We start from the raw sequence: 55062 nt of genomic DNA on the forward strand, positions 1-55062 counted from the left end.
CTGGCTGAAAATATCCTGGGGGTGTGGGGGCAAAGCCCCCGCCGGTTACATCGAAAACGACGTGCCGCAGCCACAGGAAGAGGTGGCGTTGGGGTTGTCGATCACAAACCTTGCACCAATAAGCTCCTGAGTGAAATCGATCACCGCGTTTTCAAGAAAGGGCAGAGAGACCGGGTCGACGATGACTTTCTGCCCCTTGCCTTCAAGGATGAGGTCATCGGTGTTTGGCGTGTCCAGAGCGATTTCATATTGAAAACCGGAACATCCACCACCCTCCACTGCGACACGCAGGGCTTGCCCCTGTTCCGCGGCACCGATCTCGGCGAGGCGGTCAAAGGCGCGTTCGGTGACTGATGGGGGCAGATTCATGCCGGTCTCCAAAGGTTTATTTCCCAAGCGTCCTACAATATATGAAACAAAAAGACAGGCGACAAGGACAAGGCCTTTGGACAGAGCGGGATTTGCTTCGGACCCAGACCGTGCAAGGCGGCGGCTGGTGCCAGAGGAAGAAAGCAGCTTCCGGTCATGCTTTCAGCGTGATCGCGACCGGATCATTCACGCCAGTGCGTTTCGGCGGCTCAAACACAAGACGCAAGTCTTTGTCGAGCATGAAGGCGACAGTTATCGAACACGGCTGACCCATTCCATCGAAGTTGCTCAGGTCGCGCGAACCATTTCAGGGGCGTTGGGCCTGAATCCTGAACTCACCGAGGCTGTAGCCCTGGCGCACGACCTGGGTCATACACCCTTTGGTCATACGGGTGAAGACGCCCTCCACGCGCTGATGGTGCCTTACGGGGGGTTTGATCACAATGCCCAGGCCATTCGGATCGTAACGAAGCTGGAGCGGCATTATGCCGGGTTTGACGGATGCAACCTGACCTGGGAATGTCTGGAGGGTATCGCCAAGCATAACGGTCCAGTTGTTGGCGATCTGCCGTGGGCGCTGGCTGAATGCAACCAGGGCTTTGATCTTGAACTTCATACCCATGCAAGTGCCGAGGCGCAGGTGGCGGCTTTGTCTGATGACATTGCTTACAACAATCACGACCTTCTGGATGGGTTGCGCGCGGGGTTGTTTGAAGATGATGATCTGCGTCACCTTCCGATCGTGGGGGGATGCTACGCGGATGTGGATGCTAAATACCCCGGTCTTGATCCGTATCGACGACGTCATGAAGCACTGCGGCGGGTATTTGGGGTCATGGTGGCAGATGTCATCACAACGTCACGAGACTTGATTGTAGCCTCGGGCGCGCAATCGGTCGAAGAGATTCGCCATCTTGGGCATCCTGTCATCCAATTCTCGACCGGGACTTGGGCGGATCTGAAACAAATCAGGGCGTTCCTGTTCACCCGGATGTATCGCGCACCCAGCGTCATGAAGGTACGGGCCAAGGTTGCAACGGTTGTCGAAGACCTGTTCCCGATCTACCTGAACGACCCGAAACAGATGCCCGCACGTTGGCACGAGGATATTGAAGCTGCGGCGGATGAGACAGCTTTGGCCCGGATCGTATCGGACTACATCGCAGGTATGACCGACCGTTTTGCCTTGCAGGATCACGCGCGGCTGACTGGCTGACTGGGCCGCAATGACACGGGTAATGGTACATGTTTGCGACCTTTTTTGTGGGTTGATTGGTGCCTTGCGCAGGCGGGAAGCGATGATCAGAAGCCGTACGACAGACAGCCCGCAGGGTATTTGAAATCTCTGACAGTGGATATCCGGGCGAGATTGGCAGACATTGGGCGCAAACCAAGTCCAAACATTAGGCGTCCATTGACCTTGCCGTGATGCGTGGTAAACCGCCGGGCAAGCAAAAGGACATCCGAAATGAACCTGTTTTCCGAGATCCGCGGCCTTGTACTGGACGCGCTGGCGCAGATGCAGTCCGAAGGCGCGTTGCCCGAGGGGCTGAGTTTTGACAACGTGGCGGTCGAACCGCCGCGCGATGCAGCGCATGGCGACATGGCGACAAACGCGGCGATGGTGCTGGCAAAACCGGCCAGGATGAAACCGCGTGACATTGCCGAGGTATTGGCGGGGAAGCTGGCGGCAGATGACCGGATCACCAGCGCCGATGTGGCAGGTCCGGGCTTTCTCAATTTGCGGCTGGCACCGTCGGTCTGGCAAGGCGTGCTGGCGGCTGTGCTGGAGAAGGGCACCGATTATGGCCGCTCGACTATGGGCCATGGGCAAAAGGTCAACGTTGAATATGTTTCGGCCAACCCAACCGGTCCGCTGCACGTGGGTCATACACGGGGCGCGGTTTTCGGTGACGCTCTGGCAAGCCTGCTGGCCTATTCCGGCCATGACGTGACCCGTGAGTATTACATCAACGACGGCGGCGCGCAGGTGGATGTGCTGGCGCGCTCGGCTTACGAACGCTATCGCGAGGCCAATGGTCTGAGCCCGGAGATTGCCGAAGGTCTTTATCCCGGCGACTACCTGATCCCAATTGGGGAAGCGTTGAAAGAGAAATACGGCGACAGCCTGATCGACAAGCCGGAAAGTGACTGGCTGGAAGAGGTACGTGAGTTCTCGACCGACGCGATGATGGATCTGATCCGTGCTGACTTAAAAGCGCTGGGCGTTGAGATGGATGTGTTCTTCTCGGAAAAATCGCTCTATGGCACCGGTCGGATCGAGGCCGCATTGCAATCGCTGACTGACAAGGGCCTGATTTACGAAGGCGTGCTCGAGCCGCCGAAGGGCAAAAAGCCCGAAGATTGGGAGCCACGCGAACAGACGCTGTTCAAATCGACCGAACATGGCGATGATGTGGATCGCCCTGTCAAGAAATCAGATGGCAGCTGGACCTATTTTGCCCCGGATATTGCCTATCACTATGACAAAGTGTCCCGTGGTTTTGACGCGCTGATCGACGTGTTTGGCGCGGACCATGGCGGCTATGTCAAGCGGATGAAGGCGGCTGTTTCGGCACTGTCCGACGGTGAGGTGCCGCTAGATATCAAGCTGACGCAGCTGGTGAAGCTGTGGAAGAATGGCGAGCCGTTCAAGATGTCCAAGCGTGCAGGGAACTTTGTCACTCTGCGCGATGTGGTCGATCAGGTGGGCCCGGACGTGACGCGGTTTGTTATGCTGACCCGCAAGAACGACGCGCCGTTAGATTTCGATTTTGACAAAGTGCTGGAACAAAGTCGCGAGAACCCTGTATTCTACGTTCAATACGCTCATGCCCGTGTCATGAGCGTGCTGCGCCGCGCGGCCGAGGCTGGAATTGCGGTTGATGATGCGACCCTTGCATGCGCTGACCTGAGCAAAAACGATCATGCCTCGGAACTGGTTGTTGCCAAGAAGCTGGCAGAATGGCCGCGGCTGGTCGAGATTGCGGCGCGGACCAATGAACCGCACCGGGTCGCCTTTTACCTTTATGAACTTGCAGGCGACTTTCATGCGTTGTGGAACAAGGGTAATGACGAGACGCAATTGCGTTTCATCCAGGATGGCGATGTTGCCACAAGCCAGTCAAAAATCGCTTTGGCCCGGGCCGTTTCTGTTGTGATTTCAGCGGGCTTGGGTATTCTTGGCGTTACTCCGGCGCAGGAGATGCGGTAACAAATATCGCCCGAACCGCCGGTACGAGGTAGGCAAGAAATGACCCGCGGGCCTTATTTTCAGGCGTGAAACGGGCAGTGAGGCGGACATGGCGAGTTACGATTACTCGGGGCATCAAAGCCCCGGGCAGATTCATTACCCGAATCAAGCGCATTCTGAAGATGTGTATGATTTTCCCGAAGACACGCAGGAAGATGACGCGCCGCGAGGCTCGTTTGGTCTGGGCAGGGCGGTGAATATCCTGGGGGCCGTTGCATCCTTGGCGCTGGTCGCCGGTGTCGGGGTCTGGGGCTATCAACTGATCATGCGCGATGTCAGTGGCGTGCCGGTTGTCCGCGCCGCCGAAGGGCCGATGCGTGTGCAACCGGAAAATCCGGGTGGAACACCCGCCGATCATCAGGGCTTTGCCGTGAATGCCGTCGCCGCCGAAGGCAGTGCCGCGGCACCGGCTGACCGGTTGATCCTTGCGCCGCGCCCGGTGTCCCTTACGGAAGAAGACCTGCCCGCCGGAGAACTGAAGCCGACCCCTGCGCTGCATGTGGTCGAAGAACCGATCACCACGCAGGAAGCCGCGCGCCTGCGCCAGAACGCAGTAGATGCGCTGGTTGCGGAATTGGCGGGTGCGGCAACAGAAACGCGGCAAGAATTCGAAGACGGTGTGCAACTGGCATCGCTGACCGCCCTCGACGAAGAACCCGCCATTGACCCGGCAGATTTTGCTGCGGCCTTGCCAGACCCAAGTTTCGCAGAGTTGCCGGGTGTGCGCCGATCGTTGCGCCCTGTGACGCGTCCGGCACGGTCGACCCGCAGTCAGGTCGCACCCAGCGAGAATTCCGAAGACGCCATTAATGCAGCGGTGAAAGCTGCGGTTGGGGTGGATGTTGATCCGGATACACTGGCCAAGGGGACCCGACTGGCGCAGCTTGGGGCTTATGACAGCACGCAAGTGGCACAGGCCGAGTGGGACCGTTTGAATGGTCAGTTTGGTGAGTATATGTCGGGAAAACAGCGCGTTATTCAGAAAACCTCAAGCGGTGGGCGGACCTTCTACCGCCTGCGCGTTCTGGGGTTTGAAGATCTGAGCGACTCGCGCCAATTCTGCGCCGCTCTGGTCGCGCAAGGCGCTGACTGTATTCCGGTGGCCGTGAGGTGAAGTTCGGAGCAGCGATCACAGATGCTGAAGGACTGCGCCTGACGCAGGAGGAAAGAGACCTGTTTCGCCAGATGAACCCGTTTGGGTTCATTCTGTTCGCCCGCAATATTGAAAGCGCCGATCAGGTGCGCGCCTTGTGTGATGATTTCCGAGAGGCTGTTGGGCGCAACTGCCCCATTACCATTGATCAGGAAGGAGGGCGCGTACAGCGTTTGCGCGCACCCTTGGCCCGCGAATGGCTGCCCCCGCTGGATCATGTGACCAGGGCGGGTGATCAAGCGGAACGCGCCATGTACCTCAGGTACCGCCTGATTGCGGATGAGCTGTTTGGTCTGGGCATCGACAGCAATTGTGCCCCTATGGTCGATGTGGTGCGGCCCGAGACACACGCGTTTCTGAAAAACCGCTGTTATGCCTTTGATCCTGAGCAGATTTCCAGGATCGGCAGGGCTGTGGCGCAGGGCCTTCTTGATGGGGGCGTTCTTCCGGTTCTCAAGCACATTCCCGGCCATGGCCGTGCCACTCTGGACAGTCACCATGACCTGCCGCATGTTGATTTGCCGCTGGAAGAGTTGGAATACAGCGATTTCGCGCCGTTCCGTGCCTTGAACGACCTGCCGATGGGGATGACCGCGCATCTGGTCTTTGATCAGATAGATCCCCGGCCGGCCACCATTTCCGCGGCCATGATGGGTCTGATCCGAGACAATATCGGCTTTGGCGGGCTGATTATGACCGACGATATCTCGATGAAGGCGCTCAGCGGGGCGTTGACGGACCTCTCCCGCCAATCTTTGCAGGCGGGCTGCGATGTAGTCCTGCATTGCAATGGCAGTTTTTCTGAACGTGCCGCTGTAATGGAAACTGCCGGAGAAATGTCGGATGTGGCACAAGCCCGCGCAGAACGGGCGCTGGCGATGCGCAAACGCCCGCGGGAACTTGACATCCAAGCCGCCGAAGCGGAACTATCTGCCCTAATGGGCGGGCAGGTATATGAACGATAATCTTTTTAGCGAAGACCCTGTCTCGGTCGCGGATCGTCTTGCGGCCGAAGCGCTGATTGTTGATGTCGACGGGTTCGAAGGCCCGTTGGACGTTCTGCTAACTCTATCACGCACGCAAAAAGTGGATCTGCGCAAGATCTCGGTTCTTGCGCTGGCGCAGCAATATCTGGCCTTTGTTGAAAAGGCGCGTGCGCTGCGCATTGAACTGGCCGCCGATTATCTGGTCATGGCGGCGTGGCTGGCCTTTCTCAAGTCCCGTCTATTGCTCCCGCCAGATCCGGATGACGATGGGCCATCGGGTGAAGAACTGGCCGCGCATCTGGCGTTTCAACTTGAACGCCTGCAGGCAATGCGCGACGTCGCTGCGCGGCTGATGGCCCGCGACCAACTGGGTCGTGATTTTTTCAAGCGCGGGCAGGGCGAGGACGTAACCCGCATCCGCACCGTAACCTATTCCGCCACGCTGCTGGATCTGATGCAGGGATATGCCCGTATTCGCACCCGTGACGAGTTCCGCCCCTTTGTGATGGACCGCGACTCGGTGTTTACGATGGAGCAGGCACTGGAGCGGATGCGCCCGCTGATCGGTTTTGCGGGGACGTGGACCGATATGGAAACCTATCTGCCCGATGGTTGGGATACTGACCCGGTGCGCCGCAGGTCGGCGACGGCTGCGACCTTTGCGGCCTCGCTGGAACTGGTGAAAGAAGGACATATGGAGATCAAGCAGAGCGAGACATTCGCGCCGATCCATTTGCGCAAGAGGACCCAGACACGTGACTGACGCCCCAGAAGAAACCGGCACCCTGTTCGAGGCGCCACCATTGGCGGAACAGGAGCGTATGGTCGAGGCCGTTTTGTTTGCCAGCGCCGATCCGGTGACGATTGCCGACCTTGAGGCGCGGATGCCGCATGGAAGCGACGCCGCACAAGCCGTTGAGTTGCTTCAGAGACGTTACGAAGGGCGCGGCGTGCGCGTGGTGCGTGTTGGAGAGGCATGGGCGATCCGTACGGCCCCTGATCTGGGCTTTCTGATGCAAAAGGAAACGGTTGAAACTCGTAAACTCAGCCGGGCCGCGATCGAGACATTGGCCATCGTTGCCTATCACCAACCCTGCACCCGCGCCGAGATTGAGGAAATTCGCGGTGTGTCAGTCTCTCGCGGGACGATTGACCAGTTGCTTGAGATGGAGTGGATCAGGCTGGGCCGTCGTCGCATGACACCGGGTCGTCCGGTGACATTTGTGGTGACGTCCGAATTTCTGGATCATTTTGGTCTGGAGAACGCCCGCGACCTGCCGGGGCTCAAGGAACTAAGGGCTGCGGGTCTGTTGGAAAACCGGCCTCCACCGGGGGCTATCCCCTTGGGCGAGGGGCGCGAGGACGAAGTGGACGAGGACCAGTCGGAACTGTTTGATGAGTAAAAAATCCGGACAGGTCACTACAGGTCAGACGCAGAACCTACGACAGGCAACGCGGGTTATCTAGCACAAGCACCGTTGCAAGAAATTCTGAGGATTAGCCAACCGCTTTGAAGTGCTTGGACAGTTTCAGGCCTTGCCCCTGATAGTTCGATGCAATCCCGGCACCATATAGCTGCGTGGGCATCTCGGCCATTTTCTCATAGACAAGGCGCCCGACCACCTGTCCGTGCTCCAGGACGAAAGGCGCTTCGTGGCATCGCACCTCAAGCACACCACGTGACCCGGCACCGCCCGCTGCGGCATGGCCAAAGCCGGGATCGAAGAACCCGGCATAATGCACCCGGAATTCACCAACCATCGCCAGATAAGGTGCCATTTCGGCGGCACACATCGGCGGGATATGGACCGCCTCGCGGCTGACAAGGATGTAGAATGCACCGGGGTCAAGTATGATGCGACCGTCCTCGGTGCGTACTTCCTCCCAATAGTCCTGGGGGTCGTATTCGCCAATTCGGTCCAGATCGATTACCCCGGTATGGGGCTTGGCGCGATAGCCGACCAAATCGGTATCGGGCAGTTGCAGATCGACCGAAAAGCCAAGACCGTCCTGAATCACAGCAGGGCCGTCTACCAACGGCGATTCGGCGTGCAGGGCGGTCAGTTCGGCGTCAGACAAGACGGCCTGACCCTGACGGAAACGAATCTGGTTCAGACGCATACCGGGCCGGACCAGAACCGAAAACGAACGTGGACAGATCTCGGCATACAGCGGGCCCTTATAGCCCGCAGGAACGCGATCGAATTCTGTGCCACCATCGGTAATGGTACGGGTCAGAAGGTCAAGCCGCCCGGTCGAGCTTTTGGCATTGGCGACGGCGGTTATGTCGCGGGGCAGGGCAAGTGATTCCATCAGGGGCACCAGATAGACGCAGCCCTTTTCCAGAACAGCGCCGTCCGAGATGTCGATGCGGTGCATTTCGAACTCGGCCAACCGATCCGTAACGGTCCGTCCTTCGCCCGCGAGGAACGAGGCGCGTACCCGGTAGGCCACTGTTCCCAAACGCAAATCAAGGCTGGCTGGTTGAATTTGCGCTGGCAGGACATCGGGGTTGGCGGCAATCTCTCCGCGCGCGATCATTGCTTCGATTTGCTGGTTCGCGCAAACACCTGTCATCTCGATCCCCTCGTGTGCCAGAGCGGGATCTGGCCTTTGTGCCATAAACGTCGGTGTGATTTGGTCGGGCTAGCAGGACTCGAACCTGCGACCTTCCGTCCCCCAGACGGACGCGCTACCAGGCTGCGCCATAGCCCGACGTTGGGCCGTTCATAAAGATTTTCCCGGCAGGGGCAAGAGGAAAACACTGCCTTTTTTCCTAACCCGTCGCCTGTGTTTCAACACGATCCAGCCAGCGGCGCAGGTCTTTTGCAATTGGTGCAATCCGGCGCAGTAGTTCGTCGTCAAACTCGGCGCGCTTCCACGCCAGCGACGCGATCCCACCCATCAGGGGCGCAGTGTTCAGGTCTGGCTGTGGTTCTTGTTCTGACGCAGTCGCGGGAAGTGCGTCGGCCTGCACGCCTTCGTTCACCGGCTGCTCGGCCGGTTCGTCCAGATCCATAAGGATTTGTTCGGTGGCGGCAGCGGGTTTCGGTTCGAACGGCACCACTTTGCCCTGAACGGGTTCAATCAGGGCAGGGCCCGGTTCGTCTAGAGGCGGAGACAGTGCTGCGACATGTGCGACGCCTTGCTCGCGCAGGATGCGCTGCACACCTTTGATTGTGATCCCGTCCTCGTGAAGCAGTTTCTTGATGCCGCCCAGAAGACGCATGTCATTGGGGCGGTAATACCGACGCCCGCCCGCGCGTTTGACCGGTTTGACCTGAGTGAAGCGGCTTTCCCAGAAACGCAAAACATGGGCCTGAACACCAAGCCAATCCGCTACTTCACTGATCGTGCGAAACGCGTCGCGGGATTTGCTCATATCCGCGTGACCCTGGGGTTACTTGCGATTCCCGACGGCGACGCGATCTTTCATAAGATGCGACGGGCGAAAGGTCAGTACGCGGCGGGGCTGTATCGGAACCTCTTCGCCGGTTTTGGGGTTGCGTCCGACTCGCGCGGTCTTGTCGCGAACACTGAACGTACCGAAGGACGAGATCTTCACCTGCTCGCCACGCACCAGAGCGTCGGACATGTGGTTCAGAACGCTTTCGACCAGCTGCGCACTTTCGTTGCGCGAAAGCCCAACTTCGCGAAAGACGGCCTCGCTCAGATCCATTCGAGTCAGTGTATTGTCGCCCATGTCATTTCCCCTGTTGCTGTCAAAGCATATGGGTATGGCAAATTCGCTGTCAATATCAATGAATTGCAAGCAGCTGTGTAAGCTGGATTGCGCCGGTTACCAGCGCAGAACCACCGCGCCCCAGGCCAGACCGCCGCCAATTGCTTCGGTCACGATCAAGTCGCCGGGTTTGATCTGCCCGCGTTGTTTACCAACCGACAGTGCCAATGGGATGGATGCAGCCGAGGTGTTGCCGTGATCCTGAACGGTCACAACCACGTTTTCCATCGGCAGGCCCATCTTTTTGGCCGTGCCCTGAATGATGCGAATATTGGCCTGATGAGGAACAATCCAGTCGACGTCAGCACTGCTCAGCCCCGCGCGGCTCAGGGCTGTTTCAGCCGTTTTGGTAAGCTTTTCAACGGCATGTCGGAAAACCTGATTGCCCTGCATACGCAGATGCCCGGTGGATTGGGTCGAAACACCCCCATCGACATAAAGCAGGTCCTTGTAGCGCCCGTCCGAGTTCAGATCGGTTGCGAGTATGCCGCGATCCGCAGCGGTGCCTTCGCCATCCTGCGCCTCGAGTACCAAAGCGCCGGCACCATCCCCGAACAGAACACAGGTCGAGCGGTCGGTCCAGTCCATAATCCGGGAAAAGGTTTCGGCACCAATGACCAGCACGCGTTTGGCCTGACCGGACAAGATCAACGCATTTGCGTTGCTGAGGGCGAAAACGAATCCCGCGCAGACGGCCTGTACGTCGAAAGCAAACCCCTTGGTCATACCCAGCCGGGCCTGAACCATGGTCGCGGCAGAAGGAAAGGTCAGGTCCGCGGTCGATGTCGCAACGACGATCGCGTCAATATCATCCGCTGTCAGGCCCGCATCGGCCAGGGCAGCCTCGGCAGCTTTGGTGGCCAGGTCCGACGTCGTTTCGTCATCGGCAGCAAAATGGCGGCGTTCGATCCCCGACCGGGTTCTGATCCACTCATCCGTTGTGTCCAGCGTTTTCTCAAACTCGGAATTTGGAACAATACGTTCCGGCAAATAATGCCCTACACCTACTACAACTGAACGGCCTGCCATTTTTGGGGTACTGCCTTTTTTGTTATTTATCGGTCTGCGGCGCAGCTTGCGCGGCATCTTGTGCAAGCTGGGCCGTGGATGCAACCCGCGCAGCTAATTTTTCGGCAAAGCCGGACCGCGCCAGAGTAAAGGCCAGTTTGATCGCTGCCGACACTCCGGTCGCATCTGCCCCTCCATGGGATTTAATAACAGTCCCGTTCAGACCCAGAAACACGCCACCATTCACACGCCGCGGATCAATGCGCTTTTTCAGGCGCTGTAGTGACGTAATGGCCAGGACCGAAGCCAATCGCGACAACGGAGAGTATTTGAACGCCTCACGCAGAAGATCTCCGATCAGCCTGGCTGTGCCTTCGCCCGTTTTGATCGCAACATTGCCCGTAAACCCATCTGTAACAATGACATCTGCCTTGTCGCCGGGAATGTCGCTGCCTTCGACAAAGCCAACAAACTCGAAATTCGCCTGTTCGGCGTATTCCGAAATCATGGCATGCGCTTCTTTCAGTTCGGCCCGGCCCTTATGCTCTTCGGTGCCAACGTTCAGCAACCCGATCCGGGGGCGGTTCAGGGCCATGCCGTTGCGCGCATAAGACGCGCCCATCAGGGCGAATTGCAGCAAATCCTTGGCGTCGGCGCGCACATCGGCGCCCACGTCCAGCATTACATTGAACCCCTGCGGGTTGCGCGAAGGCCACAGGATCGCGATTGCGGGGCGGTTCACGCCCGGCAATTTGCGCAGACGCATCATCGAAAGGGCCATAAGGGCACCGGTGTTCCCGCAGGACACCGCGCCATGGGCTTCACCCTGACGAACCGCTTCCAGCGCGGACCACATCGAGGTCTGCTTGCCGTTGCGCACGACCTGGCTGGGCTTGTCTTCCATCGTGACAACGTCGGGGCAATCACGAAAAACGACGCGCCCTTCAAGGACACGTCGTTTGGCAACCAGCTTGCGCAATACCTGTTCGGGCCCGTGCAGCAGGAACCCGATATTCGGGTTCTTGCCAGCCGATTTTGCCAGACCTGCAACGACGACAGCGGGACCTGCGTCCCCTCCCATTGCGTCAACCGAGATGGTGATCCGTCCGGCGTGCGTGGGCTGATCGTTCATGCCTTGGCCTGCGCTCAATCAGGCTTAGGCTGCGTCTTCGTCCAGATCGATTTCGTCGGCCTGTGCGACGACTTCGCGATCGTCATAGTGGCCGCAAGAGGCACAAACGTGGTGCGGGCGTTTCAGCTCGCCGCAGTTCGGGCATTCGTTCGGGTTTGCAGCAACCAGAGCGTCGTGTGCGCGGCGGTTGTTGCGACGCGACTTGGAAACTTTGTTCTGTTGGACGGCCATGGTCTCAACCTTTGTCTGACTGGGGGCCGCAGATTCGCTGCCGACCCGGGTTTCGTAGTTCGTTTATCGTGGTTTGACGCGCGTTTAGGCGACGGGCCCCGCAATGTCCAACCCAAAATCCGATGAGCGCGCGAAAATACTGCGATTCTCGGCATGTTCAAGCGATTTTTCTGACCGCCTGCTATGACAGGAAATCTGGCACCTGTCACTCGTCTTTTTTTAGCACATCGCGCAGTCCTGCCAATCCTGCAAAGGGATTGGCATCGTCATCCGTCATCGCCTGTTTGCCCGGTTCTGTGTAGGCAGCTTGGCCCAGTTCCGCGCCGTCTTTACGCGGATATTGTGGCAAAGCCAGAGACAGGGCCTCGACCATGACAAGGGCCGGATCAATTTCAGGCCCCAAAGGTTCAGATTCGTCATCTTCCTGGATTTCGAACTCTGGATCATCTGGGTCTGCCCAATCCGCAAGAAAAGTCCGGTGCACTGGTATGTCGATCCTTGTCGTCACCGGTTCCAGCGTCACTACGCAAGGTTGGATGACAGTTGCACCGAGTTTCCCGTTTAGAACCCAGTCCCGTTTGCCCTGCGCCCTCAGTTCGCCCGAAAAGCTGAGTTTGCGCAGCCCCAGCAGCCCAAGGTCTTGCCTGATCTGCTCGAGCGCGGTGGTTGCGGGGCGCAGATCGAACGGTGTCGGGGCGTTCTGCGGCAGGTCAGACACCCGAAATGATGTCGTGTTGCTCATTCGTGAGCCTTTCTATGTGTTGAACCGTGGCAGCGGTTTATGTAATCGGATAGAAGCCGAAGAAGGCCAAGGCAAGAGGGTGCAGATGTTGAAGGTAGTGAACCGGTTGAAACCAACTGCGAAATCGCTTGTGTTTGTTGCCTGTCTGGCTGCGACCGGGGCTTGTACGGCTATCTTCAAGAATCACGGCTATGTGCCACCGGCCGAAGAACTGGCAGAAATCAAAGTAGGCGTAGACACGCGGGACAGTGTGCAAGAGGCTATCGGCGCGCCGGGCGCATCCGGCGTGGTTCGGGATTCGGGCTATTACTATGTCCGCTCTCGCGTGCGTCACTACGGTCCGAAACGGCCCGAGGTGGTATCCCGCGAACTGGTTGCCATCAGTTTTGATCAGCGCGGTGTCGTCAGAAACATCGAACGCTTTGGTCTTGAAGACGGGAATGTGATTGCTCTGGAGCGCCGCGTTACCGATTCCAACGTTCAGGACAAAGGCTTCCTGCGTCAGCTGCTAGGCAATATCGGCAACTTCAACCCGGCGAACATTCCGGGCGCCAACTAATTTGCGCCTAAACCTTGCGGTGGTCACAGGGCAGTCACATGTCTTGTGCTAATGGTGTCGTACCGACGCCTGAGGGTCGGCAACCGTGGAGGGCGCGACCGTGGCAACGGCAGTTTTGTTAAGCAAGGGGCGCTATCGCGCCAGACTGGCGCAGTCGCCCGAGGATATCAGAACAGCTCAGGCATTGCGGACCTTGGCTTTTGGCACAGAGCAACCGGACTGCGACGAGTTTGATGCACGCTGTAGCCATATCCTGGTCGAGGATATGCGCTCGGCAGAACGGCTGGTCTGCTGCTTTCGGATGCTGACCATGGATAGTGGCGGCGAGATCGGGCGAAGTTATTCGGCGCAGTTCTATGACCTGACCTCGCTCGAAGGCTTCAAAGGTCGGATGGTCGAAATGGGACGATTCTGTATCCATCCTGATCACAGCGACCCCGACATCCTGCGTGTCGCCTGGGGTGCAATGACGGCCTACGTTGATCGGAACAACGTCGAGATGCTGTTTGGATGTTCCTCTTTTGCCGGTACCGAAACAGAGCAGTATCTGGATGCGTTTGCGATGCTAAAACATCGCCATCTGGGCCCGAAACGTTGGTTGCCGCGCGTGAAGGCTCCGGATGTGTTTCGTTTTGCCGCGCGTTTGCGGCGCAGACCGGATTCTAAAAAGGCAATGCTGCGGATGCCGCCTTTGTTGCGGACCTATCTGATGATGGGCGGTTGGGTCAGCGATCATGCGGTGGTGGATCGCGACATGAACACGCTGCACGTTTTCACAGGGGTGGAAATCGGTGCGATCCCCCCGGCGCGCAAACGTCTGTTGCGGGCGGTGGCCGGGTAGATTGAGTATTTTTGAAAAGGTGAAGACGGGGCGTTGACGCAATGTGTCAGCCGGTTTAGCTGGCGGACATGGCGAGAATTCCTTTGTTGCAGATGTCCGGCATTTCCCTGACTTTCGGGGGTGACCCGGTGTTTTCCGAACTGGATCTGGTGGTTCAACCCGGTGATCGTGTTGCGCTGGTGGGGCGAAACGGGTCCGGAAAGTCCACGTTGATGAAAGTGATGGCCGGTCTGGTCGAGGCGGATCGGGGCGAGATTGTCGTGCCGCCCGGGAAATCCGTTGGCTATATGGAGCAAGATCCGACGATGGAAGGCTTTGCCACGTTGGGAGATTACGCATCCTGCGGGTTGGAGCCGGGAGAACTTTACAAAGTTGAACGGGCCGGTGAAGGGTTGAAGTTCGATCCTTCACGCGCGGTTGAGACCGCTTCGGGCGGAGAGCGGCGGCGGGCGGCACTGGCCAAGCTGATGGCCGAAGCACCGGATCTGATGTTGCTGGACGAGCCGACCAACCATCTGGATATCGAAGCCATCGCGTGGCTGGAACGCGAACTTGGCGCGAGCCGAGCGGCCTTTGTGCTGATCTCGCATGACCGAGCCTTTTTGAGGGCTCTGACGCGGGCAACGCTTTGGATTGACCGGGGGGCTGTTCGGCGACAGGAGCAGGGTTTTGAGGCCTTTGAGGCCTGGCGGGACAAGGTCTGGGAGGAAGAGGACCAGCAACGCCACAAGCTGAATCGCCTGATCAAATCTGAAGCGAAATGGGCGGTTGAGGGCATTAGCGCCCGACGCAAACGCAACCAAGGCCGGGTGCGGGCCTTGCAGGCGTTGAGAACTGAAAAGGCGGGGCAGATCAAACGTCAGGGTTCGGCTGCAATGGCGCTGGAGGCAGGGCCAAAATCGGGCCGCAAGGTCATTGAGGCCAAGGCGCTGGCCAAAGGATTTGGCGACAAGCAGATCGTTCGGAACTTTGATCTGCTGGTACAGCGCGGTGACCGGGTGGCCTTTGTCGGGCCGAACGGTGTTGGAAAAACAACGTTGCTGAAGATGCTGCTGGGGCAGGTGGAGCCGGACGCGGGCTCGGTATCTCAGGGGACGAACCTTGAAATCGCGGTATTCGATCAGAACCGCGCCCAACTAGACCCTGAGATGAGCCTGTGGGACAGTCTGACCGGCGATCCGGCTATGCGGGTGTCGGGCAAGGCCGATCAGGTGATGGTGGGCGGGCAGCCCAAACATGTTGTAGGGTATCTCAAGGAATTTCTATTTGACGAACGGCAGGCCCGAGCAGCCGTCAAGTCCCTGTCCGGTGGGGAAAAAGCCCGATTGCTTCTGGCCAAGCTGATGGCGAAACCCTCGAACCTATTGGTGCTGGACGAACCGACCAACGATCTGGATGTCGAGACGCTGGACCTGCTGCAAGAGCTTTTGGACGATTACGACGGCACCGTTCTGCTGGTTAGCCATGACCGGGATTTTCTGGACCGCGTGGCGACAACTACCATCGCGATGGAGGGTAACGGACAGGCGACAGTCTATGCTGGCGGTTGGTCGGATTACATCGCACAGCGCGGTGATGTGATCGAAAAAAGTGTAGAAAAAGCAAAGCTTTCAAAGCCAAAGGTCAAGCAGGAAGAAAAGCCGAAATCCGGCTTGTCCTTCTCGGAGAAGCACCGGCTGGAGAAACTGCCTGCCGAGATCGCGCGCCTAGAGGCCGAGATTGCCAAGCTGGAAGAGTTGATGTCCGATCCCGAGCTGTTCACGCGTGAGCCGGTGAAGTTCCAAAAAGCGACCGAGGCGTTGGTTGAGCGGCAGGAGAAACTCTCGGCCGCTGAAGAGGAATGGCTGACGCTCGAAGAGAAAGCTGAAAGCGTTTAGAGGGCCAGACGTCTTGCTGGATTACCTGCCACGGTTTCTCTGGCGGGGACATCTTTGGTGACGACGCTGCCTGCGCCGATTGTGGCGTAGTCGCCTATGGTTATGCCGGGCAACAGGATCGCTCCGCCGCCAACCCAAACCTGCCTGCCGATGGTGACGGGCAGGCCGATTTCCAGCCCTTGTGCCCGATCAGCAGGGTCCTTGGCATGATGGGCGCAGTAAATCTGGACATTAGGGCCGAACATCGTGTCGTCGCCAACCCGAACGAGGGCCGTGTCCAGAACCACGCATCCGGCATTGAAAAAAACCCGGCTGCCCAGATGGGTGTTCATTCCATAGGCGCAATGAAAAGGGGCTTCGAGAAAACAGTCCTCGCCGACATGGCCCAGCAGCGCGTGCAGTTCCGGGGCCATCGCGCCGCGTGTGTCGGGCGGACAGGTGTTGTGAGCGTGTACAGCCCGTCGTGCTCGCGCGCGCAGATCGTCCAACTCAGGATCGAGACAGCAATACCACTGCCCGGACTGCATTTTCTGGCGCTCCGACATGGAGCTGTCTTACCGCATCCGCAGAGCGCCGTCGATGCGGATGACCTCGCCGTTCAGGTAGCCCATTTCAACGATGAAACCGGCCAGTCGCCCGTATTCCTTGGGGTCACCCAGGCGGGCCGGGTTCGGGACGTCTGCGGCCAGTTGTTGTTGCACGTCTTCAGGAAGGCCCGCCAGCATCGGGGTCATAAAGATACCCGGCGCAATGGTCATGACGCGAATCCCGGTTGAGGCCAGGTCGCGGGCCATCGGCAGGGTCATGCCAACCACGCCGCCTTTAGAAGCTGCATATGCCGCCTGTCCCTTTTGGCCGTCGAATGCAGCAATAGATGCAGTGTTGATGATCACACCGCGCGCCCCGTCTGGTTCGGGTTCGTTCTTTGCCATCTCGGCCGCAGCCAGCCTTGAGACGTTAAATGTGCCGACAAGATTGATGTCGATCGTGCGCTGGAACGCGTCCAGCGGGTGTGGGCCATCCTTGCCGACCGTCTTGATTCCATAAGCGATACCGGCGCAGTTCACAGTCGCGGTAATCTTGCCCATCCTGTCCATACCGTGGCGCACGGCAGCTGCGACCGAGGATTCATCTGTTACATCCGTCGGCGCAAAATACCCGCCGATTTCGGAGGCGACTTGAGCGCCACGGTCCGCGTCACGGTCTAGAATAGTAACTTGTGCGCCCTGCGCGGCAAAGTGACGGGCGGTGGCTTCGCCCAGACCGGATGCGCCGCCGGTGACAAGAGCGGCTGTGGTGGACAGGTGCATCGGAACTCCTCCCTAGGATATGAACAACTGTTCAATAACTGCTTTGCAGGGGCTGTGTCCATATCTTTGAGCCCGAACGCCCAAAGGGGCGGCGCGGAATAGCCGCTGCCGGGTCAATACGCATCTTTAAGGCATCTTAATCCGCGCTTCACGAAAACGCGCCTGTTCGTGAACGAAGTAATCACAGCCATTGCGTGTTTTTTCGTCAGGAGGTTCCGATATGGTAAATAGTAAGAAACTAACACTGGGCGCTGTTCTGGCCGCGCCTGTCTTTGGGGTTGTGGTTGCCGGCAATGCTTTTGCAGCGCCGGAAACCTGTAATTGGCAAACGGCTCGAAGTCTTGCGAATGCAGGCGACTATGCCGGGCTTTGCGAATGTGTTCAGGTGACCCCAAGCTTTCTGGACAGACTTCAGAAGAGACCGGATTTCGAGACAACGTTGAGCATTACCGGGGCGCAATGTCCGGGTCTGGCCGCTTTGCTGACAGACTTGCCAACGGCGAGCCTGTCCGGTCTGGCCGAGAATCGAGGTGAAAGCCGCGGTTCAGAACCCGGCGGGGCAGGGTTTGCGAATGCAGCTGGTCCTGACGGCCCCGGTGGTGGAGGAGAACCTGACAACGGCGGTGGAGAACCCGGCGGCGGTGGCGGAGAACCCGGTGCTGGCGGTGGAGAGCCCGGCGGTGGCGATGGAGAACCCGGCGGTGGCGGTGGGGAACCCGGCGATGGCGGTGGAGAACCCGGTGCTGGCGGTGGAGAGCCCGGCGGTGGCAAAGGCAATGCCGGCGGCGGCAAAGGTGGCGATAGGGGTAACAATGGCAGCGGCAACGGCGGCGAGGGCAGCAGTCCGGGTCGCGGAAACAACGCCAATGACGACGAGGGCGAAAGCGACCGGCCCGGTCGCGGAAAGGGACGTCAGTAGTCTCGTCCACCCCAATATAGATACGGCCACCCAATCGGGTGGCCGTTTTCTGTTTTGCTTTCCAAGGTGAAAGGGGCGTCAGCCCAGTTGCACCAATGCGTGGCGTTTCTTGCCTGCACTCAGCTTGATCGGAGACGTCAATGCGCCCGCGTCGATCATCAAACCCGCATCCGTCAGCGGAGCGTCGTCCAGTTTGGCCCCGTTTTCGGCAATCAGGCGCTTGGCCTCTTTGCCGGATTTGGCCAGGCCTGACTTGACAATGATCTGCACGATGGACATGCCGTCGCCCAGTTCATCCGCGCTGAGGGTCAGGGTGGGCAGATCGTCTCCAACCCCACCTTTTTCGAACACTTCACGGGCCGTGGCCTCGGCCGTTGCCGCAGCTTGCGCCCCGTGCAGAAGGGCTGTCACCTCATTGGCGAGGCGGATTTTGGCCTCATTGATCTCGGACCCGGCAAGCGCACCAAGACGGTCACATTCATCCACGGGCAATTCGGTATAGAGCTTCAGGAACCGCCCGACATCCGCATCGGTGGTGTTGCGCCAGAACTGCCAGAATTCATAGGGCGAGCGCATCTCGGCGTTCAGCCAGACCGCGCCATCCTGCGATTTGCCCATCTTCTTGCCGTCGCTGGTGGTCAGCAGGGGTGAGGTCAGGCCGTAGATTTCGTGATCCAGCACCCGGCGAGTCAGGTCGATACCGTTGACGATGTTGCCCCACTGGTCGCTACCGCCCATTTGCAGAACACAGCCATAGCGGCGGTTCAGCTCCAGAAAGTCATAGGCTTGCAGGATCATGTAGTTGAACTCGAGAAACGACAGCGATTGCTCGCGATCCAGCCGGGATTTCACCGATTCAAAGCTGAGCATCCGGTTGACCGAGAAATGCCGCCCGATGTCGCGCAGGAAATCGAGGTAGTTCAGATCATCCAGCCATTCGGCATTGTTCAACATCAGCGCCTTGTTTTCGGCATCAGTGTCGTAATCGATATAGGCCGCGAACACTTTCTTGATGCCCGCGATGTTTTCGTCAATCTGTTCGGGTCCCAGCAGGGGGCGTTCATCCGCGCGGAACGAGGGGTCGCCCACCTTGGTGGTGCCGCCACCCATAAGGGTGATCGGCTGGTGGCCGGTCTTCTGGAACCAGCGCAGCATCATGATCTGGATCAGGCTGCCCACATGCAACGACTTGGCCGTTGCATCAAAGCCGATATAGGCCGGCTTGCACCCGCTGATCAGCGCGTCGTCAAGGCCCTGATAATCGGTGCAGTCGGCGAGGAAGCCGCGCTCGATCATCGTGGCGATGAAATCCGATTTGGGGTGGTAGGTCATATCGTGCCCTCGGGGTTTGTGTTGCGGGGCACTGTATAGGCGGCGCTGCGGATGAGGAAAAGCCACCTTTTCACTCTAAAACCGCGTGCCGTGATATGCGCGCGCAACTTGATAGCCGGGGTGTTGATCATGAAACGCGACGTCGGAAAAAAACCGACGCCCCTAATCAGAAGGCTTGCCAAGGCGGCATAACAAAAGCACCTTGACCAAGCTGCAACCCAGAGGTGAAGTCCAGAACCCCGGGCACGGCGGAAACATTGCCAGATCAGGAGGCAGGCGTGGGCCAAACCATCAAGAAATACGGAATGGTTCGGGCATTGGGCGCAATGTCCGGTACGTCGCTGGACGGGGTGGACGCTGCGGTGGTGGAAACCGACGGGCATTCCATCGCTGGGTTCGGGAAAAGCGGCTATCGCGCCTATACCGATGCCGAACGCGAAATTCTGCGGGCGGCTTTGGGGCAATGGCACGGTCCACAGGTCGACGCGGCGGCTGAGATGGTGACCTTTGCCCATGCCGAAGCGCTGTCCGAGTTCGAAGATGTAGACCTGATTGGCTTTCACGGCCAGACTTTGGCGCATGAACCGCGCGGGCGCGGGACATTGCAGGTGGGCGATGGTCTTGGGTTGGCGCAGGCGCTGGGGCGCCCGGTGGTCTGGGACTTCCGAAGCGATGACGTGGCTATGGGGGGCGAGGGCGCTCCGTTAGCACCGTTTTTTCACTTTGCCTGCGCCAAGTGGTTTGGCGCGGACCGCCCCTTGTGCTTTTTGAACCTGGGTGGTGTTGGCAACCTGACCTATGTGGACCCAAGCTTTGATGGTCCCGAGGCGCCGGGGGCGCTGCTTGCCTTTGATACGGGGCCGGCGAACGCGCCGGTCGATGACCTCATGCAAGCCCGGCTGGGGCAGCCGATGGACCGGGATGGTGCGGTTGCGCGCAATGGCACCGTCGAAATGGGCGCGCTGGAGCTGTTTCTGGCTGAGCCTTTCTTCGCACGTATGCCGCCCAAGTCGCTAGACCGGAACGATTTCTCTGAGATGATCGACCTAGTGAAAGAACTGGGTGATGCTGACGCGGTGGCAACCCTGACCGGGATGTGCGCAGCGGGTGTGGTGCAGGGGATGGAACATTGTCCGCAGCCGCCGTCTTGCGTGCTGGTTACAGGCGGTGGACGGCGCAATCCGGTGTTGATGGAGATGCTGCGCGTATCCCTCGACTGCCCGGTCGAACCGGTCGAGGCGGTGGGGCTGGACGGCGACATGCTCGAGGCGCAGGCCTTTGCCTATCTGGCTGTGCGCGTGGCGCGGGGATTGCCAACCTCATGCCCCGGAACAACCGGGGTGAAAGCGCTGGTGGGTGGCGGCATGGTCAGTTCAGTGAACGTTCAACCGGTGGGTTGAGGCTGCATACAGGTATTGGCTAACGCGTTATCGACACACAGGCTTGCCACTGCGACGGGCTGTGTCGAAGTGAAAATGCCCTTTGTGATACCGGTCAGCGTCAGGACCAAGAACAGTTCCGAACAGGCCACAGGCTCCGCTGTGCAACTCTTGCAACACGACGCTTTGATCGGTGTCGCTCCACCCGTCCTGAACGGTGATCTGCGTTCCGTCCTGCAACACGAAGGTCGAGATATCGATGGCCCGACCCCGCGCATGTTCGGAAATGCGCGCATAGGGCTGGTTGTTCTGCGTCTTGCAGGCATAGTGGCCAACAACCCGCATACCCTTGAGCCCACCCCCCAGATCGGCAAAGGCGGGTTTGGCGACGTTTTCGATCCACGTTTTCAGCGTGACGGCTGTCTGACAGTCCATCAGCGAGAACTGGCTGAGCGCAATGTCCGAAATTCTGTAAATCCGGACCGGGTTGGCGATCCCGCAACCCAGCGCTTTTCCAGCCAAAGACGTGCGGGTTTCGCCCAAGATGGTCCAGTCACCACAGACCGCCCCGCGGTCACGCATACGCTGACGACCCACTTCAAACTGGCGAAACTTGCAAGGGCGCAGCGCTGGGCGTTTCGAGGTCAGCACCGCAGGTTCGACAGTCCCGGTAGGATCGATATGTTCGGTCGTGACTTCCTCCTGCAGATCGGGCAGTGCCAGTTCGGATGAAAGGCGGGATTCTGCACAGGCGGGCTCAGCGTTTGCAAGACAGGTACTTGCGAACAGAAGCAGAAGGACCAGAAAGATGCGTTTCACAATCACCCGATGCTCCGATACCTGCGGTTGCGTTGACAGAATGATATATGGGTAACTTTCTGTAAACTCACCTTTTCAGAGCATCCCCAGATCAGCTTATCCCCGAGGGATATCAAACCCAGGTTCTGCCAGTTGGAACCCATCGAATTGAAATCCGGGAGAAACTGTACAGCTGACCAGCGTGTAATCACCGGTGCTGCGCGCGGCCTGCCAATGGCCGTTGGGAACAATCAGTTGCGGTGCGCCCCGAGACAAATCGGGCGACAGCACATGGTCAACCGCCGGACCCTTGTCTGTTGCACTCAAGGACAGGATCAGTGGCGCGCCCGCGTGGTAGAGCCAGATCTCGGTCGCGTCTACCCGGTGCCAGTGGCTGCTTTCCCCCGCTTGCAGCAGGAAGTAGATGCAGGTGCCGGTCGGGCGGCCCTTGTTCTCGGCACGCCAGGTTTCCGCGTACCAGCCGCCCTCGGGGTGAGGTTGCAGGTTCAGGCGGTCGATGATCTCTTGTGCTGTCATGTGGCCCCCGTGTGTTTGGCGCAATTATGCACGGCAAGGTGTGATCCGCTATGGTATTCGTGCGCACGGGGAATATGTATGCCGCATGACACTGACCATTCCATTCGATAACTCATATGCCCGCCTGCCGGACGCGTTTTTTGCACGACAGAATCCGGTGCCTGTACGCGCGCCCAAGTTGATCGCGTTCAATGATGATCTGGCACGGCTGTTGCAGGTCCATCCGGGCGACGTGCAAGAGATGGCGGAAGCCTTTGCAGGTAATCGCATCCCCGATGGTGCGGACCCCATCGCGCAGCTTTATTCCGGGCATCAGTTTGGCCAGTACAATCCGCAGCTTGGGGACGGACGCGCGGTGCTGTTGGGCGAAACTGTCGGAACGGATGGCGTGCGGCGGGATGTTCAGCTGAAAGGCTCGGGCCCGACGCCGTTTTCGCGTCGAGGCGACGGCAGGGCTTGGCTGGGTCCGGTTCTGCGCGAATACGTGGTATCCGAGGCGATGCACGCGCTGGGCATTCCGACAACACGCGCGCTGGCGGCGGTAGAGACGGGTGAAACCGTGTTCCGGGAGGGTCCGATGCCCGGTGCGGTGCTAACCCGGGTTGCAACCAGCCATCTACGGGTAGGCACCTTTCAGGTCTTTGCAGCGCGGGGGCAGTTGGACAATCTGCGGCGCCTGACAGACTACGCAATCGCGCGCCACTATCCCGGGGCCGAAGGGCCAATGGGTCTGTTGCGGGCTGTGCGGGATGCGCAGGCACGCCTGATCGCTCAGTGGATGAGCGTGGGTTTCATCCATGGGGTCATGAATACCGACAATTGCTCGATTACAGGTGAGACCATCGATTATGGCCCCTGTGCCTTCATGGATGTTTATCATCCCAATACGGTCTACAGCTCGATAGATCGGATGGGCCGTTATGCCTATGCCAACCAGCCAGATATAGCAGTGTGGAATCTGGCGCAGCTGGCAACCTCTCTGATTCAGCAGATGGACAACAAGGACGCCGCTGTTGAGCAGGCGACCGAGATCGTGCATGCCATGCCGGACCTGCTGCAACAGAACTGGTTGACCCGGTTCCGGGCAAAGATCGGGCTGACGACCGCTGAAGAAGGCGATCAGGCGCTGATCACCGATTTGCTAAAACGTATGGCCGAGGGGCAGGCTGATTTCACCAACACCTTCCGTGCGCTGGGCAAAGATACCGTGCGCGATCAGTTTGTCGATCCACAGGCCTTTGACAGTTGGGCAGAAGGCTGGCGTGCGCGTTTGGCGCATGAGGCGTCACCGCATGAAGTGATGACCGCGGCGAACCCGGCCTTTATCCCGCGCAATCACCGCGTCGAGCAGATGATTCGATCAGCGGTGGCGGGGGATTACCAACCGTTCCATCGGTTGAATACAATCCTAACGCGGCCATACGACGATCAGGCAGAAGCGGCGGATCTCAAACCGCCCCCGACCGATAACGAAGTTGTGCACGCCACGTTTTGCGGAACATGACGGTCAAACATCTCTGGAAATCCCTCGCTGCGGAACGTTTCGCTGGGAGGGGCGAACGGATTTGCCCGTTCCAGATCGGTGTCGGATGCGCTGAAACTGCTGTATCTCCGTCCTGCCGCACCTGGATGATATGAGGGGAAACCCGTCTGTTTCCGGCCACGCCACGTGCCGGGTTTTTAGGCGATATATTGTGCCGAGGCGACTTCCCCGGTTGCCGTTGTTGAGAAGTGAAACTGAAGGGTTGCGTCCGGCGACAGGCGTGGCACTTTGGGTCAAGCCCACTGGTCAGGTCTATATGCAGTCATCTTCCACCCTTCGCATCGCCAGCTATAACATTCAGAAATGCCTCGGGCTGGATCTCCGGCGCCAGCCGCAGCGCATTTTGCAGGTCATCGAACATATGCAGGCCAATATCGTTGTGTTGCAGGAGGCCGACAAACGTCTGCCGCCGCGGCCGGCGGCCCTGCCGCATTTCATGCTGGATGAAGCCGGTTGGCAGATCGTCGATCTGGGTGGTGCCGGCAGTCTGGGCTGGCATGGCAATGCAGTGATCTGGCGTGGCGAGGGCCTTTCGGTCCGGCGGACCGGACATCACGAATTACCCGGGCTTGAACCGCGCGGCGCGGTCCGTGTTGAATTTGATACCCATATCGGGCCGTTGCGGGTGATGGGAATGCATCTGGGGCTGTTGCCTGCATCGCGACGTCAGCAGATCTCGCATATCAGGCGGTTTGATAAAGAGCTGGAGCAGATGCCGACTGTCTGGGCGGGGGATTTCAACGAATGGTCCCGACAGCCTGTTCTGGATCACCTGGCACCGGAAATGCGTTTTCTGCCCCCCAAGCCGAGTTTTCCCGCCGCGCAGCCGCTGGGCGCGCTGGATCGGATCGCGCTGGGCGTGGGCGTCAGGGCCACTGCGCATGGTGTCCATGACGCGCGCCCGGCACATATCGCTTCGGATCATCTGCCGGTTTGGGCTGATTTGGCGCGCGTGGCTTAAGTTCACCGGAAAAGAAGAAATCCCTGTGGCGCAAATCGCACAGACATACTAAGACAGACACCCGAGCAATTCTGAGGGGCATCATGTCGGAAACGATTATTGGACGTTGTGAGGCCAAGGGTCTGCGCATGACCGGTCAAAGAAGGATCATCGCGCAGGTATTGGAACAAAGCGACGACCATCCGGATGTCGAAGAACTGTACGCGCGTGCTTCTGCCATCGACACAGGCATCTCGATTGCGACGGTGTATCGTACGGTCAAACTGTTCGAAGAGGCCGGAATTCTGGATCGTCTGGAGTTCGGCGATGGGCGGGCCCGTTACGAGGATGCCGAGCGTGATCACCACGATCACCTGATCGACATGCAGTCGGGGGAGGTTATCGAATTTGTCGACCCCGAGATCGAAGCCCTGCAGGAAAAGATCGCCGCCAAGCTTGGGTACAAGCTGAAAGGGCACCGGCTGGAACTGTATGGCGTACCGCTCAAGCAGAAGTGATCCATCACAAATCACGAACGGCCCCAACACGTTAATTCATTGAACGTGTCGGGAATTGGCTTGCCAGATGCCGCTGGTTGCGGTTCATGTGCCCGCATACTGCACCCCAAGTACCCTTTTCCTACGGACGCGCGCATGAATAACGTAAACGGCATCCTTTTGCTGATCGGCTCGATGGCGGCCTTTTCGCTTGAGGATATGTTCATCAAGTTCCTGTCGGGCGCTGTGCCGACCGGTCAGATCATGGTGTGTCTGGGTGTGTTCTGCGGGCTTGTCTTTGCGGTGATGTCGGTGGTCACCCGCAAACGCATCTTCGATCCCGTGGCGTGGAAACTGCTGCCGATGGTACGCGCAGGGACAGAAGGATTCGGTGCCGTAACCTTTGTCACCGCGTTGTCGCTGATTGATCTGTCCACTGTCGCCGCCGTGTTTCAGGCCATGCCGCTTGCCGTGACCATGGGCGCGGCCCTGTTTCTGGGAGAGCAGGTCGGCTGGCGCCGCTGGAGCGCCATTGGTGTCGGCTTTATCGGTGTTCTGATGATCATTCGCCCCGGATTGGAAGGGTTTCAGCCAGACTCGCTGTTTGTCGTCCTGACCGTGTTTGCGATTGCGGCGCGTGATCTGATAACGCGCAAGCTGGATGCTCGGGTGGCCTCATCCGTTGTGGCGATGCAGGCGTATATCGCAGTGGCGCTGGCCGGGCTGCTGTTGATGGTCATTTCCGGAACACCCTTTGTGCCGGTGCAAAGCGGCCAGGCAGGGCCATATCTGGGCGCGATCGGTTTCGGCGTTTTGGGGTATTACGGCATCGTAACGGCCATGCGGGTTGGCGAGGCTTCGGCCATGATGCCATTCCGTTACACGCGTCTGGTGTTTTCGATCCTTGCCGGAATGCTGATGTTCGGTGAACGCCCTGACGCGCTGACAATGGCTGGGGCGAGCCTCATCATCGGATCTGGCCTGTATACCTTTATCCGCGAGCGACGTCTGGCGCGCAATCTGGTCCCGGCGTGATCCTGTTGGCGCAAACAGCAAACTGTTAGCCCTAAAGGTCGGTAAATATGCGTGTTAGCGATAACGGAACCGGTTTACTTTTGGCCGGTTGCTGTTATGACGCGTGCAACCGACTGCAGCCATAGGGACAGACCTCATGAGCACCATTATTGACATCCACGCGCGCGAAATTCTGGACAGCCGGGGCAACCCGACGGTCGAGGTCGACGTGATTCTGGAAGACGGCACCATGGGCCGCGCCGCCGTACCGTCCGGTGCGTCCACCGGCGCACATGAAGCCGTTGAAAAACGCGACGGCGACAAATCCCGCTATATGGGCAAAGGGGTACTGGAAGCCGTGGCCGCCGTGAATGGTGAAATCGCCGAGGAACTGGTGGGCTTTGACGCGACAGAACAAGTGGCCATCGACCAGGCGATGATCGAACTGGACGGAACCAATAACAAAGGCCGTCTGGGCGCCAACGCCATTCTGGGTGTGTCGCTGGCCACCGCAAAGGCGGCAGCCGATTTCACGACGCAGCCCCTTTATCGTTACGTCGGTGGTACCTCAGCTCGCGTGCTGCCGGTACCAATGATGAACATCATCAATGGCGGCGAACACGCCGACAACCCGATCGACATTCAGGAATTCATGATCATGCCAACCTCGGCCGCGAATATTCGCGAGGCCGTGCGAATGGGGTCCGAAGTGTTCCATACGCTGAAGAAAGAACTGTCTTCCGCGGGTCTGGCCACGGGCGTGGGCGATGAGGGCGGTTTTGCCCCCAACATCGCCAGCACCCGCGAGGCGCTGGATTTCATCCTGAAATCCATCGAAAAGGCGGGCTACAAACCCGGCGAAGAAATCCACCTGTCCTTGGATTGCGCGGCGACCGAGTATTACAAGGATGGTAAATACGTTCTGGCGGGCGAGGGGATCACCCTGACATCCGAAGAAAACGCAGCCTATCTGGCGGCTCTGGTCAATGACTATCCAATCATCTCGATCGAAGACGGCATGTCCGAGGATGATTGGGACGGCTGGGAAGCCCTGACCGACGCCATCGGCGACAAGGTGCAGCTCGTGGGCGACGACCTGTTTGTGACCAATCCGGCGCGCTTGGCCGAAGGGATCAAGCGCGGCTGCGCGAACTCGATGCTGGTTAAGGTGAACCAGATCGGATCGCTGACCGAAACCCTGCGCGCCGTCGATATGGCGCACCGTGCGCGTTATACCAACGTGATGTCGCACCGTTCGGGCGAGACCGAGGATGCCACCATTGCCGATCTGGCGGTGGCGACCAATTGCGGTCAGATCAAAACCGGCTCGCTGGCGCGGTCGGATCGGTTGGCCAAATACAACCAGTTGATCCGCATTGAGGAATCGCTGGGCGAGGTTGCGGAATACGCAGGCGCGTCGATCCTTCGCAAATAACGCGCTTGGCGCTAGGCTGGCCCCTGGTTTTAATCCGGGGGTCGCGTTGTGCTGAACATCATCGAACCGGAAACGCCGGACCAGATTGAAGCGGTTCGGCGTTTGTGTTGGGATTACAGGGATTTCCTGCTGGCACTGGATGAAAGAACCGCCCAGATTGTGCAGGCTTTCTACCCAAGCGAAAAATACGCCCGCGTGATGGACAACATCGACGCAGAACACACACCGCCGACCGGTGGGATCAAACTGGCATTGCTGCATGGGGAACCGGTCGGCTGCGGTATGTTTCACACGTACGAACCCGGTGTAGCTGAAATCAAACGTGTATTTGTAACTGACGCAGCAAGGGGGACCGGAGCAGGCCGTGCCATCATGCTTTCGCTGATCGAAATGTGCCGAGATATTGGGTTCGACTATATTCGAATGGACACCGGCAAACCCCTGGAAGCGGCGACTCGGTTATACCTGTCTTTGGGCTTTCACTTGCGCGACGCCTATTACGAAACTCCTGAAATCGCACGCGACCACCTGCTTTTTTTTGAGATGCCGCTATTTGAGAATGGCACCCTCAGGCCAGAGAAAAGTTAAATTTTTCAGGGACATGTTCGTTTGCGGTTGAGGTGTTTGATAAAAAAATGTGGCTTATCTATTCTTATGTGTGAACTTGTTACTTATCACGCCCGCACAGAATGCCGTAGTTTGTCTTCATTGCAGAAAGGAGACTACGATGTCTGTATCCAAATTCCTTCTGATAATCGTCACAGCGTCCATCACAGTATTGTCCGCCTGCGCGGGTCCGGGAACGTATCCGATAACCGGAGAAGAGGTTTCGTCGAATGACCCGGTTCAGCATATGAATCCGGCAAATATCTTCCGCGGCGAGTCGCGCTAAAGTACCTTGCTCATCAGCATATACCTGTCGCGTTGTCTAAACCCGGTACGCAGATAGAGCTTATGGGCAGATTCATTGTTTCGGTCGACTTCCAGATGAAGAGCCATCAGGCCTGCCCCGGCAAGAGCTTTGGGCAGATCCAAAAGAACCTCGGTGGCAATGCCGCGGCCCCGAACGGCGGGGCGTATATAGATTTCGTCCACGAAACCGTCCATGCCGCCAAACTCGACTGACCAGCCAAAGGTCAGGATGATATATCCCAAAGGCGCGCGCCCGGGCCCAATCAGATAGACACAGCCATGAGGGATACCATCCAGCATGGGGGCGAGGGCATTGCGTGTCTTGTCGGCGTCCTGTGTGAGCCCGGCCTCGGTATGAAAGGCGGTGACCAGCGTCATCAGGCGATCCAGATCGTCGGGACGCGCTAGGCGGAGGGCAGCGCTCATAATCTGGCCAGCCTTTCTGTCAGCAAGGTGAAAAAGCCGTCGGCGTCGATTTCCCCCATGAACAACGCATTTGGTGCGCGGTTGGTGACACCCCACCAATCCGCAACGGTCATGCCCAAGGTCAGGTCGGACCCTGTTTCAATCTCGACATTCACGCGGCGGCCCGAAAACAGCTCGGGGCGGATCAGATAGGCGGTGACGCAAGGGTCGTGCAGGGGAGCGCCCGCGCTGCCGTATTTCTCTTTGTCGAAGCGTTCAAAGAAATCCGTCATCTCGGCCACGGCATGCCCAACCTTGCTGTCCAATGCGCGGAACGCGTCGTTTCGCGGGTTGGTCACCAGCGCTTTGTGCGTGACATCCAATGGCATGACAACAATCGGTATTCCGGATTTAAAAACGATATCAGCAGCTTCTGGGTCGACGTAGATGTTGAATTCAGCGGTGGGGGTGATGTTGCCGACTTCGAAATACGCCCCACCCATCAAGACGATTTCCTGCACGTGGTCGATGATATCGGGTGCCTTGCGAAACGCAGTCGCGACGTTTGTCAGCGGACCCAGTGGACAAAGGGTCACGGTCCCCGGCTCTTCGGCACGCAGGGTGTCGATGATGAAATCCACAGCGTGACCTTCGGCCAGGGGCATCTGCGGATCCGGCAGGACCGGACCATCCAGCCCGGTTTTTCCATGCACATGTTCTGCGGTGACAAGCGGGCGGTTCAGCGGTTTGTCGCAGCCCGCATAAACCGGCACATCCGTACGTCCGGCCAATTCACAAACGATTCGGGCGTTCTTGGCCGTAAGGGCGAGCGGCACGTTACCCGCGACGGCCGTAATACCCAGAACCTCGATCTCGTCCGGGCTGGCCAGCGCCAGCAGGATGGCGACGGCGTCGTCCTGTCCGGGATCGGTGTCGATGATGATCTTGCGAGGGGGCATAGGCGTCTCCGGGGGTCGTGAAGGTGGGACACTCGCAAGTGTCGGATCGCTTGTCTACCCGTTTCTGGTCGCGGCCAGTGTATCCACCGGCGGGAGTTTGCCATTCGCGCGATGCTCTTCCGTTTTAACTTCGTCCCACAGCGCATCCATCTCGGCCAGATCGCTTTGCGAGGGGGTCTTGCCCCGTTCGGCCAGCCGGGCTTCGACCTTTTCAAAGCGACGGGTGAACTTGGCATTGGTGCGACGCAGGGCGGCTTCGGGTTCGATGCCAAGATGACGACCCAGATTGACCATCACGAACAGCAGATCGCCGAATTCGTCTTCCAGCGCGTCAGCATCCATTTTGTCACGCGCCTCTTCCAGTTCGGCGGCTTCTTCGGTGATCTTGGCCAGAACATGGCTGGCGTCAGGCCAGTCGAACCCCACCCGAGCGGCACGTTTTTGGAGCTTATGCGCGCGCAGTAGTGCGGGCAGGTTTGCGGCCACACCGTCCAGCGCACCTTTCTGTTCCTTGCCCGCCCGCTCGGCGGCTTTGATGGCCTCCCAATCTTTGATTTGCTGGTTAGCCGACTTGTCGCGGGATTCATCGCCAAACACATGCGGATGGCGGCTGACCATCTTGTCTGACATGGTGCGTACGACGTCCTGAAAGGTGAAATGTCCTGCTTCTTCTGCCATTTGGGCGTGAAACACGGATTGAAACAGTAAATCCCCCAGTTCGCCCTTAAGCTCGTCAAAGGCTTCGCGTTCGATGGCGTCAGCGACCTCATAGGCCTCTTCGATCGTATAGGGGGCGATGGTCGCGAAATCCTGTTCGATATCCCACGGGCAGCCGGATTGCGGATCGCGCAGGCGGCGCATGATTTCCAGCAGCCGTTCGATACCTGCATCGCTGTCATGGATCAGAGGATTTTCAGCCATTGCGAACCCTTTCATTCCGGTGTCAGATGCATCCATTCCGCAGTCCCGATCAGGAGTCCACCCCAGATGCCCGTCGTCAACCGAATTGCCGATTTCTCTGCCGACATGACCAGATGGCGCCAGTATCTGCATACCATCCCAGAGTTGGAATTCGAATGCCATGAAACTGCGGCCTTTGTGGCGGAACGTCTGCGTGAGTTCGGGGTCGATGAGTTGCATGAGGGGCTCGCAAAGACCGGGATGGTCGCGATCATAAACGGGCAGGGCGACGGGCCGACGATTGGCCTGCGCGCCGATATGGATGCGTTGCCAATTACCGAAGAAACAGGCGTTGACTACGCCTCTCAGAACCCCGGAAAGATGCATGCCTGCGGTCATGACGGGCATACCACGATGTTACTGGGCGCGGCCCGTTATCTGGCCGAGACGCGAAATTTCAGCGGTCGCGTGGCGCTGATCTTTCAACCCGCCGAGGAAGATGGCGGTGGTGCTGGCGTGATGGTCGAAGAAGGCATCATGGACCGGTTCGACATCTCACAGGTCTACGCGCTGCACAACGCGCCGGGATTTGCCGAAGGGACATTCTATACCACGCCGGGGCCGATCATGGCGGCTGTCGATACGTTCGAAGTGCATATTCAGGGTGTCGGCGGCCACGGTGCGATGCCGCATGAAACCCGTGATCCGGTTATGGCGGCCTGTGGGATTGCGCAGGCCATTCAGACCATTGTCAGTCGCAACCACTATGCGCTGGATGATCTTGTCATTTCGGTCACGCAAATTCACACCGGCACGGTCAACAACGTGATCCCGGATACGGCCTATATCAACGGCACCGTTCGAACATTCGATCCGACCGTCCAGCAGATGGTGATGCGACGCATGGCCGAGATTGTCGAAGGGCAGGCCAAATCCTATGGGGTCGAGGCGCGTTTGGAATACAATGTCGATTACCCTGCCACCATCAATGATGCCGAAAAGGCGGGTTTTGCGACCGAAGTGGCGCGAGAAATATCCGGAGATGACCGGGTCATCGGCAATACCGGGCGCGAGATGGGGGCCGAGGATTTTTCGTACATGCTGCAAAAGCGCCCCGGTGCTTATCTGTTCCTCGGGCAGGGTGAAGGCGCGGGGCTGCATCATCCGAAATACAACTTTAACGACGAAATCGCACCGGTGGGCGCGTCGTTTTTCGCGCGGATCGTGGAAAAAGCGCAGCCGTTGAGCTGATAAAGGTTCGGGAAAGGGACTACGGAAGACATGGCACTGGAAGACGCAAGAAACCAAGTGGATGAGGCATTCACCAATCCGGACCTCAAGGGGTTGTCTTATGAAAATACGTTCGGCGGCGCGACGTCTTTTCTTCGGCGGCTTTACACCAAGAACCTGAAGGGTGTGGACATCGCCGTAACCGGCGTGCCGTTTGATCAGGCGGTTACGAACCGGCCCGGCACGCGCCTTGGCCCTAGGGCGATCCGAGAGGCCAGTGCGCTTCAGTCGCCTGATGCGCCCTATGGCTGGCCCTTTGATGCGCTGAGTGAACTGGCGATCGTGGACTATGGCGATATGGCTTATGATTATGCCAATATACCGGCCTTTCCCGACACGCTGACCGACCACATCCGGACCATTCTGGCCGCTAACGTGGCGTCGGTCGCGTTGGGTGGCGACCACTATATCAGCTTTCCGATCCTCAAGGCTTATGCCGAGAAATTTGGGCCAATGTCCCTGCTGCAATTCGATGCGCATACCGACACATGGGCCGATGATGACATGTCCCGCGTGGATCACGGGACAATGTTCTACAAGGCTGTAAAGTCGGGCATTGTCGATCCGAAACGCTCGGTCCAGGTGGGTATTCGCACGACGAATGAGGATACGTTGGGCGTGAACATCATCGATGCGCGCGAGGTTTATGAATCGGGACCTGCTGCCGTGGCAGAGAAGATCAAGAACATTCTTGGTGACAGCCCCGTTTACCTCAGCTTCGACATTGACGGTCTTGACCCGGCCTTTGCCCCTGGTACGGGCACGCCAGTCTGGGGTGGGTTAAGCTCGATTCAGGCGCAAATCATCCTGCGCGACATTGCCGGGATCAATATCAAGGGCGGGGACGTGGTCGAAGTATCGCCGCCCTTTGACACCTCAGGTGCGACAGCGATTGCTGGGGCTCATGTGGCGACGCAGATCATTTGCCTGTTGGGGTGGAACAAGCTGGAAAAAGCAGAAGGGTAAACCCGCATGGGTTCACGTTAACCAACAGTTAGCCATGCTTAAGGTATGTGCTGGATCACAAGACGAACAGGGGCGGGACTATTACGCGCATGACCGAATTCAACCAACCAATTAGCGGGAATGATCTGGCTCGGTTTTCCGGGCCGAACACATTCATGCGCCTGCCGCAGGCCTCCTCGCTTGAGGGGCTGGATGTGGCGGTGCTGGGGGTGCCGATGGATATCGGCACGTCGTGGCGGTCGGGCACGCGCTTTGGCCCCAAGCAAATCCGCGGCGAAAGCGCGATGATCCGGCCCTATAACATGGCCACCAGAGCGGCCCCGTTCGACGGTTTGCAGATAGCCGATATTGGGGATCTGGCGATCAACACCTTCTCGCTGGCAGACAGCCTCAGGATCATCAAGGAAAGCTATGACGCCATATTGGCGAAAGGCGTGATCCCGGTGGCCATGGGGGGCGATCATTCGATCACCCTGCCGATCCTGCGAGCCATCAAGGCAAAACACGGACCCGTGGCGCTGGTGCATGTGGACGCCCATGCCGATGTGAATGACAAGATGTTCGGTGAGCGTGAAACCCACGGTACCGTCTTCCGCCGCGCCTATGAAGAGGGGTTGATTGTTCCCGACAAGACGTTCCAGATCGGCATTCGGGGCTCGGGCTATGCCGCCTCGGACTTCACCGAAGCCAAGGACTGGGGCTTCCGCCAGTTCCCGGCCTGGGAGCTGTGGCAGCAGAACCTGACCCAAATCGGATCGCAGGTTCGCAAGATCATCGGGGACCACCCGGTTTACATCTCGTATGACATCGACAGCCTTGATCCCGCGTTTGCTCCGGGCACCGGCACGCCGGAAATCGCAGGTCTGACGACACCGCAAGCGCTGCAACTGATCCATGCCCTGCATGGGGTAAACGTGGTGGGATGTGATCTGGTCGAGGTTTCACCCCCTTATGATCCATCGGGCAACACTGCACTGACAGCGGCCAACCTGATCTACGAGATGCTGTGTATCCTGCCGGGTGTGACGTCGCGGTAAGACGCGGTGGAATGTCTTGCCGCCGGTTTTGTTCCGCTTAGGGTTCACCAAAAAGGATAGAGCGGGATGAAAAAGGTGGCTTTGGGGGCAGTGATTGCGCTTGTGGTTGGGGCGGGCGGCTATGTCCGCCTGGCACCGTCCGACCCTACGCGGTGGCACGTCGCTTTTGTTGCAACCGAAAATCAGGATTTGCCCGGTGGTGTGGTGCGCGTTGTCGAAACCGGCTCCGACGGGTTGCAGCGTCTTGACGAGATTGCCCAAGCCACGTCGCGCACCACGGTTTTGGCAGGTTCGGTCAGTGAGGGTATGATCACCTATATCACCCGCACGAAATGGATCGGCTTTCCCGACTACACCACGGTTCAGCAGGATGGTGACACCCTGCGCATTCATGGGCGCCTGCGATTTGGCCGCAAGGATTTCGGGGTTAACAGGGCGCGAGTCGATGGGTGGTTGGCGCAGTTCTAGTCGTTGCTCAAACGGTCAGGACGCGCCGTCCAGATCCAAGGGGTCGACAGGCTCACTCTGTAAATTGGACGACAAACACCCCTCCTGAACCTCACGCCACATGGGAACGTTCAGGGACATCTGGCATTGCGCCGTGAACATGCGTCCGTCGACCTGAAGGCAGATCATCTCACCCAGTTCGATGCGAGACCCGGATGTGTCAGTGCAATAGCAATCCCGCGTCTTGCCATCAGGGCCGATGTAATCCGCGAATGCAGGCGTCGTTGTCAGCAGCAGAGAAATTAAAACCCGTTTCATGGCCGCAAGCTTAGCATGACGTTGCCCTTGACCAAAGCCCCCGGATGAGAGACACCGCCGGGATGATCCCCGAAGAACGTCTTGAACAGATCACCCAGCGTTTCCAGTACCTCGAGGCAGCCATGGCCGATGGCGCGTCGGGTGGTGACATAGCGGCGCTGGCCAAAGAATATTCCGACCTCAAGCCTGTCGTCGATCAGATCATGGCCTGGCGACAGCTGGTGGGAGATCTGGCCGAGGCGCAGGCGATGCTGACTGACCCGGACATGAAAGAGCTTGCCGAGGAGGAGATCCCCGAGTTGCAGGCCCGCATCCCCAAGGCGGAAAACGCGCTCCAACTGGCATTGTTGCCAAAGGACGCGGCGGATGCCCGTCCGGCGATGCTGGAAATCCGCCCCGGCACCGGCGGGGACGAGGCCGCTTTGTTCGCAAGCGACCTGTTGCGCATGTATCAGCGTTACGCCGAGGCGCGTGGCTGGAAATTCGAGATTATCGAAGAACAGGCCTCGGATCTGGGCGGCATCAAGGAAGTGGTCGCCCATATCAAAGGCGACAATGTCTTTGCGCGCCTGAAATACGAATCCGGCGTCCATCGGGTGCAACGCGTGCCCGAAACCGAAAGCGGCGGGCGCATTCACACTTCGGCGGCGACTGTGGCGGTTCTGCCCGAGGCCGAGGATGTAGACATCCAGATCGACGCCAATGATATCCGAATCGATACGATGCGAAGCTCGGGCGCGGGCGGACAGCACGTGAACACGACCGACTCGGCAGTGCGGATCACGCATCTTCCGACGGGATTGGTGGTGACGAGTTCCGAGAAGTCCCAGCATCGCAACCGCGAGATCGCCATGCAAGTTCTGAAAACGCGCTTGTACGATCTGGAACGGCAGCGGATTGACAGCGAACGCTCGGCAGATCGCGCCAGTCAGGTGGGCTCGGGGGATCGCTCGGAACGCATTCGTACTTATAACTTCCCGCAGGGGCGCATGACCGACCATCGGATCAACCTGACGCTATATAAGCTGGATCAGGTGATGCAGGGCGATCTGGACGAGGTGATTGATGCGCTGACGGCAGACGATCAGGCCCGGCTGCTGGCCGAGATGGCACAATGACGGGTCTGCAAACAGCGGCACAGGCCATGGTAGCAGCGACAGCGCGCCTGCGTGCAGCCGGTGTGGACGATCCGGCGCGCGACGCGCGTCTGTTGCTGGCCCACGCTGCACGGATTGAAGCCAGCCGGGTGACACTGATTGCCCCGGAAGAATTGCAGCCCGAAATCGCCGAGCGTTATGACCAGCTGATCTCCTTGCGTGCCGTTCGGGTTCCGGTGTCGCATCTGTTGGGTGAGCGGGAGTTTTACGGCCGCAGGTTTCGCGTCAGCCGGGATGTCCTTGATCCGCGCCCGGAAACAGAAACCCTTATCGAAGCGGCGTTGAGCGAACCATTTGATCATGTCCTCGACCTGGGGCTGGGCTCGGGGTGTATCCTGATAACCCTTCTGTCCGAACGCAGCAGTTCCACGGGCGTGGGTGTCGATCTGAGCGAAGCCGCCTGCCTGCAAGCCAGTGCCAATGCGGTTCAGCATCAGGTAGAGGCGCGGATTGAGATTCTTCGATCAAACTGGTTTGAAGACATTAATGGTCAATTCGACCTGATTGTCTCCAACCCTCCATATATCTCAGTGTCTGAGATGGAAGAGCTGTCGCCCGAAGTGCGCGAGCATGAGCCGCGCATGGCTCTGACGGATGAGGGGGACGGGTTGGGAGCGTATCGTCGGATCGCGGCTGCGACCCCGGATTTTCTGTTGCCGGGCGGGCGAATTCTTGTCGAAATCGGTCCGACGCAGGCGGCAAAAGTATCAGCCCTGTTCGACGCTGCCGGGTTGGTGGATGTTCGGATCATCCCTGATCTGGACGGTCGCGACCGCGTTGTCGGCGCAAGAATGCCGGGTTGAGTGGCGGGTTTGCGGCAAAAAACGCCAACCCGAACAAAAAAGCTTGTGAAAACCCGAGATTCCTCTTGTCTGCGCCGTCAGGACATGTTTACTCAGGATTAGTCGGCGAGGTTGACGCTGTTGCAGCGCACCCCTGACGCCAAGCCCAAAAAGTCGACTTCCCGTCACGGCAAACGCCTTAGAGCAGTGCAAAACACGGGTTGAGCGACAGCGCATTGATAAGGCTGACGTAAAGTAAGATGAGATCTTCCAAACCCCGTTCGCGGGCCAAGAATAACCGCAATCGTCCTTCTGGCGGCAACGTCGTAAACCGGGTTTTTGACAGCTCGGGTCCCGAAGGCAAGGTTCGTGGCACGCCGCAGCAGATTATTGACAAGTACAACCAGTTGGCACGTGACGCTCAGCTGTCGAATGACCGCGTGGCGGCAGAAAACTTCCAGCAACACGCGGAACATTATCTGCGGATGCTGAGCGAAGCGCAGCGCGAAATGGATGCGCGCCGTGAAGAGCAGGAGCGCCAGAACCGCGAACGCCAGGCTGAGCGCGATCGTGAACGTGCCGAACGTCAGGAACGCGAAGCGACCCGTCAGGCTGATCCGGCCGAAGCACCGCAGCCTGATTTGATGGACCTGTCTCAGCAAGTTTCAGAGCCCGATAGCGGCTTGGTAGAAACACCGGAAAACAAAGAAACCCCGGTAGCTGAGGCACCGGAAGAGGCACCGCTCAAAGAAAAACCCGCGCGTAAACCGCGCACGCGGAAGCCCAAAGCTGCACCCGAGGCAAAAGAGGAAGCACCCGCCAACACCGGGGATGCTCCAGAGGCGGCTGAGTAAAGCTGACGCCCAATGAACCAAGCCCCGAGGTCAAACTCGGGGCTTTTTTGTTTGATCAGGTTTTCTTAACTTCGCGCGCCAAAGCGCAGAACGCTTCAAGCGGGATTTGTTCGGCACGGTCCGTGGGCTTGATACCAGCAGCCAGCAGACGGTCTTCGATATCCGGGGCAATGCCTTTGAGTGAGGCGCGCAGCATCTTGCGGCGTTGGTTGAAGGCGGCGGCCACGATACGTGACAGGGTGGCGGCATCGGCGGGAAAGCGTGGTTCGGGCAGGGCGGTCAGGTGGACCACGGCGCTTGAAACCTTGGGCGGCGGGGTGAAGGCCCCGGGGGGAAGCGACATGGCGATACGTGCCTCTGCCCGCCATTGAGCGAGGATGGCAAGGCGTCCATAAGCTTTGCTGCCAGGTTGGGCGACGATACGCTCGGCCACTTCGCGTTGGAACATCAGCGTCAGGCTCTGCCAGAATGGGGGCCATTCGGGCGGTGTCAGCCAACGCACCAGCAGTTCGGTGCCGACATTGTAGGGCAGGTTGGCTGCGACGCGGATTGGCGGTGACAGGTATTCAAGCGGGTTTATTTCCAGGGCGTCGCCGTTGATCACCTCAAGCCGACCCGGATACGCAGCCGCGATGTCGTTCAGGGCGGCAATGCACCGGGTGTCTTTTTCAACGGCCACGACCTTGCGCGCGCCTTCGGACAGCAGGCCCCGCGTCAACCCACCGGGACCGGGGCCGATTTCAAGCACATCGCATTCTGACAAATCGCCAGCCTGTCGGGCGATCTTAGCGGTCAGGTTCAGATCCAGCAGAAAGTTCTGCCCCAGCGATTTGCGCGCTGAAAGCTGGTGGGTTGCGATGACCTCGCGCAGAGGGGGAAGCGTGTCTATAGCGCTCATGATCGGAATACCTTGGCGCCTGTGAAAGGGGCTGCGCCCGAGATTTTTGTGCCTCCGGCGGGGATATTTTCAGCCAGGTGAAGGATCAAGAGCTTTTTACCATGCGCCGGGCAAGTTTCAGGGCTTCGATCAGGCTGGAGGGGGTGGCGATGCCTTTCCCCGCGATGTCCAGTGCTGTTCCGTGGTCGGGTGAGGTGCGGATGAAAGGCAAGCCAAGGGTGACATTCACGCCCCGGTCGAAATCCAGCGTCTTGATCGGGATCAGAGCCTGATCATGATACATGGCGATGGCGGCGTCATAGCGGGTGCGGGCAGCGGCGTGAAACAGAGTATCCGCAGGATGGGGGCCGGTGATGGTTGCGCCCTCTGGGTTCAGATCAGCCAGCATCGGAGCAATCCAGTCGAGTTCCTCTGTGCCCATCTTGCCGCCTTCACCTGCATGTGGGTTCAGACCTGCAACTGCGATGCGGGGATGTGTGAGCCCGAACTGATCACGCAAACCGCGTACAGTGATTTCAATCGTCTCGCGCAGAAGATCAGGGGTAAGTGCCGCGGGAACCTGTGACAATGGAATGTGAATTGTCGCGGGAACGACGCGCAACCTCTCGCTGGCCAGCATCATGACAACCCGACGGGTTCCGGAAAGGGCTGCCAGAAACTCGGTATGGCCAGGAAAGGTGAAGCCTGCGCCGTCGATCAGGGCTTTCTTGTTGATCGGTGCAGTGCAAAGCGCTGCGGCCTCACCGGTTTGTACCAGTTCGGCGCCGGTTTCGATGGCATCAACCACCGACGGCGCGTTGGCCGGGTTTGGCTGGCCGAATACGTTAGGGGCGGGAAAGTCCATCTGAAGAACGGGCAGGGCCCGATCACAGATTTCAGCAACCTGACTGGGATGTTCGATTTTGGCAACCGGAGTGCCTGCGGGCAGGTGGCTGGCGTCCCCGATATAGAAAAACGGGCAGGCATCGCGCAGTTCAGCCCACGCCTTGGCCGCGATTTCCGGGCCGATACCGGCCGGTTCGCCGCAGCTGAGCGCGACGGGGCGTATCATTCCTGAGTAATGACAGCGTCAGCCCGCAGCTGTTCCACCAGACTGGCCGCAAAGGCCTGAAGACGTTGCTGCGCCAGCGCATTGGCGACATCGCCCCGAGAGGTGTCTTCGCCCAGATCCCGCGTGCGGTTGCACAGCATCAGGAACACAAGCGTCTGACCATTGTTGCGAGTCAGATTCGCCGATGCTTCGTTCCGGTCCAGCTTGGCCAATTCTACGGCAATATCACCGGGCACCTCGGAAGGCGCGGCTTCGACCCGGTCCAGAACTTCGGCGGGCTGATCCTTGGCAATGCCATAGAGATCATCACAAGTGTCGATTTCTTCTTTCAGCTTCGCGGCCCGCGAAAGGGTTTCGGCGCTGCGCCCGCCTGGCAGGTAATAGGCGGCATAATCCAACTTTGAAATGCGCGGAGCGCCGGTTGCGACTTCGCGCAAGCCACGCATCTGAAACAGGGCAACAGCGTTCGGCAAGGTGATCGGGTCGGTAATCTCACCGGTCTGAAGCCCCAGGATGACAGGTTGAAGCGCCGGGGGCAGGTTCGAGATATTCAACCAGTCCAGACGTCCACCCTGACCCCGTGTTGCGGCTGCGGAATACTGAGCCGCGGCGGCAGAAAAAGCGTCTTGCCCTTCCAGCCGCGAGATTTCTTCGGCCAACAGCTCGGTCTGGGCAACCGTTTGCGGGTTTACCGGGATGATGATTTCGGACAGCAGGACCTGCAATCCGCCACCGCCCGTCTGGCCCAGAGCGCGATCGATCTCATCCTCGGTCGGGCGGGCCTGCGACAGATAGCGCGAACTGATATAGTCGCGCCATGCCAGTTGATCGGCGACATAATCCCGGACCGTTTCCGGGTCGACGCCCGCGTCGCCGAGAAGTTTTAGGAATTGTTCGGATGACAATTGTCCGCGCGAGGCGAATTCGTCGATGCCCAGTTGAACGGCCTCGGGCGTTGCTTGCACGCCGGCATCACGCATGACCTGCCTGCGCAGTTTTTCATCAATCAAGGCATCCCTGACGTCAGCTTCGCTACCACCGGGCAGGCCCAGAACATTCAGGAATTGCAAGCGCTGTTCAAGCTCATACCAGGTGACAATGTCCTGATTGACGCGGATCGCGGGTGAGAACAGGCTTTGCGCGCCGCCCTGAAGAGGCGCAATTGCAAAAACTGCGGCAACTAGTGCCGGTGTGACCGGCTTAAGCCAACCGGAACGGAGAAACCTGGAGAAACCTGATATCAACTGCATGTTCTCTTGTATGTCTTGCCACCGCCTTCAAGGGCGTACCCTGTCAGAGAAAGGGTAAAGCCGAATTCTGTCGAAGGCTCAATAGTGGATGTTGAAGTAAAGCGCCGACTTACGGACATGTTAACCTGAACACATTCGTTCTGGTAGGTCACGCCCAGACCCAGCCGGATCGGTTCCGACTCGGCCAGATCGTAGCGCGCCAGGGCATTTGTCAGCCAGTTCTGATCGACCTGGTAACGCCCGAGCAGCAGAATTTCCGAGATTTCTTCGGTGATGTTTTCCGCCGGGTCCGGTTCCTGCCAGATATAGCTGCCAGACAGGCCGGCATATTTGGATGCCCATGCGCCGCGCAGCTCGGCTTTGACAAAGCTGAAATCACCGTCGATCAAACCGCGCCCGGCAAGTGACCAGCCATTGGCCGTGCTGATCTGCCCGGCCACCAGCAAATCCGACGATGTGCCCTGCAACCCCGATGTCAGCGTGAAATTCGGATCGGCGTCAGCACGAAACACCTGACCCACGGTCGCCTGGGTCTGCCAGCCACCCGCGCTATACCGAGCCCAGTTCAGGCCAACCACGCCGGTGGCGCTGTTCTCGCGCTGATCTTCAGCCGGGAAACGCGACAGGGACAGAAGGTTGCCCTGATCGAATTCCTGAAAGGTACTTTCATCATTCGGTACATCGGTGTCCGACACATGTGTCCATCCAAACTGTGCGATCGGTTCGAGGAACTGAACTGCCCCCGACTCCTCGCGCCGTGTCATTGGATAGCGGAGTGTCAAAGCCGCACGCGGTGTAGATCGGGTCACGTTGTCTGGATAGTTGCTGTCGTGGCGGACGTTGAAAGTGTCAACTGACGCCCCTAGCGTCGTATCGACCCGCAGCCCCGACGCGAACGTCCAGCTGCGCAACCATTCGGCGTCGAAGGTGGCCCGTGCAATATCCCGGCCAACAACATCTGTGTTGCTGGTACGTTCGTGCGCGTGGCCGATGAAAGCCAGCCGAACCTCGCCACCCAGTGTGTTGGGAAAATAGCGTTTTTCATAGTTGAGATCGAAGACGCGGGACGGGATCTCGTCCTGATTTTCGCTGTCCCGCAGTGTTTTGTAATAGATCAGGCTGGTTTTGAACGCGCTGTCGCGCTTGATCCTCTCCAGCGCGATTTCACTGCGCAAACGGTCCAGATCCGGCAAGCCGTAGTCGGCCAGGTAGGCATTGTCGGATGTGGATTCCAGATTGAAGGTCAGACGGAAATCGTTCTTCAGATTGAACCAGCCGGTGGCAAAAAGGTAGCCGCGATCCTGATCGGGTTGCACATCATCCCGTGTATAAGCGCCTTCCACCTGAATGCGTCCGTTCACGAAAGCCTGACGATAACGGTATCCCAGCGTTGTCGTCTTGGCTGAGACGTAAGGAGTAAGTGTCAGGTCCTTGTGATCGCCAAGTTTAAAGAAATAAGGGACCTGAACTCCAGTGCCCAATTGCGACGTGCTGCGGATCGAAGGAACCAGAAATCCGGGTGCCCTCTCTAGCGTTGGGTCGGGCAAGCGCAGATAGGGAAAGTAGAATACCGGATAATCCAGCACCCGAAGCTGAGCGCCTTCGAAATATAGTTGCCGTTCTAGTTGATCATGCGTGACTTTGCGCGCCCTGATCTGCCACAGAGGCGGCCTGCCGTCGGTGCAGACATGACAAGATGTGGCCGAAACCTTGCTGAATTGCGTATAGCGGCCTGCGGTCCGTTTCGCCTGAACCGAGGCGATCTGTACCTGCTGTTCGAACACCATGCGTGCGCCGATCAGCAGTCCGTTCTGAATTCCGCTGTCCAGTTGCCCTGAATCTGCCAGTAGCGTGGTCTGACCACCCTGATCGATACGAATGGGGCCTTCCAGTATCAGCTCGCCGGTCTCGCGGTCATAAGTGATGCGATGAGCGGACAATTTGATGTCGCCCTGAAAAGCTTCGACATTGCCTTCTGCCACAAGTTTGCGTTCATGCGTGATGAAAACCTTGTCGGCCACCAGCAAGGCGGGCTCTTGCTGCGCTTGTGTGCCCTGTGGCTGTGGTTGACCTTGAGAGGTCTGTGCTGCAAGTATCGCCGGGACGGACAAAGCGAGCGCACTGGTAAGCAACACATGAATAATATGCCGCATCAGCCGTCCTCCGCATGCAGTAGCAGACCAAGAGACAACAGAATTGCGCCAAAGGGCGGTGCCCAGGCAGCGATATAGATGGGCAATTGTCCGTTTTCCCCGAGGATTTGCGCGAAATTGCGCACGAAATAGATGGCAAATCCAAGCAGGACGGCTGTCAGGACGGCGATCCCTGTGCCGCCGAACCGAACGTGGCGCATGGTGAACGCGGCGCCGATCAGAACCATCGAGATCAGAAACAAAGGCCGGGCCAGCTGTACGTGCAGCCAGACCTCATATTGTTTGGTCGAAAATCCCGCCTCGCGCAGGTCGCTGATCAACTGGGGCAGGTCATAAACCGAAACCGAATCCTGTTGTCCCAATGTGTCCATGATCCGCTGTCGGGTCAGCGAGGTCGGCAGCTCCAGGCGCTCGTGCACAACTGAATTAGATTCGGGGTTTTGCCCATCCTGCAAGGCCCAGGTTTTTGCCTGATACAGAACCCAGTTCCCGTCTTCCAACTCGGCCCGGTTTGCAACGATCTGCTGGGTCGGTTTGCCATCCCGCCCAAAGGTGATGACGGTTACACCGTCCAGCCGCAGCTTGTCTTGGTTCGACGTTGACCGGGCGTGGATAACGGCCTGTCCGTTTTCGGCGGACTGGCGCAGCCACAGGCCCTCGCTGCTGATCGAAAGGGCCGAACTGCCGTTGTTTCGGTATGAATCCGACAGGCGGCGGAACTCTTCGGATGTGGCCGCTGCGATGGGGTTCAACAATGCAACGGCCAGCGCGCCGATGATTAGCGACAACAGGACAGGGGCGACCAAAGCGCGGATGCCTGAGCGGCCAGTTGCACGGGTCACCACAAGTTCTGATGTGCGTGCCAGCCCGACGAACAAGGCGATGGTGGACAGGATAACCAGCAGAGGCAGCATTTCGCTGATGGCGGCTGGTGTATTCAGGAGCGTAAGGTGCAGCAACTGGGCAAATGACAGGTCGAAATCGTCAAAGCGGCGAATCTGTTCGATCAGATCGATGAGAATCATCAGGGTCAGGAAAATACCTCCGATGACCATGAAGCTTTGCAGGAACCGGCGAGCGAAATAACGGTCCAGGATCATAGGAACGACCCCGCAGTGCCTGTAGTGCGAGGGTTCGGGCCGATATCGCGCCTGCGCAATGCTGTGCGCGACGGCGTATGCCTGCCCTCTCGTACCACGTCTTTCTCCCCCGAACCTGCCGGTCATTTTTTCGGGACCTTAATGCAATTGAAAGGCGGGGAAAACTGCTATCTGGTCAACGCGTGCCCTGCGGGCTAGGTCTTGGGGAACAGAATTCGAGGAGAGTACAATGAGCAGTCTGATACCGATCCGTTTTCAGGAGTTTGACCTGGAGGTTATGGCGCAGGCCGGAGGGCGCGTCGCCATCATCATTCCGGATGACGGTAAGATGAGCCCGGCAGCCCGCCGGGCAAACCGTCTGACGAAGGGCGGGTTGGCGCGGCTTGTTGAAAGCGAGAGTTTCAGAAAGTCCAAGACAGGTGATGTCATCTCGATGGCATGGCCCACAGGGATGGCGGCTGAGGCGCTGGATGTTCTGGTTCTGCCACGTCGCCCTGAGGCCGCCGAAGCCCGCAAGGCAGGTGCGGCGCTGGCTAAGCTGGCAGGCGGCAAGGACATGCTGGTGATGGTGGGCAATCAGGCGCGGGCCGAGGATCTGGCACTGGGGATTGTTCTGCGCAGCTACGAATTCGACGCGCATAAAACCAAGGAAAGCCAGAAGGCTGGCACAGTGACAATCAGCCACGCAAAACCTGCAGAGATCGAGGCAGATTTTGCACCTCTCTATGCAATTGCTGATGGCGTTCGGATGACGCGCGATCTGACCAATGAACCGGCAAATGTTTTGACCACTACCGAATTCGCGGACCGTCTGGTTGAGATGCAGGAACTGGGTCTTGAGGTCGAAGTGCTGGACGAAGACAAGCTGGCCGAGTTGGGAATGCGCACATTGCTAAGCGTCGGGCAGGGCTCGGACAGCCCTTCGAAAGTGGTGGTGATGCAGTGGAATGGCGGTGCCAAGGACGACGCGCCTCTGGCTTTGGTCGGAAAAGGCGTAGTGTTCGACACGGGTGGTATCTCGCTCAAACCAGCTGCTGGCATGGAAGAGATGACCATGGACATGGGCGGAGCCGGAGTTGTTGCGGGCACCATGCGCGCGCTGGCCAAGCGCAAGGCAAAAGCCAATGTCGTGGGGCTGGTTGGTCTGGTCGAGAATATGCCCTCGGGTAACGCCACCCGTCCGGGTGATGTGGTCAGGTCTATGAAAGGTGATACGGTCGAGATTATCAACACCGACGCCGAGGGCCGCCTGGTTCTGTGTGACGTGATGTGGTACGCGCAGGAACGGTTCAAGCCGGTCGGCATGATCGATCTGGCAACTTTGACCGGTGCGATTATTATCGGGTTGGGCCATGAGAATGCTGGTGTCTTTTCGAACAATGACACATTCTGCGATGCCTTCCTGAAATCAGCCAAGGCCGAGGATGAAGGCGCCTGGCGGATGCCATTGGGCGATGCCTATGACAAGTTGCTGAAATCGCGCATTGCCGACATGAAAAACGTGGGCGGTCGTCCCGCGGGTTCAGTCACCGCCGCGCAATTCCTGCAGCGTTTCGTGAAAGAGGAAACGCCGTGGATTCACCTGGATATTGCGGGCGTCGCCTCGGTGGCCGACGAGACATCTTACGCGCCCAAAGGCGCCACCGGCTGGGGTGTGTGCGCACTGAGCCGGTTTGTGCAGGACAATTTCGAGTAGGCATATGGGCGCTGTCTATTTCTACCACCTGACCCGCCAGCCGCTGGAGCACACCTTGCCTGCGCTGCTTGACAAGGCGCGGCAAGCCGGGTGGCGGATAGCCGTGCGGGGTACTGACACTGCACGGATGGACTGGCTGGATGAAAAACTGTGGCTGGGACCCGAGGACGGGTTCCTGCCCCATGGACGCGCAGGCGGTCCGTATGACGCGGACCAGCCGATCCTGCTGACCACCAGCGCCGTGGCGGGAAATGGCGCGACCTGCATCATGGCTGTGGATGGCGCGGTGGTCGAGGCGGAAGAAGTCGCCGCGCTGGAACGGGTTTGTATCCTGTTCGATGGCAATGACGGCATGGCTGTACAACACGCGCGCGGGCAGTGGAAAGCGCTGACGGATGCCGGATGTTCCGCACAATACTGGTCGGAGGAGTCCGGGCGGTGGGAAAAAAAGGCCGAAGCCTGACCGGCCCGCAATTTTCAGGAGATACGACGATGCAGAAGAAGCCTTTGGGCCGTACCGGAATTATGGTGAGTGATCTGTGCCTTGGCACGATGACATTTGGCTCTCAAACATCTGAAAGGGATGCGCACCGGCAGATGGATATCGCGCTGGACGCGGGGATCAACTTTGTCGACGCGGCCGAAATGTACCCGGTGAACCCTGTCGCGAAGGAAACGATCGGGCGCACCGAAGAGATTTTGGGAAACTGGAATGCCGCCAATCCTACCCGCCGGGGTGATTATGTTCTGGCGACCAAGCATTCCGGCGCGGGGCTGTCCTTTGTCCGTGATGGTGCGCCGATCACCGCCCGCACCATACCCGAAGCGATTGAGGGGTCCTTGCGACGATTGCAGACCGGGTACATCGACCTCTATCAGTTCCACTGGCCCAATCGGGGCAGCTATATGTTTCGGCAGAATTGGGATTATGCGCCGTCTGGCGAAAACACAGACGAAGTGCTGAGCAACATGCAGGAATGCCTTGAGGCACTGCAGGCTCAGGTGGACAAGGGCAATATCCGTGCCTTTGGCCTGTCGAATGAAAGCGCTTGGGGAACCGCGCAATGGCTGCTGCTGGCCGAACAGATGGGGGCGCCGCGTGTGGCATCTGTGCAGAACGAATATTCATTGCTATGCCGCCATTTCGACACCGACCTGGGTGAGTTGAGTGTGCATGAAAATGTTGGGCTGATGGCGTTTTCCCCTTTGGCAGCAGGATTTTTAACCGGAAAGTACCAAAACGACTGCGTGCCCGACGGATCGCGTATGTCATTTGTGCCAGAGATGGGCGGCCGGAAATCCGGTCGTGTTTTCGAGGCGGTTGCAGCTTATCTGGACATCGCCGCGCGGCACGGTCTGGATCCGGTGCATATGGCGTTGGCGTGGTGCCGGACGCGCCCTTTCATGATGTCGGCTATCTTCGGGGCCACGACCGTCGCGCAGCTGGATCATATTCTGGCGGGCGTGGATCTTGAGTTACCCAAGGACGTGTTGGCCGAGATCGGCAGGGCGCATCGGGCGCACCCGATGCCGTTTTAGGTGCTCTGCCCCCGTCGCCTTTGGCGACGCCCCCGGGATATTTTTGGCCAGATGAAGGGGGATCCGGTCAGTGATGGGTGGGATGCGCGCGTTCGTGTCTCAGGTCGCGGGCCGATTGACCGTGGGCGGTGCGGAAAGCGCGGGCAAAGCTGGATTGTGAGGCGAAGCCGGTGGCGAGTGCCACATCCATCAATGGCATGTCGGTGTCGGTGACCAGACGGCGGGCCTCGGCCAGGCGCAGTTGTAGATAGTGGTCCTGCGGCGTGGTGTTCAGGCGGAGGCGGAACTGTTGTTGCAGCGTCCGTGGGCTGGTGCCCAGGCGGTCTGCGATAAGGGCCAGCGGCAGGGGATCATCCAGTGACGCCTGCATCATCGAGTTGGCCTTGGCCGTCAGCGCTGTGTGGCGATGTGGTGCGCCTGTGCGGCTTTGCGGTTTTCCGGGGTCCGGAGCGCCATCGTAAAGGAACAGGCCTGCAACGCGCGCGGCGAAACTTGCGCCGTGACGGGCGGCGATGATGTGCAGCATCATTTCTACAGCCGGAATTGCGCCACCCGAAGTCAGGCGGTTGCCGGAAACGGTGAAGCGATCGGTGCGCACATCAACTTCGGGAAACCGAGTGGCAAAATTTTCGAGGTCTTCCCAATGAGTTGTTGCCAGATGGCCATCCAGTAGCCCGGCCTCGGCCAGGAGCCACGGGCCGCCATCAATGCCTGCCATCGTTGCGCCTGTGCCCGCGATGCGCCGCAGACCAGCCAGCAGGCTGGGGGTGGCGTGGCGGGCCAGTTGGAAACCGGCGACCACGATCATCAGGTCGCAGGATTGCAACCGGGCCAGTGGGATACCGGGCACTTGCAACGCACTGGTAAGCACCGCGGGTTCTGGCGTCGCGGTCACATAGTCCCAGTCAAAGGCCGGGCGGTCCGCCAGACGGTTCGCGGCCCGCATCGGGTCCACCGCAGAGGCAAAGCTGAGCGTGTTGCATTCGTCCAGTACAAGCACCGCAGTTTTTAGGGCGCGGTGTTCCGGTTGCAGTATGTTTTTTGCGGATTTCATCAAGTTTGATTCGCATATTGCCAAGTGGGTTTCCCAAAGCTGCGCCAGAGTCGGGTCAGAACGCAAATCGGAATCCGGGGAAAAGCCTGGGGAAAACCCAAGGCAGAACCGGGTATAACTTGGGGAAAACACCATGCCTCTGGAAATGAACCGCGAAGTCTTCATTACCTGTGCCGTAACCGGCTCGGGCGGAACGCAGGACCGCAGTCCGCATGTGCCGCGGTCACCGCGGCAGATCGCCGACAGCGCGATTGCCGCCGCCAAGGCCGGGGCGGCAGTGGTTCACTGCCACGTGCGTGACCCTGAGACCGGCGTGCCAAGCCGCCGGCTGGATCTGTATCGCGAGGTAACGGACCGCATCCGCGACGCTGATGTGGACGTCGTATTGAATCTGACGGCCGGGATGGGCGGCGATATCGTGTTCGGCGGTGTTGAAAACCCGTTTCCAGTGGCCGCGGGCACGGACATGGTCGGAGCATCGGAACGCGTGGCGCATATTGCAGAATGTTTGCCCGAAATTTGCACCCTGGACTGCGGCACAATGAACTTTGCCGAGGCAGATTATGTTATGACGAATACGCCCGGGGCATTGCGCGCCATGGGCAAGATGATGACCGATCTGGGTGTCAAGCCCGAGATCGAAGCCTTTGACACTGGCCACCTGTGGTTTGCAAAGCAACTGGTGAAGGAAGGGATTCTGGCACCCAACGCTCTGGTCCAGCTGTGCATGGGGGTACCGTGGGGCGCGCCGGATGATCTGAATACCTTTATGGCGATGGTGAACAACGTGCCGGATGACTGGACCTTCAGCGCGTTTTCGCTGGGACGGAACGAGATGCCGTTTGTCGCGGCTTCGGTTCTGGCGGGCGGCAATGTGCGCGTTGGGCTTGAGGACAACCTGTGGCTGGATAAGGGCGTAATGGCCGAGAACTGGCAACTGGTGGAACGTGCAGGATCCATCATCGAGAATATGGGCGCGCGCGTGATCGGCCCTGACGAAGTCCGTGCGAAGCTGGGGCTGACCAAGCAGGCACCTGTTGCAAAATAATGGACACGCAGGTTTTTGGGGGCCAGCCCCCAAGCCCCCGGAGTATTTCTAAAAAGATGAAACATGAGCAGCCAGTAGGTGGGGAATCATGAAAACGGCGGCAATTATTGGGGGCGGAGTTATCGGCGGCGGATGGGCTGCGCGGTTCCTGCTCAATGGCTGGGATGTGCGGGTGTTTGACCCTGATCCCGAGGCGGAACGCAAGATTGGCGAGGTGTTGGACAACGCAAGACGGTCCTTGCCGGGGCTGAGTGACGTTCCGTTGCCAGCCGAGGGTGCGCTGAGCTTTCACAGCGACATGGCCGAAGCGGTTAAGGGTGCGCGTTGGATACAGGAGAGCGTGCCAGAGCGTCTGGATCTGAAACTGAAGGTTTACAAAGGCTTGCAGGAGGCTTGCGATCCGGGCGCGATCATTGGATCCTCGACCAGCGGGTTCAAGCCGTCCGAACTTCAGGGCGGAGCGCTGCGCCCCGAGCAGATCGTGGTGACGCACCCCTTCAACCCGGTTTACCTGCTGCCTTTGATCGAGCTTGTACCAACGGACAAGAACCCGCCCGAGATGATCAAACAGGCCCAGGACCTGTTGAAATCGCTTGGGTTCTTCCCGTTGCATGTCCGGAAAGAGATCGATGCGCATATCGCCGACCGGTTCCTGGAAGCTGTCTGGCGCGAGGCGCTTTGGCTGGTCAAGGATGGCATCGCGACAACCGAAGAAATTGACGAGGCCATCCGTATGGGTTTCGGCATCCGCTGGGCGCAGATGGGTCTGTTCGAAACCTACCGCGTGGCCGGGGGCGAGGCGGGAATGCGGCATTTCATGGCGCAGTTCGGGCCTGCCTTGAAATGGCCTTGGACCAAGTTGATGGATGTTCCCGAGTTCACTGACGAACTGGTCGATTTGATCGCCAATCAATCTGACGCACAATCCGGGATGCATTCGATCCGAGAGCTGGAGCGCATTCGCGATAACAACCTTGTCGGTATGATGCGGGCCCTCAAGGCGCAGAATTACGGCGCGGGTGCGGTGCTGAACCAACATGATGCACGGTTGAAACCCGGAGCGCTGCCGACGCTGGATCAAGCGGATTTGAGCCAGCCCATCCTGACCCTGTCGCGGGCTGTTCCCCTGGACTGGACGGATTACAACGGCCACATGAACGAAGCGAAATATCTGGAAGCCTTTGCCGCCGCCACCGATCGGTTCATGGAAATCATTGGATGCGATGCGGATTACATCGCCTCGGGTGGCAGCTATTTCACGGCGGAGAACCATATCCGTTATGTGGATGAAGCTCATGCTGGTGCCAAAATCGACGTGCGCACGCAGATGCTGTTGGGGCAGGGGAAGAAGCTGCACGTGTTCCACAGCATGTACGAGGGCGACAAGCTGCTGGCCACGGGCGAAAGTTTTCTGCTGCATGTCAGTCTGGAAACCCGTCGCCCCAGCCCGCCATCTGCTGAAATTGAGGTAGCTATGACGCGGGTTGCCGAGGCTCAGGCCGGGTTGCCTTACCCCGAAGGCGCAGGCGCGGCGATCAGGAAGCCTTCATGACGCGCCGGGTTCTGGTGACGGCTGGCGCGTCAGGCGTCGGCCGGGCCATGGCCGAGGCGTTTGACGCTGTTGGCTATGACGTCCGCGTCACTGATATCGATCAGGCGGCGTTGGATACTTTGCCCGATCATTGGACCGGGCACCGAGCGGATGTTGCGGACGAGGCTGACATGCGCGCGGTATTTAACGCCATCAGGTCGATGGGCGGGTTGGATGTGCTCTGCGCCAATGCCGGTATTGCCGGCCCGACAAATGCTATTGAGGATATTGATCTGGACGCGTGGCGTGCTTGTGTCGCGGTCAATCTGGACGGTGCTTTTCTGGCGGCAAAATATGCAGCGCCGCTGATGAAATCGGCGCGGGCGGGCAGTATAATTCTGACCTCGTCGACAGCCGGGCAGTATGGCTACCCGTTCCGTGCGCCCTATGCGTCGGCAAAATGGGCCGTCATTGGGTTGATGAAGACGCTGGCCATGGAGTTGGGGCCCTATGGCATTCGTGCCAATGCCATTTGTCCGGGCGCAGTTGAAGGCCCTCGGATGGAAGGCGTCCTGACCCGTGAAGCCGCAGCCAAGGGCATGACCCGTGACGAGGTCTATCAGGGCTATGCCTCTGGCACCTCAATGGGGCGCTTCGTCGAAGCGCAGGATGTCGCCAATATGGCAGTATTCCTCGCCTCGGATGCGGCACGTCTGGTTTCAGGTCAGGTGATCGCGGTGGATGGTCACACGGTCAACCCGGACCCGAAACTGTAACTCAGCCTTGGTTTGGACCACGGATCTGGCGGATGGTCCGACGGACCGCTTGCCAGTCCTGGGCCTCTTGCCGATTCCCGGCAGCTTCGCAGTCGCGCATTTTTTTCGCGGCTTCGGCCTCGGCTTGGTCTCCATGGGCGGCAAAAAGTGCACGTGCGTATTGAGCGGTTTGAATTGCGTCCATTCCTGTGCTCCTCCGTCTGTGTTCGGAATGCCTTATGGTTCGCGCCATAGTAAAATAGCACAGGTTGAGCGCTGCTGCATCACACGTCGCGGGAAACCGCCGTTCTGAGGCAACGCAGGTGGTTTGGAAAATCCCGGGCGGCCACTTCGGCCTCACGTACCAGCGTGTCGAAATGGCGTGAGAATGTCTCGATCCGATCCCGGTCGCGGAAGGCCATATAATGACTTCCTGCGTAGAATACACTGAGTAGCGGGCCGAAAATCGTTACCGGTGCCGAATAAAGCCGTTTTGCGTCAAACAGATAGATGCGCATCCGCGGATAGAGCTGTTCGCACAGCGCCAACAGGTGATCGATCTGTTCCAGCCGAACCTCTGGGCTGAGACCTTGATAATACCCGGTGCCGTTTGCAAAGCTTTCGATTTCGAATAACGGCATGGCGATCTCATAGTCCGACTGGGCGCTGCGCATCCAAGTCAGACGATCCGCCGACGCGCCGATGGCTTGATCAGCGGTCCGGCCCAGATGCGGGGCGTATTCCCATTCCAGTATCGCACGCGTCTTGAGCATGTCGGGCAAGGTGGCCGGGACATAGCGGATTTTGTACCCGGCGGCCTCCTGATGCCACTCGAAGATACGTTCATCGACAAGGGCGCGGGGGGCCTCGGTAAAGGTCAGCGAGCTTGCCAGAAGCTCAGCCGCGCTTTCCGGCCTGTCGGAAAGGTTCAGCAACCAGTCGGCCGATACACCAAGCGCCGCTGCGCATCCGCCAACAACATGTGCGTTGGGCAACCGAGCGCCATGATCTGTCAGCAATTGGGAAACGGTCGAGCGGTCAACGCCAATATAGCGCGCAAGGGCACTTTGGCTGACATGGCGCTCTTCCATCGCGCGGGCTAGGCGGAGACGAAACTGGGAGGCGCGATCGCGCTTGTCGATATTTTCCTGCATGTCATGATTTTTATCACAGTTGTTGAATTTTGTTAATCATATTCAGAATTTCCAATACTGGGGTCCGGATGTAACGCTTTTGAGTAAGAAAAAGGAACGGGGTTCGGAATGGAAACGCGGCGAAGATCAGTCGTGAAAGCAATCGTTTGGAATGCGATGGGGTTGGCTATCATGACAATGGTGGGCTTGTTGGCAACAGGCTCGGCCGCTGTAGGAGGGGCGCTGGCGCTGGTGAACACGGCCATCGGCCTGACGATGTACGTGATTTACGAAAGAATCTGGGCGAACATTTCGTGGGGACGAAATGGCTGATCCCACTGCACCCAAATCACCCGAATGGGGCACGTTATTCCTGATTGTCTTGTGTTATGCGGCATGGCTTGCCGGTTTGTTTTGGTTGGCGCTTGCATCCTTGTGGTTGGCAGTCCCGGCTCTGGGTGTCGTTGCGGCTCTGCATTCGTCACTGACGCATGAAGCCCTGCATGGGCACCCCTTTCGTGCCAAATGGCTGAACGAGACGTTGATGGCACTGCCGTTGACATTGGCCATTCCGTATAGCCGCTTTCGGGACCTGCATCTGGCGCATCATCAGGATGCCACCCTGACGGACCCTTATGACGACCCGGAATCGAATTATCTGGATCCGCATATCTGGTCGAGATTGCCGCGGCTGGCGCAGATGATCCTGAGCCTGAACAACACGCTGTTGGGGCGGATGGTGCTGGGTCCTGCTCTTGGTCAGGTTCTGTTTATGCGGGACGAATGGCGTGGATTTATGCGCGGGGACAGGGCGATCCTCCTAGGATGGGCTTTGCATTTGCCCGGTGCGGCGGCGGTGCTGTGGGTGGTTGCGCAATCGGCCATGCCGGTCTGGGCCTATCTGATCGCAGCCTATCTGGGGTTGTCGCTTTTGAAGATCCGCACGTTTCTTGAACACCGTGCACATGAAAAATCCCGTGCCCGCACGGTGATTATCGAAGATCGCGGACCTTTGGCTTTTCTTTTTCTGAACAATAACCTGCACGTCGTTCATCATATGAATCCGGCCGCTCCTTGGTATCGCCTACCTGCATTGTACCGGGACGGAAAGGACAGGTACTTGGCTTGCAATGAGGCTTATGTTTACCGGTCCTATACACAGATCTTCCGGCAGTATTTCGTTCGCGCAAAAGACCCTGTGCCACATCCTCTCTGGCCAAAGCCTTGATTTATCGACACAACGGGTGGCATGAGTCTCTGGATTCCTGTCACCATAGCCGCCGCCAGTTTTCAGACTGTGCGTTTCATGCTGCAAAAGTCCCTGGCCAGCGTGAAGCTGTCTGCTGCAGGTGCAACTTTTGCGCGGTTTGCCTATTCTATGCCGTTGGCCGTTATCGGGCTATGTGTTGCGTTGCAGTTAACTGGGGCGAGTATGCCCCAGCTCAGCAGTTTGTTCTTGCTTTACGCGGTTATCGGCGGGACAGCGCAAATCCTTGCTACGATCTGCGTGGTGGCGCTGTTCAAACAACGCAATTTTGCCGTTGGAATTACCTTCAAGAAAACCGAAGTGATCCAGACCGCGATTGTTGGCTTTTTGGTCTTGGGGGACAGTGTATCGCGCGGCGCATTGATCGCGATCCTGTTGGGGTTGATGGCTGTGCTTTTGTTGTCAAAAACACCCGGAGGGGACGGACCCTGGTGGCGCCATCTGACCAATCGGGCTTCGCAATTGGGGCTTGGATCAGGTGTTTTGTTTGCGTTTTCCGCCGTCAGCTATCGTGGGGCTTCACTGCAACTGGGCGATATCGATGCGTGGTTCCGGGCGCTGGTAACACTGGCAGCGGTGGTGACATTCCAGTTTACCAGCATGGGGATATGGCTGCTGTGGCGCGACCGCGCAGAACTGCACGCAGTCTGGCAGACGCGGAATACCGGAGTGTTCGTCGGCCTGACCAGCCTCGGTGGCTCGTTTTGCTGGTTCTGGGCCTTCACCTTGCAGAATGCGGCTTACGTCAAAGCTCTGGGGCAGGTAGAGCTGATCTTTAGCCTCATGGCTTCGATCCTATTCTTCCGAGAAACGATCACCCGGCGCGAGATCGCCGGGATGATGTTGCTTGGGTTCTCGATTTTAGCGCTTGTGCTGGCAATCTAGCTGGCGCGACGTTCGTCAAAGCTAAGCGCGATGAAGCTGGGCAGGTGATCTCCCATGCCCACGACGGTCTGGCCGGTG

60 protein-coding genes and 1 tRNA gene (1 of these 61 only partly in view) are annotated in these 55062 nt (G+C 58.7%); 34 read left to right on the top strand and 27 right to left on the bottom strand.

Annotated elements, in window-relative coordinates; translation table 11 throughout:
* Window positions 1–45 precede the first annotated feature (45 nt).
* Entirely contained in the window at window positions 46–369 is a 324-nt protein-coding gene (locus ACR0ID_RS01390; protein WP_267363969.1) for a HesB/IscA family protein, read from the bottom strand.
* 76 nt (window positions 370–445) lie between these two features.
* Between ACR0ID_RS01390 and ACR0ID_RS01395 the strand changes: the two genes are divergently transcribed.
* The 6 genes from ACR0ID_RS01395 (at window position 446) to scpB (ending at window position 7164) form a co-directional block, all read left to right on the top strand.
* The gene (locus tag ACR0ID_RS01395) at window positions 446–1585 is read left to right on the top strand and encodes a deoxyguanosinetriphosphate triphosphohydrolase (RefSeq protein ID WP_480603328.1); all 1140 of its coding nucleotides are present in this window, start codon (window positions 446–448) and stop codon (window positions 1583–1585) included.
* A gap of 252 nt (window positions 1586–1837) precedes the next feature.
* Window positions 1838–3583, top strand: coding sequence for an arginine--tRNA ligase (gene argS / locus ACR0ID_RS01400; RefSeq protein ID WP_480603330.1), 1746 nt, complete (start codon window positions 1838–1840; stop codon window positions 3581–3583).
* Between the two features lie 88 nt (window positions 3584–3671).
* Window positions 3672–4736: an SPOR domain-containing protein gene (locus ACR0ID_RS01405; protein WP_480603332.1), complete on the top strand. Its 1065-nt coding sequence runs from the start codon at window positions 3672–3674 to the stop codon at window positions 4734–4736.
* Window positions 4733–5740: a beta-N-acetylhexosaminidase gene (gene nagZ / locus ACR0ID_RS01410; protein WP_480517370.1), complete on the top strand. Its 1008-nt coding sequence runs from the start codon at window positions 4733–4735 to the stop codon at window positions 5738–5740. Before ACR0ID_RS01405 ends, nagZ begins: the two co-directional genes overlap by 4 nt.
* The gene (locus ACR0ID_RS01415) at window positions 5730–6524 is read left to right on the top strand and encodes a segregation and condensation protein A (protein WP_480517368.1); all 795 of its coding nucleotides are present in this window, start codon (window positions 5730–5732) and stop codon (window positions 6522–6524) included. The genes nagZ and ACR0ID_RS01415 overlap by 11 nt, the downstream gene beginning before the upstream one ends.
* Window positions 6517–7164 (top strand): SMC-Scp complex subunit ScpB, encoded by a 648-nt coding sequence (scpB, locus tag ACR0ID_RS01420; protein ID WP_480517366.1) that lies wholly within the window; start codon window positions 6517–6519, stop codon window positions 7162–7164. Before ACR0ID_RS01415 ends, scpB begins: the two co-directional genes overlap by 8 nt.
* A 94-nt stretch (window positions 7165–7258) precedes the next feature.
* Here scpB and ACR0ID_RS01425 read toward each other — a convergent pair whose 3' ends face one another.
* The 8 genes from ACR0ID_RS01425 to ACR0ID_RS01460 form a co-directional block, all read right to left on the bottom strand.
* On the bottom strand, window positions 7259–8338 hold the full coding sequence (locus ACR0ID_RS01425; protein ID WP_480476773.1) for a 2'-deoxycytidine 5'-triphosphate deaminase: 1080 nt from the start codon (window positions 8336–8338) through the stop codon (window positions 7259–7261).
* Between the two features lie 61 nt (window positions 8339–8399).
* Window positions 8400–8476: transfer RNA gene (locus ACR0ID_RS01430), tRNA-Pro, on the bottom strand.
* A gap of 61 nt (window positions 8477–8537) precedes the next feature.
* Window positions 8538–9143, bottom strand: a complete 606-nt coding sequence (locus tag ACR0ID_RS01435) for a MerR family transcriptional regulator (protein ID WP_480473247.1) — start codon at window positions 9141–9143, stop codon at window positions 8538–8540.
* Between the two features lie 18 nt (window positions 9144–9161).
* Entirely contained in the window at window positions 9162–9464 is a 303-nt protein-coding gene (gene ihfA / locus ACR0ID_RS01440; protein ID WP_209503673.1) for an integration host factor subunit alpha, read from the bottom strand.
* A gap of 96 nt (window positions 9465–9560) precedes the next feature.
* Complete coding sequence (locus tag ACR0ID_RS01445) at window positions 9561–10532, bottom strand: beta-ketoacyl-ACP synthase III (protein WP_480603336.1); 972 nt, start codon at window positions 10530–10532, stop codon at window positions 9561–9563.
* Window positions 10533–10554: 22 nt separating this feature from the next.
* Window positions 10555–11643 (bottom strand): phosphate acyltransferase PlsX, encoded by a 1089-nt coding sequence (plsX, locus tag ACR0ID_RS01450; protein WP_480473243.1) that lies wholly within the window; start codon window positions 11641–11643, stop codon window positions 10555–10557.
* Window positions 11644–11667: 24 nt separating this feature from the next.
* Window positions 11668–11874, bottom strand: coding sequence for a 50S ribosomal protein L32 (rpmF, locus tag ACR0ID_RS01455; RefSeq protein WP_008756996.1), 207 nt, complete (start codon window positions 11872–11874; stop codon window positions 11668–11670).
* A 205-nt stretch (window positions 11875–12079) separates the two neighbouring features.
* Complete coding sequence (locus tag ACR0ID_RS01460; protein WP_480603339.1) at window positions 12080–12616, bottom strand: YceD family protein; 537 nt, start codon at window positions 12614–12616, stop codon at window positions 12080–12082.
* 85 nt (window positions 12617–12701) lie between these two features.
* Between ACR0ID_RS01460 and ACR0ID_RS01465 the strand changes: the two genes are divergently transcribed.
* The 3 genes from ACR0ID_RS01465 (at window position 12702) to ACR0ID_RS01475 (ending at window position 15893) form a co-directional block, all read left to right on the top strand.
* Window positions 12702–13175 (top strand): outer membrane protein assembly factor BamE, encoded by a 474-nt coding sequence (locus ACR0ID_RS01465; RefSeq protein WP_480517362.1) that lies wholly within the window; start codon window positions 12702–12704, stop codon window positions 13173–13175.
* 100 nt (window positions 13176–13275) lie between these two features.
* A complete protein-coding gene (locus ACR0ID_RS01470) occupies window positions 13276–14016 on the top strand; it encodes a GNAT family N-acetyltransferase (RefSeq protein ID WP_480473237.1) in 741 nt (246 codons plus the stop codon).
* A gap of 68 nt (window positions 14017–14084) precedes the next feature.
* Complete coding sequence (locus ACR0ID_RS01475; RefSeq protein ID WP_480517360.1) at window positions 14085–15893, top strand: ABC-F family ATP-binding cassette domain-containing protein; 1809 nt, start codon at window positions 14085–14087, stop codon at window positions 15891–15893.
* Here the strand turns inward: ACR0ID_RS01475 and ACR0ID_RS01480 are convergent.
* A complete protein-coding gene (locus tag ACR0ID_RS01480; RefSeq protein ID WP_480603343.1) occupies window positions 15890–16438 on the bottom strand; it encodes a sugar O-acetyltransferase in 549 nt (182 codons plus the stop codon). The two genes, ACR0ID_RS01475 and ACR0ID_RS01480, sit on opposite strands and share 4 nt — an antisense overlap.
* Window positions 16439–16447: 9 nt before the next feature.
* Complete coding sequence (locus ACR0ID_RS01485; RefSeq protein ID WP_480473231.1) at window positions 16448–17203, bottom strand: 3-hydroxyacyl-CoA dehydrogenase; 756 nt, start codon at window positions 17201–17203, stop codon at window positions 16448–16450.
* A gap of 220 nt (window positions 17204–17423) precedes the next feature.
* Here ACR0ID_RS01485 and ACR0ID_RS01490 point away from each other — a divergent pair, with 220 nt between their 5' ends.
* On the top strand, window positions 17424–18122 hold the full coding sequence (locus ACR0ID_RS01490; RefSeq protein ID WP_480603345.1) for a hypothetical protein: 699 nt from the start codon (window positions 17424–17426) through the stop codon (window positions 18120–18122).
* Window positions 18123–18200: 78 nt separating this feature from the next.
* Here ACR0ID_RS01490 and tyrS read toward each other — a convergent pair whose 3' ends face one another.
* A complete protein-coding gene (tyrS, locus tag ACR0ID_RS01495; protein WP_480473227.1) occupies window positions 18201–19454 on the bottom strand; it encodes a tyrosine--tRNA ligase in 1254 nt (417 codons plus the stop codon).
* Window positions 19455–19759: 305 nt separating this feature from the next.
* On the opposite strand from tyrS, the gene ACR0ID_RS01500 reads away from it, so the two are divergent.
* Window positions 19760–20854: an anhydro-N-acetylmuramic acid kinase gene (locus ACR0ID_RS01500; RefSeq protein WP_480517764.1), complete on the top strand. Its 1095-nt coding sequence runs from the start codon at window positions 19760–19762 to the stop codon at window positions 20852–20854.
* Window positions 20855–20881: 27 nt separating this feature from the next.
* On the opposite strand, the gene ACR0ID_RS01505 is transcribed toward ACR0ID_RS01500, so the two are convergent.
* Window positions 20882–21658, bottom strand: coding sequence for an extensin-like domain-containing protein (locus ACR0ID_RS01505; protein WP_480603350.1), 777 nt, complete (start codon window positions 21656–21658; stop codon window positions 20882–20884).
* 90 nt (window positions 21659–21748) lie between these two features.
* Window positions 21749–22168, bottom strand: a complete 420-nt coding sequence (locus ACR0ID_RS01510) for a cupin domain-containing protein (protein ID WP_267367608.1) — start codon at window positions 22166–22168, stop codon at window positions 21749–21751.
* 85 nt (window positions 22169–22253) lie between these two features.
* Between ACR0ID_RS01510 and ACR0ID_RS01515 the strand changes: the two genes are divergently transcribed.
* The 7 genes from ACR0ID_RS01515 to ACR0ID_RS01545 all read left to right on the top strand — a co-directional run bounded on the left by ACR0ID_RS01515 (window position 22254) and on the right by ACR0ID_RS01545 (window position 28489).
* Window positions 22254–23672, top strand: coding sequence for a protein adenylyltransferase SelO (locus tag ACR0ID_RS01515; RefSeq protein WP_480603352.1), 1419 nt, complete (start codon window positions 22254–22256; stop codon window positions 23670–23672).
* 295 nt (window positions 23673–23967) lie between these two features.
* Window positions 23968–24672 (top strand): endonuclease/exonuclease/phosphatase family protein, encoded by a 705-nt coding sequence (locus ACR0ID_RS01520; RefSeq protein WP_480603860.1) that lies wholly within the window; start codon window positions 23968–23970, stop codon window positions 24670–24672.
* Between the two features lie 83 nt (window positions 24673–24755).
* On the top strand, window positions 24756–25169 hold the full coding sequence (locus ACR0ID_RS01525) for a Fur family transcriptional regulator (protein WP_480603354.1): 414 nt from the start codon (window positions 24756–24758) through the stop codon (window positions 25167–25169).
* A 135-nt stretch (window positions 25170–25304) separates the two neighbouring features.
* A complete protein-coding gene (locus ACR0ID_RS01530) occupies window positions 25305–26183 on the top strand; it encodes a DMT family transporter (RefSeq protein ID WP_480473219.1) in 879 nt (292 codons plus the stop codon).
* 136 nt (window positions 26184–26319) lie between these two features.
* Window positions 26320–27597, top strand: a complete 1278-nt coding sequence (gene eno, locus ACR0ID_RS01535) for a phosphopyruvate hydratase (RefSeq protein WP_480603356.1) — start codon at window positions 26320–26322, stop codon at window positions 27595–27597.
* Window positions 27598–27645: 48 nt separating this feature from the next.
* Window positions 27646–28185: a GNAT family N-acetyltransferase gene (locus ACR0ID_RS01540; protein ID WP_480603358.1), complete on the top strand. Its 540-nt coding sequence runs from the start codon at window positions 27646–27648 to the stop codon at window positions 28183–28185.
* A 139-nt stretch (window positions 28186–28324) separates the two neighbouring features.
* Window positions 28325–28489, top strand: coding sequence for a hypothetical protein (locus tag ACR0ID_RS01545; RefSeq protein WP_480517341.1), 165 nt, complete (start codon window positions 28325–28327; stop codon window positions 28487–28489).
* On the opposite strand, the gene ACR0ID_RS01550 is transcribed toward ACR0ID_RS01545, so the two are convergent.
* The 3 genes from ACR0ID_RS01550 to mazG are packed head-to-tail and all read right to left on the bottom strand — an operon-like array spanning window position 28486 to window position 30794.
* A complete protein-coding gene (locus ACR0ID_RS01550; protein WP_480517339.1) occupies window positions 28486–28935 on the bottom strand; it encodes a GNAT family N-acetyltransferase in 450 nt (149 codons plus the stop codon). The genes ACR0ID_RS01545 and ACR0ID_RS01550 overlap by 4 nt on opposite strands.
* On the bottom strand, window positions 28932–29873 hold the full coding sequence (locus tag ACR0ID_RS01555; protein WP_480553724.1) for a nucleoside hydrolase: 942 nt from the start codon (window positions 29871–29873) through the stop codon (window positions 28932–28934). Before ACR0ID_RS01555 ends, ACR0ID_RS01550 begins: the two co-directional genes overlap by 4 nt.
* A 54-nt stretch (window positions 29874–29927) precedes the next feature.
* Entirely contained in the window at window positions 29928–30794 is an 867-nt protein-coding gene (mazG, locus tag ACR0ID_RS01560) for a nucleoside triphosphate pyrophosphohydrolase (RefSeq protein ID WP_480476767.1), read from the bottom strand.
* Between the two features lie 66 nt (window positions 30795–30860).
* On the opposite strand from mazG, the gene ACR0ID_RS01565 reads away from it, so the two are divergent.
* The 4 genes from ACR0ID_RS01565 to ACR0ID_RS01580 all read left to right on the top strand — a co-directional run bounded on the left by ACR0ID_RS01565 (window position 30861) and on the right by ACR0ID_RS01580 (window position 34534).
* Window positions 30861–32024 carry a M20 aminoacylase family protein gene (locus tag ACR0ID_RS01565; RefSeq protein ID WP_480603361.1) on the top strand — a complete coding sequence of 388 codons (1164 nt, stop codon included), beginning with the start codon at window positions 30861–30863 and terminating at the stop codon, window positions 32022–32024.
* A 30-nt stretch (window positions 32025–32054) separates the two neighbouring features.
* Window positions 32055–33029, top strand: coding sequence for an agmatinase (gene speB, locus ACR0ID_RS01570; protein WP_480603363.1), 975 nt, complete (start codon window positions 32055–32057; stop codon window positions 33027–33029).
* Between the two features lie 89 nt (window positions 33030–33118).
* Entirely contained in the window at window positions 33119–34066 is a 948-nt protein-coding gene (speB, locus tag ACR0ID_RS01575) for an agmatinase (RefSeq protein ID WP_480603365.1), read from the top strand.
* A gap of 66 nt (window positions 34067–34132) precedes the next feature.
* Window positions 34133–34534 carry a DUF1499 domain-containing protein gene (locus ACR0ID_RS01580; protein ID WP_480517331.1) on the top strand — a complete coding sequence of 134 codons (402 nt, stop codon included), beginning with the start codon at window positions 34133–34135 and terminating at the stop codon, window positions 34532–34534.
* Window positions 34535–34549: 15 nt separating this feature from the next.
* Here ACR0ID_RS01580 and ACR0ID_RS01585 read toward each other — a convergent pair whose 3' ends face one another.
* Entirely contained in the window at window positions 34550–34831 is a 282-nt protein-coding gene (locus tag ACR0ID_RS01585) for a hypothetical protein (RefSeq protein WP_480603367.1), read from the bottom strand.
* A gap of 62 nt (window positions 34832–34893) precedes the next feature.
* Between ACR0ID_RS01585 and prfA the strand changes: the two genes are divergently transcribed.
* The 3 genes from prfA to ACR0ID_RS01600 all read left to right on the top strand — a co-directional run bounded on the left by prfA (window position 34894) and on the right by ACR0ID_RS01600 (window position 37624).
* Entirely contained in the window at window positions 34894–35949 is a 1056-nt protein-coding gene (gene prfA / locus ACR0ID_RS01590; RefSeq protein ID WP_480481653.1) for a peptide chain release factor 1, read from the top strand.
* Window positions 35946–36791 carry a peptide chain release factor N(5)-glutamine methyltransferase gene (prmC, locus tag ACR0ID_RS01595; protein ID WP_480603369.1) on the top strand — a complete coding sequence of 282 codons (846 nt, stop codon included), beginning with the start codon at window positions 35946–35948 and terminating at the stop codon, window positions 36789–36791. The genes prfA and prmC overlap by 4 nt, the downstream gene beginning before the upstream one ends.
* A gap of 239 nt (window positions 36792–37030) precedes the next feature.
* Entirely contained in the window at window positions 37031–37624 is a 594-nt protein-coding gene (locus ACR0ID_RS01600; protein ID WP_480473192.1) for a DUF4167 domain-containing protein, read from the top strand.
* 55 nt (window positions 37625–37679) lie between these two features.
* Here the strand turns inward: ACR0ID_RS01600 and rsmA are convergent, their stop codons facing one another.
* The 5 genes from rsmA to lptG all read right to left on the bottom strand — a co-directional run bounded on the left by rsmA (window position 37680) and on the right by lptG (window position 44076).
* Window positions 37680–38522: a 16S rRNA (adenine(1518)-N(6)/adenine(1519)-N(6))-dimethyltransferase RsmA gene (rsmA, locus tag ACR0ID_RS01605; RefSeq protein ID WP_480473190.1), complete on the bottom strand. Its 843-nt coding sequence runs from the start codon at window positions 38520–38522 to the stop codon at window positions 37680–37682.
* A gap of 85 nt (window positions 38523–38607) precedes the next feature.
* On the bottom strand, window positions 38608–39573 hold the full coding sequence (pdxA, locus tag ACR0ID_RS01610; protein WP_480603371.1) for a 4-hydroxythreonine-4-phosphate dehydrogenase PdxA: 966 nt from the start codon (window positions 39571–39573) through the stop codon (window positions 38608–38610).
* Window positions 39570–40823, bottom strand: coding sequence for a peptidylprolyl isomerase (locus ACR0ID_RS01615; protein ID WP_480473186.1), 1254 nt, complete (start codon window positions 40821–40823; stop codon window positions 39570–39572). The genes pdxA and ACR0ID_RS01615 overlap by 4 nt, the downstream gene beginning before the upstream one ends.
* Window positions 40814–42976: an LPS-assembly protein LptD gene (locus ACR0ID_RS01620; protein WP_480603373.1), complete on the bottom strand. Its 2163-nt coding sequence runs from the start codon at window positions 42974–42976 to the stop codon at window positions 40814–40816. The genes ACR0ID_RS01615 and ACR0ID_RS01620 overlap by 10 nt, the downstream gene beginning before the upstream one ends.
* Window positions 42976–44076 carry an LPS export ABC transporter permease LptG gene (gene lptG, locus ACR0ID_RS01625; protein WP_480603375.1) on the bottom strand — a complete coding sequence of 367 codons (1101 nt, stop codon included), beginning with the start codon at window positions 44074–44076 and terminating at the stop codon, window positions 42976–42978. Before lptG ends, ACR0ID_RS01620 begins: the two co-directional genes overlap by 1 nt.
* Window positions 44077–44305: 229 nt before the next feature.
* Here lptG and ACR0ID_RS01630 point away from each other — a divergent pair, with 229 nt between their 5' ends.
* The 3 genes from ACR0ID_RS01630 to ACR0ID_RS01640 are packed head-to-tail and all read left to right on the top strand — an operon-like array spanning window position 44306 to window position 47311.
* Window positions 44306–45772 carry a leucyl aminopeptidase gene (locus ACR0ID_RS01630; protein ID WP_480603378.1) on the top strand — a complete coding sequence of 489 codons (1467 nt, stop codon included), beginning with the start codon at window positions 44306–44308 and terminating at the stop codon, window positions 45770–45772.
* 4 nt (window positions 45773–45776) lie between these two features.
* Window positions 45777–46235, top strand: coding sequence for a DNA polymerase III subunit chi (locus ACR0ID_RS01635; protein ID WP_480603380.1), 459 nt, complete (start codon window positions 45777–45779; stop codon window positions 46233–46235).
* Window positions 46236–46264: 29 nt separating this feature from the next.
* Window positions 46265–47311, top strand: a complete 1047-nt coding sequence (locus tag ACR0ID_RS01640; protein WP_480603382.1) for an aldo/keto reductase — start codon at window positions 46265–46267, stop codon at window positions 47309–47311.
* Window positions 47312–47378: 67 nt separating this feature from the next.
* On the opposite strand, the gene ACR0ID_RS01645 is transcribed toward ACR0ID_RS01640, so the two are convergent.
* Window positions 47379–48365, bottom strand: a complete 987-nt coding sequence (locus ACR0ID_RS01645; protein ID WP_480603384.1) for a GlxA family transcriptional regulator — start codon at window positions 48363–48365, stop codon at window positions 47379–47381.
* Between the two features lie 133 nt (window positions 48366–48498).
* Here ACR0ID_RS01645 and bcoG point away from each other — a divergent pair, with 133 nt between their 5' ends.
* From bcoG to ACR0ID_RS01660, 3 genes are all read left to right on the top strand, one after another.
* Entirely contained in the window at window positions 48499–49413 is a 915-nt protein-coding gene (gene bcoG / locus ACR0ID_RS01650; protein ID WP_480517312.1) for a 3-dehydrocarnitine:acetyl-CoA trimethylamine transferase BcoG, read from the top strand.
* An 85-nt stretch (window positions 49414–49498) separates the two neighbouring features.
* Window positions 49499–50965, top strand: a complete 1467-nt coding sequence (locus tag ACR0ID_RS01655) for a carnitine 3-dehydrogenase (RefSeq protein WP_480603864.1) — start codon at window positions 49499–49501, stop codon at window positions 50963–50965.
* Complete coding sequence (locus ACR0ID_RS01660) at window positions 50962–51720, top strand: SDR family oxidoreductase (protein WP_480603386.1); 759 nt, start codon at window positions 50962–50964, stop codon at window positions 51718–51720. Before ACR0ID_RS01655 ends, ACR0ID_RS01660 begins: the two co-directional genes overlap by 4 nt.
* A 1-nt stretch (window position 51721) precedes the next feature.
* On the opposite strand, the gene ACR0ID_RS01665 is transcribed toward ACR0ID_RS01660, so the two are convergent.
* The gene (locus ACR0ID_RS01665) at window positions 51722–51904 is read right to left on the bottom strand and encodes a hypothetical protein (protein WP_480493037.1); all 183 of its coding nucleotides are present in this window, start codon (window positions 51902–51904) and stop codon (window positions 51722–51724) included.
* Between the two features lie 79 nt (window positions 51905–51983).
* Entirely contained in the window at window positions 51984–52853 is an 870-nt protein-coding gene (locus tag ACR0ID_RS01670) for a helix-turn-helix domain-containing protein (protein ID WP_480603388.1), read from the bottom strand.
* A gap of 108 nt (window positions 52854–52961) precedes the next feature.
* Between ACR0ID_RS01670 and ACR0ID_RS01675 the strand changes: the two genes are divergently transcribed.
* The 3 genes from ACR0ID_RS01675 to ACR0ID_RS01685 are packed head-to-tail and all read left to right on the top strand — an operon-like array spanning window position 52962 to window position 54984.
* Complete coding sequence (locus ACR0ID_RS01675; RefSeq protein ID WP_267366130.1) at window positions 52962–53165, top strand: DUF2061 domain-containing protein; 204 nt, start codon at window positions 52962–52964, stop codon at window positions 53163–53165.
* A complete protein-coding gene (locus ACR0ID_RS01680; RefSeq protein WP_480603390.1) occupies window positions 53158–54060 on the top strand; it encodes a fatty acid desaturase in 903 nt (300 codons plus the stop codon). Before ACR0ID_RS01675 ends, ACR0ID_RS01680 begins: the two co-directional genes overlap by 8 nt.
* A gap of 21 nt (window positions 54061–54081) precedes the next feature.
* Entirely contained in the window at window positions 54082–54984 is a 903-nt protein-coding gene (locus ACR0ID_RS01685) for an EamA family transporter (protein ID WP_480603392.1), read from the top strand.
* On the opposite strand, the gene ACR0ID_RS01690 is transcribed toward ACR0ID_RS01685, so the two are convergent.
* Window positions 54981–55062, bottom strand: partial view of a DEAD/DEAH box helicase gene (locus ACR0ID_RS01690; RefSeq protein WP_480603394.1) — the 3' end only. Its footprint extends 1265 nt past the window's final position; only the last 82 of its 1347 coding nucleotides appear in the window; its start codon lies off the right edge, out of view — the gene reads right to left on this strand; its stop codon occupies window positions 54981–54983. The genes ACR0ID_RS01685 and ACR0ID_RS01690 overlap by 4 nt on opposite strands.

It is taken from the genome of Ruegeria sp. AL2 (assembly GCF_056540845.1).

Coding starts and splice junctions, on each gene's coding strand:
- ACR0ID_RS01475 (WP_480517360.1), top strand. CDS start 14,085: ATGGCGAGAATTCCTTTGTTGCAGATGTCCGGCATTTCCCTGACTTTC.
- ACR0ID_RS01645 (WP_480603384.1), bottom strand. CDS start 48,365: ATGAAATCCGCAAAAAACATACTGCAACCGGAACACCGCGCCCTAAAA.
- speB (WP_480603365.1), top strand. CDS start 33,119: ATGACCGAATTCAACCAACCAATTAGCGGGAATGATCTGGCTCGGTTT.
- ACR0ID_RS01555 (WP_480553724.1), bottom strand. CDS start 29,873: ATGCCCCCTCGCAAGATCATCATCGACACCGATCCCGGACAGGACGAC.
- ACR0ID_RS01545 (WP_480517341.1), top strand. CDS start 28,325: ATGTCTGTATCCAAATTCCTTCTGATAATCGTCACAGCGTCCATCACA.
- ACR0ID_RS01685 (WP_480603392.1), top strand. CDS start 54,082: ATGAGTCTCTGGATTCCTGTCACCATAGCCGCCGCCAGTTTTCAGACT.
- tyrS (WP_480473227.1), bottom strand. CDS start 19,454: ATGACCTACCACCCCAAATCGGATTTCATCGCCACGATGATCGAGCGC.
- ACR0ID_RS01565 (WP_480603361.1), top strand. CDS start 30,861: ATGCCCGTCGTCAACCGAATTGCCGATTTCTCTGCCGACATGACCAGA.
- ACR0ID_RS01600 (WP_480473192.1), top strand. CDS start 37,031: ATGAGATCTTCCAAACCCCGTTCGCGGGCCAAGAATAACCGCAATCGT.
- ACR0ID_RS01580 (WP_480517331.1), top strand. CDS start 34,133: ATGAAAAAGGTGGCTTTGGGGGCAGTGATTGCGCTTGTGGTTGGGGCG.
- prmC (WP_480603369.1), top strand. CDS start 35,946: ATGACGGGTCTGCAAACAGCGGCACAGGCCATGGTAGCAGCGACAGCG.
- eno (WP_480603356.1), top strand. CDS start 26,320: ATGAGCACCATTATTGACATCCACGCGCGCGAAATTCTGGACAGCCGG.
- ACR0ID_RS01585 (WP_480603367.1), bottom strand. CDS start 34,831: ATGAAACGGGTTTTAATTTCTCTGCTGCTGACAACGACGCCTGCATTC.
- ACR0ID_RS01525 (WP_480603354.1), top strand. CDS start 24,756: ATGTCGGAAACGATTATTGGACGTTGTGAGGCCAAGGGTCTGCGCATG.
- plsX (WP_480473243.1), bottom strand. CDS start 11,643: ATGAACGATCAGCCCACGCACGCCGGACGGATCACCATCTCGGTTGAC.
- prfA (WP_480481653.1), top strand. CDS start 34,894: ATGATCCCCGAAGAACGTCTTGAACAGATCACCCAGCGTTTCCAGTAC.
- ACR0ID_RS01660 (WP_480603386.1), top strand. CDS start 50,962: ATGACGCGCCGGGTTCTGGTGACGGCTGGCGCGTCAGGCGTCGGCCGG.
- ACR0ID_RS01460 (WP_480603339.1), bottom strand. CDS start 12,616: ATGAGCAACACGACATCATTTCGGGTGTCTGACCTGCCGCAGAACGCC.
- bcoG (WP_480517312.1), top strand. CDS start 48,499: ATGCCTCTGGAAATGAACCGCGAAGTCTTCATTACCTGTGCCGTAACC.
- ACR0ID_RS01680 (WP_480603390.1), top strand. CDS start 53,158: ATGGCTGATCCCACTGCACCCAAATCACCCGAATGGGGCACGTTATTC.
- lptG (WP_480603375.1), bottom strand. CDS start 44,076: ATGATCCTGGACCGTTATTTCGCTCGCCGGTTCCTGCAAAGCTTCATG.
- ACR0ID_RS01415 (WP_480517368.1), top strand. CDS start 5,730: ATGAACGATAATCTTTTTAGCGAAGACCCTGTCTCGGTCGCGGATCGT.
- ACR0ID_RS01405 (WP_480603332.1), top strand. CDS start 3,672: ATGGCGAGTTACGATTACTCGGGGCATCAAAGCCCCGGGCAGATTCAT.
- rpmF (WP_008756996.1), bottom strand. CDS start 11,874: ATGGCCGTCCAACAGAACAAAGTTTCCAAGTCGCGTCGCAACAACCGC.
- ACR0ID_RS01520 (WP_480603860.1), top strand. CDS start 23,968: ATGCAGTCATCTTCCACCCTTCGCATCGCCAGCTATAACATTCAGAAA.
- ACR0ID_RS01515 (WP_480603352.1), top strand. CDS start 22,254: ATGACACTGACCATTCCATTCGATAACTCATATGCCCGCCTGCCGGAC.
- ACR0ID_RS01445 (WP_480603336.1), bottom strand. CDS start 10,532: ATGGCAGGCCGTTCAGTTGTAGTAGGTGTAGGGCATTATTTGCCGGAA.
- ACR0ID_RS01675 (WP_267366130.1), top strand. CDS start 52,962: ATGGAAACGCGGCGAAGATCAGTCGTGAAAGCAATCGTTTGGAATGCG.
- ACR0ID_RS01480 (WP_480603343.1), bottom strand. CDS start 16,438: ATGTCGGAGCGCCAGAAAATGCAGTCCGGGCAGTGGTATTGCTGTCTC.
- ACR0ID_RS01635 (WP_480603380.1), top strand. CDS start 45,777: ATGGGCGCTGTCTATTTCTACCACCTGACCCGCCAGCCGCTGGAGCAC.
- ACR0ID_RS01425 (WP_480476773.1), bottom strand. CDS start 8,338: ATGACAGGTGTTTGCGCGAACCAGCAAATCGAAGCAATGATCGCGCGC.
- ACR0ID_RS01670 (WP_480603388.1), bottom strand. CDS start 52,853: ATGCAGGAAAATATCGACAAGCGCGATCGCGCCTCCCAGTTTCGTCTC.
- ACR0ID_RS01490 (WP_480603345.1), top strand. CDS start 17,424: ATGGTAAATAGTAAGAAACTAACACTGGGCGCTGTTCTGGCCGCGCCT.
- ACR0ID_RS01500 (WP_480517764.1), top strand. CDS start 19,760: ATGGTTCGGGCATTGGGCGCAATGTCCGGTACGTCGCTGGACGGGGTG.
- ACR0ID_RS01550 (WP_480517339.1), bottom strand. CDS start 28,935: ATGAGCGCTGCCCTCCGCCTAGCGCGTCCCGACGATCTGGATCGCCTG.
- ACR0ID_RS01485 (WP_480473231.1), bottom strand. CDS start 17,203: ATGCACCTGTCCACCACAGCCGCTCTTGTCACCGGCGGCGCATCCGGT.
- rsmA (WP_480473190.1), bottom strand. CDS start 38,522: ATGAGCGCTATAGACACGCTTCCCCCTCTGCGCGAGGTCATCGCAACC.
- ACR0ID_RS01510 (WP_267367608.1), bottom strand. CDS start 22,168: ATGACAGCACAAGAGATCATCGACCGCCTGAACCTGCAACCTCACCCC.
- ACR0ID_RS01615 (WP_480473186.1), bottom strand. CDS start 40,823: ATGCAGTTGATATCAGGTTTCTCCAGGTTTCTCCGTTCCGGTTGGCTT.
- pdxA (WP_480603371.1), bottom strand. CDS start 39,573: ATGATACGCCCCGTCGCGCTCAGCTGCGGCGAACCGGCCGGTATCGGC.
- mazG (WP_480476767.1), bottom strand. CDS start 30,794: ATGGCTGAAAATCCTCTGATCCATGACAGCGATGCAGGTATCGAACGG.
- ACR0ID_RS01390 (WP_267363969.1), bottom strand. CDS start 369: ATGAATCTGCCCCCATCAGTCACCGAACGCGCCTTTGACCGCCTCGCC.
- ACR0ID_RS01530 (WP_480473219.1), top strand. CDS start 25,305: ATGAATAACGTAAACGGCATCCTTTTGCTGATCGGCTCGATGGCGGCC.
- ACR0ID_RS01620 (WP_480603373.1), bottom strand. CDS start 42,976: ATGCGGCATATTATTCATGTGTTGCTTACCAGTGCGCTCGCTTTGTCC.
- ACR0ID_RS01435 (WP_480473247.1), bottom strand. CDS start 9,143: ATGAGCAAATCCCGCGACGCGTTTCGCACGATCAGTGAAGTAGCGGAT.
- ACR0ID_RS01630 (WP_480603378.1), top strand. CDS start 44,306: ATGAGCAGTCTGATACCGATCCGTTTTCAGGAGTTTGACCTGGAGGTT.
- ACR0ID_RS01640 (WP_480603382.1), top strand. CDS start 46,265: ATGCAGAAGAAGCCTTTGGGCCGTACCGGAATTATGGTGAGTGATCTG.
- ihfA (WP_209503673.1), bottom strand. CDS start 9,464: ATGGGCGACAATACACTGACTCGAATGGATCTGAGCGAGGCCGTCTTT.
- speB (WP_480603363.1), top strand. CDS start 32,055: ATGGCACTGGAAGACGCAAGAAACCAAGTGGATGAGGCATTCACCAAT.
- ACR0ID_RS01665 (WP_480493037.1), bottom strand. CDS start 51,904: ATGGACGCAATTCAAACCGCTCAATACGCACGTGCACTTTTTGCCGCC.
- argS (WP_480603330.1), top strand. CDS start 1,838: ATGAACCTGTTTTCCGAGATCCGCGGCCTTGTACTGGACGCGCTGGCG.
- ACR0ID_RS01465 (WP_480517362.1), top strand. CDS start 12,702: ATGTTGAAGGTAGTGAACCGGTTGAAACCAACTGCGAAATCGCTTGTG.